Raw genomic sequence first — 57,671 nt, forward strand, 5'->3', positions numbered from 1 at the left:
TGGCACGCCTGAAAGAGACCGCCGAAAGCGTGATTTGTCTACAGTTCCTGGTGATGAACTTGGAGCATAGACTCCGTGTTCTTTTGTTCTATTTTCTGCGGCACCTATTTCGGTATAATCTAGCTTTAGTTCGACCGTCATTATAGTGTTTTAATTGAAATTAGGATTGGTTCAGCAAACCCTAAGTAATTTATCATATTATCGGCTCTCTGACGGAAGTTATTATGTCTTGCTTCCTGTTCGGCATATTGCGTTTTCTTCTTCTGGAGTTTTTTCAACTCGGAGGAGATTTTGACATAGTGCAGGAATTGCCCATGTCCAGCCTAACCGAACCGCTTCCGCTACTCGTCCTTGCTCACATAGGAGCTGAACCCTGCGCTGGGATATCCCCCATTTTTCTGCTGCTTCTATTGCCGTAATATAATCCATTCTTTATACCTCGCAGAAATATTTTCCAAATAATATTGTATACGAAGAAACAAATGAAAACAATGTATTTTGTGAACATATTTCTGTAAAAGTAACTATTCGAGCAAGTAATATGCATGAATAAAACAACCGCCATTCTGCTTTTCACAGTTTGGCGGTAGTCTCTTCTCGGCTATGTTATTTTGCAAGCCAGCTCCTGCTCCATCTCCAAACCTGACTTGAATCTTATGATAATCTTGTCCTTCGACATAACCTTGATACTTCATTTATTGGCTCAGATCTTTTGTTCTTCATATTCTATAAGTGCTTTCTTATATTCAGTTATATAGAACTTATTATCAATATAATGACCAAAGAATTTAGCAATAAAAAACACATATATAATGACAATTATGAATGATAAAAATAGCAGGCCTGTCGCAACATCAATACCTAAAATATTAGCATCAAGCAATTTATTAGGCTTGTCATCTTTGTTAATATAAATCCCGAGCCAATATGTAAAAAACGGAACAGGAAATAATATTTTACAGAAGTCTATTTTTTTCTGACTTATCTCTATTTGGTTTTCAGATGCAACAATGAACTTTTTCAGAGATACTCCTGGATTTATATCATTATTTTTTATATCTCGAATCACAGCCAAACAGTCAAGTCTTTTTTTATACCAATGATAAACTCTATAAAATTCAATTCCTGTTATTGCTGCTACTACTATATACAAATAACTTTTATATTTAGTGATAAACTCCATCTTAGGTAATATCATGCTACCCACAATTGCGAAAAATATTATTGTTACCGCCCGCATAGTTGCTCTTTTTAGTGATTGCATCTTATTTACTTTATCCCAAGTTTCTAAGTCCATGCTCAAAATACCCCTCCCTTTGCCAACGATCTTTAATCCTTTGCGACTTGCCAAATTTCATTAACCGCTACTATAACTTCATCCCAGCGAATATCTTCTGTATAGCTGTATTTCTTGCGATAATTCTCCCATAACTTTTGCATGAAAATATCTTTTGAAACTTCATTTATAATAGTTTGGCCCTCTGCCAGAACACCATATGTGCCACGGTTTATTGAGGTTGACACAAGAGCTTTCGCAAGCAGTTCTTTATCCAAGATTTCCGAATGCATTTTTTGCAATATGTATATATCGTAGAAATCCCTCATGCGAGTGTTGGTTGTGCCGCGGGAAATAATCGTTTCCAATTTTTCTGCAAGCACTGTTTCAAGGTTATAAGCAAAAATATCGATCTGGCGTTCTTCGAACATGAGGTTAAATCTATATAATGTTTCTCTGGGTGTTATTTTATCTCCTACAGTTATATCAATCTTTAAAGGGGTACGAATCCCGTCAAACAGGGCTTCTAAGGACACTCGCAAGCCATTGTAATCTGCTTCGTCACGAATTGACTCAATACCCTTAATCCTCATCTGTGTACCATCATCAATCGACACTGCCAGGATATTTTCAAAAACTTCTTTAATAGTTTCTTCTGAAAGAGGATAGCCTTTGATAGTTGCATCCATATCCATAGTTGAACGGGTATCAAGCCCCACCATGGCAGCAACAAGCATTCCCCCTTTTAACACAAAGTTGGAACGATATTTTGATAAGGAGATTCGTTCCAACAGTCTTTCAAACATATAGTTTCGCATCAAAATCTGAGCATTAATGTTCTTCTTTTTTGCCAAATTGCGAATCAATGCTTTTAGCTGCGTTGATGATTTCATAGCAGCACCTCTAGGTATTTTCGCAAAACATTAGTGATCCTGAATTTATCTGCATAACGCATAAGCTGTGGAAGGTTCTTATCTTTGCGTGTTGTATATCTTTTTAAAGCGTCAGTTAAAATTTCAATATCCATTTGACTCCGGCTTCTGATAATATCGCAAATTGTTCGCTCCATATCATAAGTTCTGACTACACGATTATAAGGTGTTGCTGCTCTTGTAGAACCCAGTTCATACAACTCCGGTTTTATAGAATATACTTTAGCTCCGCTATTTCGCAGACTCTTTGTATTCATTCCCGTCTTTACGGTTACTGAATATACAAGCGGATCTCTATCTGTAAGATTGTGAAAATACAGTGCTGTTTCATGAGAAAAAATTGCTTGCTTGAACCTCATCTGAAAACGGTACATTTCATCATCGTAGCAGTCGCGAGCAATATAAATTCCACGCTCTAAACGCTCTAATACTCCTTTCCTTACAAATTCAGAAAGATAGGTTCTTGGAATACCTGCCTCAGTTACAAACCTTGTAGAAATGACGCCATTATGCTTTTTAATTAAATTATGAAGTTTAGCAGAATAATCCATTTTATTTTCCTCTCTTTACGAAACTGCTAATATCAAACTTCGTTTTAGCATTTTTGCAAATCGCTTCTTTAACTTATATAAACAGTAATCAACTTTTATTATTGCATAAATGCCTATTTTAATAATCACTTAACTATCGCTTTTCCAATTTAAAACAAACAAGGTTTTGTCCTTCGATAAACTCAAAAACTTATTTTTTTCCAAAGTTTCAGCAGTTTCTTCATTATAAGTATGGATTTTATCTATAGCAATAAATATTTGCTTCTTATGAGCTACATATATTTTTATAATATTTTCTATTGCCTCATTTTGTATATTTTTTAGCAGAGGCAAGTCATGTATGACTATAGGTAAGCAGGTTAGATCTAATAATGCCAAGTCAAAAGTAATTAAATTGGCATAGGCCGTGCCTGTACCTGTATCGCCAAAAGTGGCAAAAATATAGTTCTCCCCATCAATACTCAGGGTAGGTGCTCTGCGGTTATCCGGATAAATAAGCTTATTTATTTCATTCATTCTGTTGTTAATCTGACTGCAGATATCAGCAACAATGCTGCTCCTTATTTCTGCCAAATCACTTTTAGCTGATGCTAGAGCATCTTCAAGTGATTTTCTTTTTGTATAAAAGCTGTTTTCATCGTTCAATTGCTTTATTTGCGCAGAAAGATCAATAACTTTCTCATAGGTATATTTTGGTGCATTTTTTATATTTAACTTTTCTTCAATTTTTCTGTCTACTTTTTCTATATCGCTTAAAATACATTTAATCTGTTTGGTCAGCTCCAATTCAGATTTTTTTAATTCTTCCTTTAAAATTCCTGTTAAAGAATTATGAAACCTATCGATTTCTTTGATCTTTTCCAAATTTATGCTTGGGAAAAATTCAGCTAACCTAGCAAGTTCCGGATCGATATTTAATTTTTCTTGATTTATATTATGTTTTGTCCTTTTCAATCTGTTTTCATATATATTATACTGCCTAACAAGCTGGCTTTTCTCAGATTTTAGCTCTAATATGTCCTTTGTCAGCAAAGCGTCAATATCGACTGATACACCGATGATATCCTTCTTCACCTTTTCCAATTGAGCAGTCAGCTCAGCAATTTTCTTTTCATTCTGATTAAAAATAGCCTTTGTTACCTTTGGAATAAATTCGTTTTTAATAGCTTTCATCAAAACATTCTTTTCTTCTGTTAATTTATCAATTTGCAGCTCATATTCCTTAATGCTCTGGTATTTGTCAAAAAGCTTTATTAATGCCAGTATAGATTCTTTTTTTGGTTCTTTATCAAAATATTGCAGCGGCTTTTTCTCATTTAAGTTTTCTTTTCCATATACTCTGGTATACCGGCCAACTATATTTCTAAAAGATATATCTTTTAGTGTAATCTGATATTTTTCCTTTAGCATGGCTGTATATTCATCAGTCTTTATAGTTTTAACAGGATTATAATTGCCATCGCAAATTGTTGTGTATTTATAATCTTTAGTACCTCTTGAAAAAAATAGCTCTTCTTCACCAAAAACAAATGAAAATTTAAACTCATGGTGTCCGAGATTTTCTACGGCATCTTTATTTGCTTTTGTATAGCTATCTCCGCCAAAGACAAAATCAATAATCATCAGTATCGAGGATTTACCAATGGAATTTGAGGCCACTTCATCACCAATTACTGCATTCAAGCCAGCCTTAAATGTAAGTATTGGTTCTCTAAACTTATCACATATTATCTGTCTTAACATATTTAATCACCCGATTACCTTTCAAATATTCTATAGCGCCAAGTACAAATGCGACATCAAGCGTTAATATAAATTCGTTTATATCTTCGAATTGATTTTGAGTATCCTCCCATAATTCCGTCGGACTTTTCGCACATTGCTTAAGCATCTCAAGTACAATAGGAATTTTGCCTATAATACTTTTTTTATAAGGTGTAATTTTGTTTGGAACAATCATGAGAACACCTCGCAGTCTTGAATAAAAAAAGATACAATGATTTCACATGCCCTTAAAGAGTATTTCCCCGTTTTATTATGTATCCAAGCAACAATGCTATGGTAAATATCTTCTTGGCTCTGTGTAGTCTGCCTGCACTTATAATAAAAGCCCTTTATCTGCATTGCCAAAGTATTGAATTTTTCTGGGCATTCTTTGTCAATTTCTACAAAAATGCTTTGAATAAACTTGAAGTATTCCGTAACATCATTAATAATTTGCTTTTTCAGCAGCAAAGGAAGAGTATTGTCTGATTTTTGCTCCACCTTTAAAGCGGTATACTCCAGCTTAGCCAGTTCACCGCTCTCCAAATTTAATTTTTGCAATACAACTCTTATTTCATCTTCAATATTAAAATAAGAATATGTATTCATAATCTTGCTTTTTTGTATGAGAGATTCCTTTATTTTATACAGCATGCGGTACTCTTCAATAGTGCGTGGCTTGTCAAATTTCTCATGGCAATCAGGACAAAGCGGTATAACATTATCCAAGCTGTTTACATCGATGCTAAGCCGCTTTTCATTTTTTAAAAGTTCAACTTCCTTTGGAGTAGGGTTTAGAGGGTATATATGAGCTATTTCATACTTTTTATGAATCTGGCCGTTTTTTTCATAGTACAAAGGCTTTGTGCAAATCGGACAAATTCCCTCGACTTGCGTGTACAATAACAGCTGTTCATTAGCTGAATAAGTTTTTCTAGAATTGCTCACAAAACTCACCCCTCTTTACGAACTTGCTAATATTATATATCATTTTAGCAAATTCGTAAAGAAACTGCTTTTATTTTTTACTCAGCTCCTGCTCCATCTCTAAACCTGACTTGTATTTTATGATAATCTTATCCTTTGAAATAACCTTGATACTATATACAAGCTGCCTGACAAGCTGGTTGTCAAATTCCGATAATTTGTCGTCTGCGGCGTTCAGAAACTTCTTCATATCCTCGATTCTTCTCTGGAAGCTGTCCTGCCTGGCTTCCTGTTCAGTATATTGCGTTTTCTTCTTCTGGAGTTCTTTCAACTCGGAGGAGATTTTAGCATAGTGCTCGTCAAAGTCCGTATTATCTGCTCCACATCTTGCATTTTCCTCTACGAAGCCTAACATCTCTTTTTTTAATTCCGCGATCCGTTCCTCTATTCTTGTTATGTCCATCCGTTTAGCCCGGTTGCTCATCACCAGCTGAATGTTGGACTGTAGAGTGTCCACAAAATCTCCCTTATCCTGTATGAGTGAATTGAAAGCATCCATAATGGCTCTATGTAAAACATCTTCATCAATTGTGGGAGATTTTTGGCAGTATTTTTTCCCATGCTCCAGCCTGTTAAAGCACCGCCAGACAATCCTTTTCTCACTATATGCTGTCCAGGATGCCCGTCTGTAGGGCTTGCCGCACTCCCCACATGTCATCAATTCAGTGAGAGCATATTTTGAGCTGTATTTTCCGCTGTCGGTTTTGACTCTTTTATCAGCAGACTTTCTGATGTTAGCCCGGCGTGCTTTTTCTTCTTGTATCCGATGAAACAAGTCTTTAGAAATGATGGCTTGATGGCTGTCCTCCACATAATACTGCGGAACAATTCCATTGTTTTTAACTCTTTTCTTAGTGAGATAATCCACAGTGTAGCTTTTTTGCAGCAGGGCATCTCCCATATACTTCTCATTGGAGAGCATCCTGTTGATGGTGGTAGTAGACCATTCGTTTTTTCCGGTAACCGTTTTTATGCCGTTTTCCTCTAAGTACTTTTTAATTTGGGTAATGCTTTGACCCTCTAAATACAGTCTGAAAATCAGCCTTACAATTTCTGCTTCTTCGGGTACAATCACCAGCTCTCCGGCCTCGTTCTTCGTGTAGCCCAAAAACCGGTTGTGATTGACCATAATTTGTCCTTTTTCAAACCGGCGGACCCCCCCCACCTTGTGTTGGTGCTTAAAGAGCGGCTTTCTTCCTGGGCAAGGCTTCCGAGGATAGTGATGAGAAATTCTCCGGTGCTGTCCAGGGTATTGACGTTTTCTTTCTCGAAGAACACGCCGATGTTTTTTTCTTTCAGTTTTCGTATGTATTGAATGCAGTCAAGGGTGTTTCTTGCAAAACGGCTGATGGATTTTGTCAGCACCAGGTCAATCTTGCCTGCCATGCAGTCCTCAATCAATTTATTGAACCCGTTCTGTTTTTTGTGCTGGTGCCGGATATGCCCTCATCGGCATAAATGCCTGCAAACTTCCAGCCTGGGTTTTTCATAATCTCCGCCGTGTAATAATCCACCTGTGCCTGGTAGCTGGACTGCTGCTCCTCCAGCTCCGTACTGACCCGGCAATAAGCAGCCACTCTCAGCTTTTTTATCTTTGCTTTTTCCTTAAAATCATAAATTGGATTTGCAGGAATTACCGATACTGTTCTTTGTCCCATCGCCATGGGCTTTTCCTCCTTTTCCCCGTAATGTACTCTCTCGGAAATTCGAGATTTCTTTATGTTCAAGGCTTTACGCCTTGGACTTTTTTGTTTTTTCCTCCACTTATTGCTTTGTCGAAAATCAGAACAATTGTTCTCTTGACAAATCGAAATCGGCCCCATAATCGCAATGGAGGCATTATTTTCCAGCCTACTAACGATTATGGCGGTGATTTTGTGTGCTAAGACCAGTGCGCTCTCATGAAGATTTTCAGAAATTCGTTAGGGAACAACTGCAAATCCATTATTTTGAAAAGAACCCTCCGATGACGGCGCGGAAAATCTGGAGCAATGCCTTACCAGATGCCCCAGCCCTCATTTCCGAGAGCGTACCCGTAATTTATATGATGTGCTCAGCGTCACTCCGTTGATCAGTTCAAACCGGAGCTGCCCGGTGATTTCCACCGTAATGCTTTTGATGGTTGCTTTGAATAAAGCCTCGTCAAATGCTTTAATGGGCTTGCGACTCTCAAGCACCGCTTTCAATTTCCTGGTTTTATAATCAAAATCATCCACCTGGGAGATTCGATATTGTTCTACAGCCCTTTTGAACAGCAGCTGTACTACATCTGACGGTTCTAGGCCGTTTTGTCCTAGTCCGCTGGATATTTGCAATTTTATCTTTCTTAATTCTGCACTTTCTGCCACTGCATTCACTGCCGGACGCTTTTCTATCATTTCAGGGTTCTCCATCACCCGGTTGATAATCTGTATAAAGCCTGCTTCAAGCTGCTTGTCATCAACCACGCCGCTTTTGCAGCAGACCCTGTTGTCAACGATATACCGTTTGCATTTCCAGTTGCATTTCTTGTTCTTGTTATGGTGTTCGGTGTACCTTTTGAAAACACTCCCGCATTCCCCGCATATCAACCTGCCGGTGAAGGGGTAAGTGCTGGCCACACCGTTGGCAAAGTAATTGACATTTCTGCCAAGCTGGGCGTTCTTTTCTTCCCTGAGCCTGTTGGCGGCATTGAACACTTCCTCCGGGATAATGGCAGGATAGAAGTCACTTCCGGTGTATTTGCAGTTGCTCAAAATTTTTCCGATGGAGCCGTGATTCCAGGAGGGCTTTCCATTGGCATTGGGAACCTTCATTTCCGTCAGATCCTTTGCGATCTGCTTCAAGGATATGCCCGATATAAAATTATTGAATATTTTTCTGACCAGGTCCGCCTTTTCCAGTTCGATGGTTACGGCTCCGTCTATGATTTTATAGCCGAAGGGCATATGTCTTTGAGCCATTTAGTCCACTTCCTCTCCGATAATTTCCGGAAGCTCCAGTCCGTTGATTAGGCGGAAGGCGATTTCAAGCTTGGATTTTACGATGATCTTTTCTACCATCAGCGAAAATATATTTTCATCAAAGCTCTCCATCAGGTCATCCTGCTTTTTAAGGAAAGCGATCAGTTCCTCCGTTCTGGCAGCCTCATCATTAAATCCGTTGTATTCAAACAGCTTGTTCCGCTGCTTTTTGGCTTCGTAGAGCTGCTTGGTGATCAGATTGCTTTGCTCTATAAAAAGAACAGAGTCAAGATATCCTTTCGACCTCAGTCTACTCAGTACATGACTCTGTTCGGTAAGTTCCGTTATTTTTTTGTTGATTTCCCTGACCTGGGATTCGTACTCCCTGCCACAGTAAAGCTTTTTCAAATCCTCGGCCAGGGGGGTTAATATTTTGTCATAATTGCTTTTCAGCTTGTTATATAGATTGATGAATGCAGCTTTGATGTGATTGTCCTTGATGGCCGTCATGCCGCATTCAGTCCGGTTCCTGATATGTCTGGTGCAACACCACTGCTCTGTTTCATAAGGTTTACCCTTGAATATAATTTGCCTTTTGAAATTACTCCCGCATTCACCGCATTGGATTTTGCTGCTGAACGGGTATCGTTGGTTATATTTTCGCGTGTCGGTATCCATCATGGCTTTTTCAGTTTTTCGCTGCTCCATGATCTCCCTGACCCGTTCGGCCTGCTCTTTTGGAATAATGGGTTCATGGTCGTTGGCGATGTAGTAGCACTGTTTCTGTCCCCGGTTCCGCTTCCGCTGGAAGGGCAATGTGTCGGTGGTAAAGGTCTTCTGAAGGAGCATGTCGCCATAGTATTTTTCATTGGTCAGGATTTCCTTCACCACATTTTCTCCCCAGGCTTCTGCCCCTTTTCTTGTTGGAACTCCTTCTTCCGTGAGCTCTTTTGCGATGACGTACGTTCCTTTCCCGTTCAGGTAGTCAGTATAAATCCTTTTTACAATAGCGGCTTCTTCTTCATTGATGATGATTCTTCCGTCCTTGTCTTTCTTATAGCCGTAGGGAAGGTAAGAAGGCTTCCATTCGCCTTTCATAAACCTTTTTTGTATCGCCCACCGGTTGTTCTTGGAGGTGGAAATGGATTCCTCCTGGGCAATGGAGCTTAAAACCGTCATCAGCAGCTCGCTTTCAGCGGACAGAGTGTTGATGTTCTCTTTTTCAAAATAAACGGCAATCCCGAGCGCTTTCAGCTTTCTCACCGTCTCAATGCAGTCTGCGGTGTTCCTCGCAAATCTGGATATGGACTTGGTAATGACCATGTCCACCTTTTGGGCTTCACAGTCGGCAATCAGCCTTAGAAACTCGTCCCGCTTGTCTTTGCCGGTGCCGCTGATGCCTTCGTCTGCATAAATTCCGGCAAAAGTCCAGGCATCGTTGCTTTCTATCAGCCGGGTGTAGTACTCCACCTGTGCTGAAAAGGATTGCAGCTGCCCGGTGTGATCCGAGCTGACCCGGCAGTATGCGCACACCCGCAGTTTTGGAGCTTCAACTTCTGCTTCCATGCGATGGATGGGCTTGATGACTTTTACTTTTGGCATACGCTTCCTCCTTTCACTTTTCAGTACATGATGCTTTATCAGCAACACACAGTACCACACAAATCCAGCGGTTTTTAACAACAAAAAACTACCGCAAAGAGCGGCAAATTTCTCACAAAGAATTGCCAGGAACATTTCCAGCGGATAAAATAAAAAAGTGCTCCCCATGATTCCTGCCAGAATCAAATAACCGGGGAACACTTTTCACAAAATAAGCAATTTGAGAGTATACAATTTTGGTTGTGATGTCAAGACCTACATAAAAATCATCTATACGGTGCAAATAGTAATCCACTGTAACACCTGTGGTTCACAGATGGTTTACCATGCCTGTTACACAGTTCAATATAAATCCAACACCCTACAAACCGAAATCGTCATACTCCGCTCTATTGCAGTGGACAAACATTTATACCCATGCCCTCGGTGCCTGGGTAAGCTACCCGGCCTCCGATGTTGCCACCTGGCCTTACCGCTACCTCAATCGAATTTTAGATCTTCTTAAATCCCAAACCTTTTTATAAATTCTCATTACCAAAGCCGCCGATATTTCCCATAGTTTTAAACCAAAGCCTCCTTATCACCGGAGTAGAATGTTTTTATTCCAAAACTAAAGGTGTCAAGGAGGAAAATAACATGAATGAAGACCAAAACCTGGAACGTGCCTTTTTCCGCTATGGGTTGATCCACCCTTTACTGGATGACAGCCTATCTTCCGGGGAAAAATCTGCCCTAAGGAAACAAATACTTTCCAAAACATACAATATCCCCATAGCAGCCGAGCCACCATAAGTGAAAGAACCCTGCGACAATATCTCAAGTGGTACCGGGAAGGCGGCTTCTCCGCATTAATAACCTGCAAACGGAAAGACCGGGGAGAAGTTCGGTCAATTTCAGAGGAAGTATTAAAAAAAGCCTTTTCCCTAAAAGAAGAACTACCTACGCGCAGTATCCGTGAAATAATTGCAATGCTCGAACTGTCGGGAGACGCACCTCCCGGTAGCGTAAAACACTCCACCCTGTCCAGATTAGTGGCTCAGCACACCGGTCAGTTGCGAACACTATCTCCGGGTAAAACCTTTCGCCGGTATCAGAAGGAAAACGTTAATGATACTTGGCAATCCGACGTGAAACACTGTATTTATCTGCCAAATCCCCACAATTCTAAAGAATATATAAAGACCTATCTAATTGCCTTTTTAGACGATAAAAGCAGAAAAGTTTGCGGCAAAATCTATTGGGCTGAAAACGGTGCCAATGTAGAGGATTGCTTCCGCAAAGCCCTGATCCAGATGGGTGTGCCCCGTACTCTCCCCAGAGCAAGGGCAAATTGGAAAAATTTAACGCTTATGTCGACCGGTCCTTTGAACCAGAAGCCCGGCGACTTGGGATTAAGACTTTAGAAGAATTAAATCAGTACTTTGAAGTTTGGCTTGCGGAAAATTATAACGATAAGGTACATGCCGAAATCAGGCGCACGCCACAAGAAGCACACCAAAGTGAACAAGCTCAACTGAGATATATAACCCCGGAAGAATTACGGAAAATCTTTATCCAGCGGCAGATCCGCAAAGCCGACAATGCAGCCACGGTATCCTTAGGCGGCAATCTTTACAAGGTTGAAGGTTTTCTAGCTCGTAAAAAAGTGGAATTGCGCTATGACGCCAAGGATCTATCCTGCGTTGAAGTCTACTACAACGGACAGCAATACAGCAATGCCGAACCCCTGATTATTCGGGCTAATGTATGGGACGGGGCAACAGAATCGGCCACAATGGTGCCTAAACAAGATGAAGTCACAGGTGAAAAGACAGTGCAGACCAGCTTTCTAAAACTATTACAGGAGAAACACGAGCAAAAACTTAAAGACAAAGCTCACCGTATCCACTATGCCAAACTCTACCAAAAGGAGGATGAACCCCATGTATGAAAATTACTTTGGATTTTCTAAAACTCCTTTCATTCGGGACATCGATGTAAAACAATTGTTTTTGCATGCAGATTTTCAGGAGCTAAAAGGACGTCTGCAGTATGCTATCGAAAACAGGCTCTTTGCAGCCGTAACCGGGGAGGTGGGCAGTGGCAAAACCACTGCTATTAGGGCTGTGGTAGAAGAAATTAACCCTGTCTCCCATAAAATTATTTATATTTCCCAGTCGGATATGTCACCTAAAGCTTTTTACAATGAAATTCTGGAGCAGATCGATATGACTCCCTCATATTTTAAACCTGACTCAAAGCGTAAGGTGAATAAGGCTATGTTGGAGTTGTACCAACATGGGAAAACCCCAATTGTTATCATCGATGAAGCTCACCTGCTTTCTGAAAAGATGCTGGAGGAAGTGAGATTTTTAGTCAACTTTAATATGGATTCGCTGTCGCCTTTAAGTCTTATCCTGGTAGGCCAGCCGGAACTTTCGGAAATGTTGACCAACCATAGTATGCGAGCAATCTCTCAGCGTATTACTATCCGGTATATGCTAAAGGAACTGGATTTACAGGGAGTGGAGGATTACATTAGAACTCACATTAAGGCAGCAGGAGGAAGTAGTGAACTTTTTACCGGTGAGGCTGTGCGTGAAATCCATACTTACAGCACCGGAATCCCCCGGAAGATTAACCTGCTCTGCGATAAATGCCTGCTGAATTGTTATTTGAATAAAACACGTATTGTGGACGATATTGTGGTAAAAAGGGTTATTAAAAATGAATTGGAACACTAAAAGGGGATTTAAATATGATGTTTTCCTGCGAGGCCAAGTTCGGCCGAAGAACAGAACGATGGCTTGGAACCATTGTAGGCTTTAATAAATATGGAAGTCATTACGAAATTAGAATTGATAGCCGTTCCAGTATTACTGTAGTCTTTGGCAAGACTGCCCTGGGCGGGTTTGCTTGTATGCCGGATTTTGGCGCAGGTTGCCATTTGGCAGATTTAAAAGATCACTTCTGGAATACTGAACAATTGACTAGAGTATTAGGCAAAGTGGATGGTATTACTGTAAGTTCTGCATTATGTGCTCTGGCTGATGAAATTAAATTTTAGTTTATTCTACGTTGGATTATTATTATGAAATTTTTATCTGTAGCCGTGGATGTGGGCAGTGTGGGCAACGCTTAGCGTTGTCCAAGCCCTGTGGTCAACCGTAAGGTTGTCCATAGGGCGGCACTGTCCACAGCCTGCTTTTTGTTTATCTTTATTGGATACGTGTAAAGGAGGTTTTATTTACCTTTCTGCTGCCATGAGTCTAGTTTGTACTGATCCATTAAAAGGTACATATGTAATTGGAAATTAGTCCGGCTGTTTATTTTGAGAAATTACCAGCAGTTTATCGTGAGAAACAACAAATGCCTGCCTGATTGCATCTTCACTGCCAGGATAAGCCCATGCAGTATCAAAATAAGTAAATCCCGCCTCAAGGAAACAATCTACCATATCTTTTACCTGTGTGATATCTATCTTGTCGCCATCCTTTGGCAAACGCATGAGCCCAAAGCCTAATTTTTTTATTTTATCTCCTAAATAAGCCATAAATAACCACCTATTACGTATTTGCTTTAGACATTTTTCTTTTCACATCTTGTAATCCAGTTCGGGGAATTTATAATGTGCCATTTGGTGGAGTAGTGATTTTTCCGCTCCACCAAATGGCTGTTTATTTTATAAATTCAATTTTGATAGTTTATTTATAAAGCCCATTTTTCTTAATCCACGCGGCAATTTCCTTTTCCGCGGAGCGTCTTCCGCCTTCGTAGGCGGTATACATATCCAGCACTTTTGCATTGGGACACATCTTCGCAATATCCCTGTCCGAGTGTCCTTTGCCACCACCATGAGTTGAAAATGGCATTACGGTCTTACCGCTGAGATCATTTTCGCTCAAAACGTGGCGATGGGAGGTGCCATGGTACCCCACCAGATGGGTGTACCGATGTACACCACATCGTACTTGCTTAGGTCTAAGTCCAGCTTTTTGATTGGCGGGCGGAACCCTGCGTTAATTTCTTTCTTGGCTTGTTCCACCACTGCGCTGTAATTCGTAGTATACGGCGTTTCCGGCAGGACCTCTCGAACATCCGCACCTATCTGCGCCGCAATAATTTTGGCCATCTCTCTTGTGTGGCCTGCCCAGGTGTAATATACAACTATACTATTGCTCATTTTTTTCTCCTCATTCGTTGCCCAGCGTCCTGCACCTTGCGATGGTTTCACCGGTTTTCAAATAGGTGTAGCCCGGCATTTCAAACAAAACGGGCTTAAATTTGCTGTAATCTATCTTGCCGGCATCATTCAGAATTTCTTCCTCCGCATAGGTATGCTTGATCTCCAGAATAAAGTTCTCGAATGTTTTGGTCTCATAAACATCCTCTACGACGCATTCCATGGTGAGCTTCGACTCGTTGATCATCGGCGCGCCGGTTTCACCGATGCTAAAATCAAACACTTTGGATTTATCCGTATTTGCACCGCTGACGCAGCCTACATAGTCCGCCTTTTTCAGCAATGCCTCGTCTATAATATTGACAGAAAGCACTTTTGTTTCTTTGACACCCTGATTGGTATAATGGGGCTTGGCCAGGCTTACCATGATGCGGTCATGTGCAGGAATGCCAATATGAGCAACCAGCACCCAGTTGGGCTTTCCATTTATCATCGTACCAACGACAGCCACTGGCGTAGGATATAACGCTGTTACAGAACCAATATTTTTTTTCATTAGAATTACCTCCCAAAAATCTGATTTTTCATAAGTTAGTTAACACTACCAAGGTTCACAAAACCATTTTTTAATCCCAAGTTTTCTATCCCTATCAATTTCTCTACCGTTTTAACTTGTTATATTCTTCATCTGTTACGGGTTCGCACCATTCAGTGTTTGAGCCTTCAGTTGAAACAGACAAAGATAGATGTGCAAATGCTTCATCCTGCACGGCTCCATGCCAATGTTTAATTTCCGGCGCTATATACACTACATCACCGCTTTTCAAAGACTGGGCTTCTTTCCCGGACTCTTGATACCAGCCGTGTCCTCCAACACAGATCAATATCTGCCCGCAGCCATGATGAATATGCCAATTGTTACGGCATCCCGGCTCAAATGTGATATTATAGATGGCCACTTCTTTATCATTCAAAAAACTTAAGTAGCTCTTCCCGATAAAATATGGAGCAAAGGCTATATTTTCTTCCCCCAACGGAAAATCAGATACATTTTCTAATTCCTTTCTTTCCATGATAATAACTACTCCTTCCGTTTTTCATCCCTTCGATTATTAAGCATATACTTCTTTGGCCAATGCAAATGCTGCCCACGCATTAGGCCACCCTACATAGAAGGCAAGATGAGTAATAATTTCTGCCATTTCCTCAGCGCTAACACCATTATTTTTTGCATTGGCGATATGATATTTCAGAGAATTATCAAAAATACCTTTTGCTATAAGAGCAGTTACCGTAATAATACTACGGTCCCTTAATGATAATTTATCTTCTCTTGACCACACCTCTCCAAAAAGAACATCATCATTTAATTCGGCAAATTTCGGTGCAAATGATCCAAGGGCATCTCTGCCCGCTGTCTGTTTTTTCATCATCTTACTATCTTACTCCTTTCATGGTGACATCCTCAAATCTCGGATATATTAAGGATGCTACCGAGCATTATTCGTGAATTTTCCATCCATTCAGCCACTTTGCCGTTTCAGGTGAAAAATGATCGATAATTTCGCTGTGACCAAGATCCAGCTTTGCAATATTAGTCATATCTTCATCACTGAGTGCAAAATCCCAGATGTTAAGATTTTCTTCAATACGTTCCTTCCGTTTTGACTTAGGAATAATAACTACTCCGCGCTGAACATTCCAACGAAGAACAACCTGGGCAACAGTTTTATCATATTTGCTTGCGATGCTGGTCAGTATTTCGTTTGTAAAAATACCATGCTTACCCTCAGCCAAAGGACCCCATGCCTGCGGCTGCACGCCAAATTCTTTCATGATTTTAAGCGCCTCATCCTGCTGGAAAAATGGGTGGATTTCCACTTGATTGACTGCAGGGATAATCCTTGCATTAACGCATAAATCAGCCAGACGATCAGGATAAAAGTTGCTCACACCAATCGCCCGAATTTTCCCCTCTTCATAAAGTTCTTCCATCGCTCTCCAAGAACCATAATAATCATTAAATGGCTGATGAATCAGATATAAATCCAGATATTCAAGCCCCAGCTTATCCAAAGAAGTCTGGAATGCTTTTTTTGCTTTTTCATAACCGGCGTCCTGAATCCACAATTTGGTAGTAATAAACAATTCTTCTCGTGGAATACCACTCTTTCTGATTGCTGCTCCAACGGCCTCCTCATTAAAGTAAGCAGATGCAGTATCAATCAAACGATAGCCCGCGTCCAATGCATCTGAAACAGCCTGTTCACAGACCTTGGCGTCTTCTATCTGAAACACGCCGAAACCTTCCATTGGTATTCTTATTCCATTATTTAAAGTCACATAATCCATGATAAAAATCCTCCTATCTATATGATCTCTTAAGCACCTCAACAACATCTTCATGCGTCATTTCACATGGATTGGCTGCGAACAATCCGCCCATGGTTTCACGGGCATTGGTCGCAATTTTATCAAATTCATCCGGTGTGATGCCATAGTCGCTCATTTTGAGATCCGCCACTCCGCACGCCTTTTGCAAATCCACCAGTGCGGTAATGAAATCTTCAGGCTTATCGGCATCTTTGATTCCCATTGCCTTTGCCATAGTAATAAATCTCTCATCGCATACGTGCTTTTCAATAAAGAATTCATAGAACGCCTTTGAAATCATGATAAGCCCTGCACCGTGAGGCAACTCCTGATGATATGCGCTCATAGCATGCTCAATTGAATGCTCTGCCGTAGTTACGCTTATGGTCATAACTATACCGGAAAGGGTATTGGCAAAAGCCATGCGCTCTCTTGCTTCCATGTCGCTGCCGTCTTTTACCGCACATGGGAGATATTTAGCTGTATTTTCAATTGCGGTTAAGGCATACATATCGCTCATCAGGCTTGCAAATTTTGAAATATAGCTTTCTGTAGCATGAAAAAGCGTGTCAAAACCCTGATAAGCGGTAAATTTAGGCGGAACAGTTTTCATCAGTTCAGGATCAATTATAGAAAGAACCGGGAACAAACGGTCATCACCGCCGAAACCGATTTTTTCATTGGTTTCGTCATTTGTGATAACACCCCATTGGTCCGCTTCCGAACCGGTTCCAGCGGTTGTAGTAATGCAAACTACCGGAAGCGGATCATTTACAATTGCTTTGCCTTTGCCGGTGCCGCCATTGATATAATCCCAAATGTCGCCGTCGTTTGTTGCCATTGCCGCCATTGCTTTGGAAGCGTCCATGACACTGCCGCCGCCGAGGGCAACTATAAAGTCACAGCCGTTATCCTTTGCTGTTTTTGCCCCTGCCATAACCGTAGACTTAATAGGATTTGCCTGCACTTTATCAAATACAACACTCTCTGCACCCGCTTTGGTAAGTTCCTTTAATGTGCGGTCAAGCGAACCGTTCTCTTTAACAGATTTTCCGTTTGAAATTACTACCATTGCCTTTTTGCCGGGAAGTTTCTGCTTATGAAGTTCGTTAAGTCTTCCGCAGCCGAAAATAAATCTTGTCGGTACATACATATTAAAGCTCATTTTTAATTCCTCCTATGGTTTATCATTTCATAAGTTGACACATACACCCGTATGTGATAATATAATAATAAACTTGAGAGTTAACTCTAAGTCAAGAGGTTTTTTAGAGTTATTTTGTCTTTTTAAGTGAATTTTTTCTTAATAATCATTTAACAAAGATTTTCACATTTTGGAGGTTGATTATGTATTACACCATCGGTGAGATTGCTAAAAAAGTTAATATTTCCCCGCATACCCTGCGTTTTTATGCAAAAGAAGGATTACTGCCCTTTGTTGAACGCAGCGAAAGCGGAATCCGAATGTTCAAAGATGAAGATTTTGAAGGCTTAATGATAATAGAATGTTTGAAAAAGACCGGCATGCCAATTAAAGATATTAAAACCTTTATCGATTGGGTTATGGAAGGAGATTCAACAATCGATAAAAGGCTTGAAATGTTTAAAAAGCAGAAAGCGGCTGTCGAAAAGCAAATTGCCCAGTTGCAAGAAACCCTTGAACTTTTGAAATATAAATGCTGGTATTATGAAACTGCAAAAAATGCCGGCACTTGCGAGGTACACAGCAAAATTAAAATGGAAGACATACCAGAAGATATACGGCCTGTAAAAGAAAATCTTAAAAAAATCCGCAAACTGTATTAAATTAAAATGCACACCTTCCTGTAAGCTGCAGAAAGGTGTGCATTTTTAGCTTTTAGAATAAATTTATGCAAGTAGATATGTTCCCACAAACACGTCAAAATATTTCAACCCCGTCTTTTCCGTCTACACAACCCTGCCTGCTGAAAGCCGCTCCGAGAGACTGTGGATGTGTTTCCACAAACAGTTGTGCAAACAAAAATACAAGGCTTTCCGGTATCTCCACCGTTAAAAAGCACATTCGGCAGATGGCAAAATACTGGAAAGCCCTGTATTCAAGCCGTTTTTCAACCTTTTATTTATTATTCACATTTGTCATCAATACCACGCACTCAACGTGCGCTGTATGTGGGAACATGTCCACCGGCTGGACTTCCAACGGCTCATAGCCAAGTTCGGATAGTCTCCTAACGTCCCTGGCCAGTGTGGCTGGATCGCAGGATATATATACAATCCGCCGCGCGCCGCTGTTGGCCGCCGCTTCCAGAACTTTCGGCCGGCAGCCGCTGCGTGGCGGGTCCAGCACGATCACACTTGGCTTAAAACCTTTTGCAATATGCTGCGGCAGCACCTTTTCCGCCGGACCTTCGTAAAAGCTGGCGTTTTTGATCCCATTTAATTCGGCATTAACCCTGGCATCCTGAACGGCCCCGGTTACTACCTCATACCCCCGCACCATGGCCGACTTACGCGCGGCATAAAGGGTTATGGTGCCTACCCCGCAATAGGCATCGGCCAGTTCTTCTTGTCCCTGTAAATTGCAATAGTCAAGTGCAATTTGATACAAAACGGCTGTCTGCACCGGGTTAACCTGATAAAAAGAGCCGGCGGAAATTTTAAATTTCAGACCGTTGATTTCGTCCACAATGAATTCTGTCCCGGCCAGGCGCTTATAACGTCCATAACCCTTTTTATCAGCAGGTCGCTTGTATTCGATCACTGAAATCACGCCCGGAATTGAAATCAGCCCTTCAGCCAGGCTTATTAAACTACTGTTTTTTCCGGGTTCCGCTATCAATATAACCATGATTTCTCCGGAGCTGCCCCGGCGCAACTGGATTTCCTCAGGTATGTCCTGATGCCTACCGCTGTTTTCTTCCATTAGCCTGCGGGCTGACATTGCCACCTCGTTTAGTTCCCTGTGGGCAAGCAGGCATGGCTCTTCTTCGTTGCCATCTATAATTGCCAGCCGGTGCGATTCCTGCTCGTAAAAACCAAGGAGCACCCTACCGTTGCGCCTCCGCACCTTAAAGCGAACATTATTCCGGTAATGCCACGGGTCTGCCATGCCGATTATTGGTTTGACTAAAGACCCGTCTGCGCCCCCGATACGGGTTATGTTTTGCCTTACCAGCCCGGTTTTTAATCGTAGCTGTTCTTCGTAGGTTATATGCTGCAGCCTGCACCCGCCACATTTGCTTGCAACTGAACATAATGGCGCTTGGCGGTTCCTGGAGGGACTAATTATCTCCAGCGGGATACCCCGGGCGTAGTTATTGCGAACTTCCGTCAAGCGTACCGAAACAAGTTCGCCCGGTACGGTGCCGGGCACGAATACAACTCTGCCATCATCCCGGCCCACTCCTTCCCCGTCATGATTGATATCATTTATCTCAACTTTGATCTCCCTGCCTTCCAGCAAGCGAAATCACCCCGGTTTCTTATTTATATTTATACACATTTTCTATTTTACCCCTGATAAATGAAAATCCTGCCCATGCAGGATAAAAAGAAACAGCACACCGCGTCGATAACAATAGTGAATGGTGTCCATAATATATAAATATACTTATTGGGAATTATATCAAGGTGAGCGTATGAAAACGATAGGACCTAATCCGGATGCAGTAGCAAAAAACCCTGCCAATTCAGGGCAGGGTACATAGTTTCATTTAGACTTACGCAGTAACTTTAACGGATTCTCGCATTTTAAAATCATGTTTACCCCAAGTGGTTAAATCCACCGCCTGCAGTATTATCCCCGTCGTCCGAAATAATTCATCCTCTGTCAGTTCTCCCAAGGATACAGATACCGGCAGTTGCATATCCCGCCCGTCACGCACGACCGTCACGGCTAATTGCACCCTACCCCTGTTTTCATCGGAGCATACAAAGTGAAGTCCCGAAATTCTGGGATCTCTGCTAACCAGCTCGGCCTCTATGCGATTTAACAGGCCCTCTAACATTACCAAACACTCCTTAATAGGTACTTTATATCAGTCTATAACAGATTGTTTCTTTTGTTTGATATTTTCCGTAAAAAGACAAATAAAGAATCCCAGCGGGGACAAAACGAAAGAAGTAACCATAAAAACCGCTTAACGTTATATTCGGGCAGTTTATTCGCAAATAATGAACATTAGAACAAAATATAGGAAAATAATAGCCCTCCTTCCCATCAGGTTAAGAAAGAGGGCTTCTTTTATTCTTTAAACCCGCGCCGCTTGGCGTCAAGCAAACGGGACGCGGTAGCTTCCTTTTTAGCTTCTTTATTTTTATCGCTTCGGGTTTCATCCTTCTTGGAACCAACAGCGCCTGTATTCTTCTCGCTGGTTTTGCTCGTTCCTTTTTCAACCGCCGGAGCATCGCCGGAACGGTTGAACGGTTTTTCCGGGCCGGCCGTTTCCCGTCTCTTGAGGCGCAAATTTTGAACCGCAGACAGGGTTTCACCGGCCCATGCCGGTTTATCCCCGTTGGCCGCGCGTCCGGGCAGCAGCTTTTGCACAATCAACTGCCGGTAGCGCCGCAGGGCGGCACGCTCTTCGGCACCGATGATCAGGCGTCGCCCTGTCACGTCACCCAGCCAGACAATGGCCGCCAGGGCCAGCAACAGCGGGGTCAGGTCGCGCCGGGCTTGCACCGGAGGCAAGTTTTTTAAAAATGCTTGCTCCGGTTTTTCCAAAACCGCACCACCGCCTGCCCGGGCAATGGCCTGCAGTGCATTGCTGTCAACACCGGTTTCCTGATATTCAGAGGAGTACGGCACCACAACCCCGCCGCGGGCCAGCAATTGACTTTGTTCCTTGCCGCCGCCGGCTATCGCCACCAGGTAGGCTCCCGGTTTTCCAGCCGGCTGCCGGGCCGAGTAGCGGCCGGGGCCATCGGGGTTTAGCGGAACAGTCACGGTATCCCCCCCGGGCCCGGTAACCAGCGCTTTAAGGTCCCGCACTTCCCGCCAACCGCCGGAATCCTCGACCTCAACCTGTAAATCACGTCCCGACAGGCCGGAACCCGGTATCACATCGGCCTGCACGCGCAGGGAATCTGTAGTGTCTGCCGGCAAAATCCAGGAAAGCACATTCCCCCACAGCCTGGGGAAAACCGCTCCCAGCCAATCGGTGCTCCAGCGCCCGCCCGCGTCCGGAGTCCAGGCCACACTCCGGCCCAAGCCGTACTGCCATGCCGCCAGCACCGGGTCGCCACGGGGCGATACCAGCAGCGTTTCCGCCAATTCCTTGGGCGACACTGTAATGTAACCATTTAGTGGCGGCACTTGCTCCAGGCCGCGCAATAGCGGGTTCCAATACGCAACCTGTGGGTAAAACTTTTCATTAACTGCAAAACTCCTCGTTGCCATTAAGGTTTCTTTAGTGAATATTGACGGGATGCTGTCCGCGTCAGCAGTGGCATAAAACCTACCCCGCCCCAGTTCGGATAGGGCTTTAAGCATACCGGCATCGGCTTCGGCACCCACCGCCACAGTACTTAAACTAATCCCATCGGACCGCATATCAGCCAGTAGAGATTGGTAATCTCCGCCGCTGGCTGAAATCCCGTCCGTCAGTAAAATAATGTGCTTAACCTGGGTCGGCAGATCACGCAGAGTCTGGTACGCCGCCAGCAAAGGCGGGTAAATCTCGGTCCCGCCACCTGCTTGAATGCTGCCAATTAACTGCTGCAATTTTTCTTTGTCTTCAACCGGCCCCGGCGGCGCCACCCACCAGGGCATGGTATCAAAAGCCACAACCCCAACCCGGTCTCGTTTGGTGAGCATAGAAACGCTGCGGGCGGCGGCATCCCTGGCCAGTGCTATTTTTTCTGCGCCACCCGCCATCCCGGCCATGCTGCCGGACTTATCAATTACCAGCATCAATCCCAGTGAGGGCATTTCGCCCCGCCCTTTAATATCCATACTAACGGGCAGAGCGCGTTCCAGCGCTGTTCCGGCATAGCCGCCGGGACCGAATGAGTCGGGCCCGCCCGTCATCACCAGCCCGCCGCCCACATCCCGGACGTACGTCTCCAGTTCGCTCATAACATGTTCGCCAAGGCTGTAAGCCGGCACATCCAGCAGAAATACCGCCTGGTACCGGGCCCAGCCGGCAATACCCCGGGGGGCGGCCGCAGGTTCCTTGATCTCCACATCCACCCGGCCCGATGCCCGCAGCGCGCCGGCCAGGTTTTGCGCCTGGGCGGCATCCTCCGCCAGTACCAGCACCCTGGGGGGACCGGATACTTCCTGGATCCCGCCGGCCTCGTTGTTGGCGGCAAAGGCGTCGGCAGACCGGTCCAGGGGTGATATTTTAACCCGGTAACGGTGGAGCCCTGCCTCTCCCGCCGGCACCGACAGGGTTAACCTGTTCTCGCCCGGTTGTAACTGCACCGGCCTGGCGGCCAGCAGTTGATCATCGCGTTCAAGGTACAGGTCGCCGTCTACAGCATTATCCGATGTTACTGCAATTTCAACCAAAGTATTTTCGCCCACCCGGGACCGGGGTGACAGGTGCAGCGAGTCCAGACGGATATCGGGGCCTGCCGGTGCTCCCGCGGGGACAACGTCCACCCGCACCCCCTCGGCGTGCAGGGACCGGGCCGCGGCCACGGCATCGCCGCCGGTGTCCCGGCCGTCCGTAACTAAAACAACTCTTCGCCTGGCATCCCGGGGTAATATTGAGCGCGAAAAACGAAGCGCCTCACCAATCACACTGGATTCCGGTCCCGGGTCGGTGGCGGCACGGTAGAAGGACGGCTGCTCGCCGGGCGGCTCTTCCACCAGCGCCTGCCGGCCAAAGGAGATTACACCGGCCACGGTGCCGGCAGGTTTTTTCCCCAGCGCCTCCCTGATCCACTGCTCGCCCTTGCCAACAGCGGAGCCCACGCTGTCTGAAACATCCAGGGCAAAGACCACCGCCTGCCGGTTGATGGTGCTGACAAAACCGGGACCGGTCAGGGCGGCAATTAGTAAAAACAGCAGCAACAGACGGGTGTATAACCTGCGCCGCTCCCTCTGCTTGTGGCTCTCCGGACCTGGCATCTGCAGCCAGGGCAGCCTGAGACGCCAGGCCAGCCAGCCCAGCAGCGGCAGGAGCAGCCACCACAAGGGATCACTAAAGCTAACGCCCACGACTGGCCACCCCCCATTCAACCATAATCAGCAAAAGGGCAGCCAGTGCAAGTAATTTCATCAAGGCTAAAGGCCGCCTCGCCTGTTCATTTTGTTTTTCGCCGGACCCAGTGCCTCCTGCCGCCTGTCGCGGGTCGCTCACCTTGAGGTCCGACTCCATGGAACTGTAGCCGTTCACTGCAATTTCATGTACCGAACTGCCGCCCTCCCGGTAGGCAATCACCCGGTACAGGCCCGGTTCGCCAGGCACCCAGGGTGAGGGCGGGAAAGGCGGGGCAATCTCTTCAGCAGCTCCGCCCTGTGCTTTAACCACTATACTTGTGGCCGGAAACGGGGAAACAATTCCAACCTCATCACCAGGACGGACCTGTCCGGGCGCACCAAGGGAAGGCGGCACCAGCCAGTCCACCGTATTTTGGAGCAAAACCGGAAAAGCAGGGCGCAGCGGCAGATCAGAACGATGCAGGTTGACTGACCAAAACGCCATCCTTTTTCCTTCCACCTCGCCGTGGACAAATAGATTATTATTGCCTGACTTTATATCCGGGTGCCAGTCCGATCCCGCTTGCAGGGTCCGGGCGTTTCCGGTATTTACCCCGGCCAGATCCACATATTTTACCAGCGGGCTGTCCTGCACCGCGGACAGTTCAACCTGGCCCGTAGACGCTCCCACTGTAAGACCCGGCACCGGTTTTCCCGCCGGCGGGTCCAACAGCAGCGCCGCGCCGGGCGGCAGCGGGCCGGATAGGCCGTCCAGCACCGTTAGATCATATGGATATTCTCCGTCCGTCAGCAGGCGGTATCGCGCCGCATCCGCCGTGTATACCTCCGAATTTGGCAGCAGTCCCAGAGCGCGCTCTAAAAATATGTTACCCCCGGTAACCAGCAAAATTTTGCGTTTGGCCTTTTGTTCCGGTACCGCCCAGGCCCTGTTATCCAATTCCAGCAAATCCATCTCCGGCAGGTCAGGTTTTAGCTCCGCCGACACGCTTACGCCTGCGGGCAGGTCAGGCCACAGCAGGTATTGCACCTGCCCGGGAGGCAGCTTAAACTTTTTGCTTCCCGCCGGGTAATTGCCCGTCATTAGCGAGACCACGCCTGATGCCTCTTGCGATCCAAGGTTGACCACAGTTACCTGGGCGGCTTGGCCGTTGCCGGCGGGGCGCAGATTGATTGAGCCAATCGCGATACTGGCGTCACCTTTCCCCACGTGAATGAACTCAAAAGTTGCAGCAGTACCTGCCGGCAGTCTGACCCCACCGTCGCTCACCAGCACCAGCCGTGGTTTGTCATGGTGCCTGGCCAGTGCCTGCGCCAGCGTTAAGGCTTGCCCCACGTTCCCTTCGGCCGCCGAAGGGGTAATGTTCTGTAACGCCAGGCGCACTTCCCGCTGATCAGATCCGTCCCGGACCAATACCCTGGGCTGCCGGTCAAAGGCAATTACGGTAATGGTGGAGCCGCCGCGCAGACCCGCCGCCAAATCTTCCACCTCCTGCCGGGCCTGGTCGAATCGAGTCCGGTCCCCTTCCCGTGCCTTCATGCTGGCCGAAGTATCCAGCAGCACAATGGTGTCGCGGGAGGAAGCCCGGGCCAGCCACACCGGTCCCATGGCGGCCAGCACCAGCAATACCGCAGCCAGCAGCTGCAGCCAGAGCAAAAGTCGTGATTGCAGCCGCTGCCAGGGCTTGCTGGCTTCCAGGTCGGCGGCAACCGCGCGCCACAGCAGTGTACTGGGCACCTGAACCTGTTTTCTCCTTGGTCGTAATATGTAAAGGGCCAGTATGGCCGGTACGGTCAGCGCCAGCCACCACCACCCCGCATTACTAAAAAACACCTCGACACCTCCCGGGGGTCAGGCTTAAACTATACCACTAGCTTGCTGTTCCTTTACTCAATACTCCGTTTAGCGGCAGATAGCGTAATAGGGTTTCCGCAAGCGGCCGGCCGCTGTTTATCATTACCCGCCGGGCACCCCACCGGCGACAGCTGTCGTCCAGTGTCTTATAAAATTCATCAAGCCGCTCTCTATAATCGCGCAATGCCGCAGGAGTCAGGGAAACTTCCACCCGCTCGCCGGTCTCCATGTCCTGCATGGCCCATTCCCCCTCACCCGGCGGTTCAAGCTCACCGGGGGCAAGGATGTGCAGCAGGGTGCCGACCATACCCCGGCTGGCGGCAAGACACAGCATTTCTTCCACACCCGGCGGGTCCAGCAAGTCTGAAAACACAAACAAAGATGTTGCGCCGGGAACGGCGGCAATGCCACACTGAAGACATTCTTTTAAAGCTGTGCCGCCGCCGAATTGGGTTTGTCCCAGCCAATTCCAAAAAACCGGTAAGGAATTTCTACCGCTGCAGGGATTAAAAACGTGCCTATTCTGACCATTTCTGCCACCGGCCAATTGAATTAAAGACCCGGCCACTGCAGACAACCGGTCGTTTCCGGACACAACACACCCGCCCAGTGCGGCTGCGAGCTGCAATGCATAGCTGCCCTTGTGGGTTTGTCCTTCTCCCCAATCCATGGAGGCGCTGGTGTCCACAACGAAAAGAACAGAGTCCTGGCGTTCATCCAGGAACTCTTTAACGTAAAGCCGCCCCAACCGGGCGTAAGCTTTCCAGTCAACCCGGCGGGGCTCATCGCCAAACGTATATTCACGATAATCGGCAAATTCAACCGCGCCGCCTTTAATTGGCGAACGCCTACCGCCGGCATACCCCCCGGCAACCGGGCGCTGCCGGATCAATCTGTAACCTTCCAGGCGGCTGATCAGAGCAGGGTTGGGTAAAAAATTTTTTGCCACTTAAATATCACCTAATTCATCCTCTGCTGTTGACGCGTTGCGACATGGTTGTTTATACCCCCATGGATTGGATGAGGGTGTCGGGGGTGATGCCGTCTGCGGCGGCCTCGAAGTTGAGCAGCAGCCGGTGGCGCAGTGAGGCCGCAGCTACTTTGCGTATGTCTTCGTAACCCACGCTGGCACGCCCGGCCCGGAAGGCTTCCGCCCTGGCCCCCAGCAGCAGCGCTTGCAGGCCCCGGGGGCCGGAGCCGTAGCGTACGTAGCGGCGCACCTGCTCAGAGGCGGTCGGGCTGTCCGGCCGGGTGGACAGCACCAGTTGCACGGCGTAATCCATAATATCTTTAACCACCACCACCTTGCGCACCAGCTGCTGCCACTGCAGCATTTCACCCGGCTCGAGCACTTTTTTGATCACGGGGCTATCCGCGCCGGTGGTAAGGTTTCCAATGGCCGCCAGTTCTTCCGCCGTGGGAAATGAAACGTTGATTTTAAAGATAAAACGGTCCAGCTGGGCTTCGGGCAATGGGTAGGTGCCTTCCATTTCCAGCGGGTTTTGGGTGGCCAGCACAAAAAAAGGTTCCGGCAGCGGGTGGCCGGCGCCGCCCACAGTGACGGTTTTTTCCTGCATCGCTTCCAGCAGGGCGCTTTGGGTTTTGGGTGTCGCCCGGTTGATTTCATCCGCCAGCAGGATATTTGAAAATACAGGCCCCGGTATGAATTTAAAGGGCTGTCCGGTTGACTTGGCGTCATAAATCTGGGTTCCTGTTATATCTGCCGGCATCAGGTCGGGGGTAAACTGGATGCGCCGGAAGCCCAGCCCCGTTACTCCGCCAATAGTACGGACCAGTGCCGTTTTGCCCAGGCCCGGTACCCCTTCCAGCAACACATGGCCTCCTGCCAGCATGGCTATGAGTACCTGGTGGACGACATCCTTTTGCCCTATGATAACAGCACCGATGGCGTCCTCCATTTCCTGCAGCCGCCTCCCGGCCTTTTCCAGCACTTCGCGCACCGCAGCGTCACCGCCGCCGGTTAATTTATCATGGGTTGTAGTTTCCTCGTGAGCCTTGTAATCCTCATTAAGCTCAATTAGCTCTTGAACCATTTTTCTTCCCCCGTTTTTATTCCCCATTTTCCTCGCCAAGGGAACTGAAATAGCTCCAGACCAGGTTCTCCATTTCCGGCGGCAGCGGCGCCCGGCTAAGGGATTCATGGGCTTCGGCCATGTACCGCCCGTAAACCTCTTGATAAGGGCGCAGCGCTCCCAAAGCGGTGGGCGAGCTTTCCAGGCTGACCTCATTACCGGCCTGACCTTGTCGAACCTGTCCGGCAACACGGCTCTTTTCGCCTTCGCCGGGCAAAAACGGAGTATAGACCATATTAAGCCCGCTGCCCGTCCTGCCCGCGCCGGACCCGCCGCTGCCCTGCCCGCCATTTCCCACGCCGCTGCCATTGCCGTTGGAATTGCCGGTCGCGCCGCCATTTTGGCTGCCCCGGCCGCTGCCGTCCCCATCCCCGCCGGAACCGTTGCCGGCGTCATTACCGCTGCCCGGTGGGCCAGGATCGGAACTGAAGCCGGAATCAGCCGCGGCGCCGCCGGACCCGCCCAATTCAGCACTGCCTGCGGAGGCCAAGCCCATATTGCCTGACTCTCCACCTCCGGCCAGGCCGCCGGCCAGGGCCGCCAATGACGCCGAGGCGCTTCCCAGTGCCGCCTCCGCGCCGGCCGTTTGGGCCGCATTGGCCAGGGCACCGGACAGCGCGCCGGCCGCCGCGGCCAGGCCGGCGTCTCCCTGCCCGGCAGTATTCGCGGACTTGCCTCCGGACCGCCGGCCTGCGTCGAGCGCTGCACCGGCCGCATCTTTAAGCGCTTGCCGCAAGGCCGGGTCGCTCACTGCTCCGGCCCCGCTATATAGGGCGGAGGCTATTTGTTTTCTTTTTTCATCATCCGCTTTTAGCATAGCTTTCTCCAGAACCTGCACCGCCCGGTCAATATCAGCGGAATCGCCTTTCCGCAGCGCTCCGGCCAGCCCCTGCCATTCTTTACCGTTCATCTTCCCCCAGCCGGCCGCCAGGCGTTCCAAATCCTTTTTAGCTGTCATGCCTAAAACAGCCCTGGCCTGGTCCAGCTGCCAGCGGGCTGTTTCCAGTTTATTTGCAGCCTCCTGCCTGTCGCCTGAGTTTTTGATGTCCCGGGGGAGGCTTGCCATCTGTTTTCTAACGTCATCAGGCAGAATGTTATTGCCTTTGATTTTAACGTCTTTGACCAGCTCCACCGCACTGCGGGCTTGCTCCGCCGCCAGTTTAAGGGCCTCCCGCTCCTGGCGCACAGACGTCCGGTATGCGGCCAGCGGGTTGGGCAAAAAAGTATAAGCCAGCAGCATGGCGGCCAGCAACCACACACCACCCCACGACTTTGGCCGGGGAATAACCGGATAGCCCTCCGCCAAGGCCGGGCTCTTGTCCCGGCAATCTGTCATGACTTCGTTTTTAGCTGCCCGGGCCCAGTCGTCACCGGACCGTTGTTCGAGCAATCTGTAAGCTGTAACGGCCGAGCCGTTTAACCCGGCCAGGTCCGCAACGCTCACCAGGGTAAGGGCATCAGGGCGCAGGTAAACCCGCAGCCCCCCAGCCAGCAGGGCCACGGCTGCACCAATACCCGCCGCAATAAAGGCGGAAAAAAGCCAGAGCCGGGATAAGGCCAGCAGTGCCACTGCCGCAGCAGAGCCCCATAACAGCGCCAGCCTGGCGCTTTCCAGCCAATAGCGCAGCATTACCTTTTTGCCCAGCGGGGCCAGCGCCCGGGCCAGTTCAGGGTCGGGCCAACCTCTCCGCCGGGGTTTTTTAAGATCGGGTTGGGGAAATTTGAATAACATGCACATCAACTCCCGCCGGCACGAGCCCCGGCCGTCCTTCTGCGGGCGCGCCATGCGTGCCAGGGCTTGCGCGGGGTTATGGCCGCAATGGCAATTACCAGTGACAACAGGGTCAATATCACCTGGTTCAAGGCAAACCGGGCCCAGTATGGCCAAGCCGCCAATCCTTTCGGTTTGTTTTTCTCCCCTCCGGCGGCACTTACCGGATACGCTGAACTATAGCTATAACCCATTTTCATAGCATATTCACGCATCAGCCGGGGCTGAAACTGCTGCATCAGCTCATTCATGACCGAACTGATCAGGGGGATGCCCCTGCCGGGGCTGATATCGCCCGCTCCCGGCATGGCGTCGGCCAGCGCGGATAGCGGGCTCATGAAAACATACCAGGGTATGCCCGGAAGCTCAAAATTCGGTTCCCCTGAATATTGGGGCTCGGCGTAATTACTTCCACCCGCCGTTATACCGGCCACCACCAGTGTTCCAAAAATAAGCAGAAATACCAGCACCAGAGAAACGATAGTGGCAGCCTGGCTTCGTTTGATCACCGCGGAAAGGCATAATCCCAGCGCACCATAGCCAAGGCCGGTGAGCATGCATACCAGGACACCCATGAACATGTCGGCCGGTGGAATTCCCCCGAACAGGAACACCACAGCCATCACGGGCAGGGCGGCCAGCACCAGAAACAGCAGATAAGCCACCGAGGCAAGCCACTTGCCCAGCACGATACCTGTAAGCGAAGCCCTGGTCACCAGCAATAAATCATAGGTCCGCCTTTCACGCTCGCCGCTGATGGCGCCGGCCGCCACTGCAGGAGCGATAAAGGATAATAACAGCACCAACCCGAAAATAAGGATGCCGTAAAAGGACAGTCCCACATTGGGATAAATATAATTGTTCTTATCAAGGTTGAGCCACAAGAAAGCAACAGTGCCGCCGCTCATTAAACCTAAATAAACGGTGAGCAGCACCGGCGAGCGCCATCCCCTGGTGCGGGAACGCATTTCCTTGCTTAACATGGGAACCAGGCCATTACGCGTACCGGCTCCCAAATTCTTTAATATACTCATGCTCCGTTCACCTCCCGGGCCAGTTGGATAAAGGTATCTTCAAGACTCTGCTCGGTCTGTGCAAAATGCACCACCTGAGCCTCCGAGCCCACGATTTCTCTCAATAAGGCGGCTATGTCGCCCGGATCGCCGGACAGCCGGAATTCAACCTGGTTTACCGCCTTACTGAGGATTCCCGCACCCGGCCATCCTTCGATGATGGCAACGGCAGCTTCCACCGGCCCGTTGCAGCGCAAGATAAATTTCCTCACCCGGTCCCCGGCCAGCATATCGCTTAGCGGCCCCTGCCGCAGCAACCGCCCTTCCCTGATCATCCCCACGTGGGTGCACAGGTCGGCCAGTTCGGAAAGAATATGGCTGCTGATAATTATGGTCTTACCCATACGGCATAATTCTCTCAGTATCTCCCGCATTTCAACCCGGGCCAGGGGGTCAAGCCCGCTGGCCGGCTCGTCCAGCAGCAGTACCTGCGGGTCATGGATCAGGGAGCGGGCCAGGCACAGGCGCTGCTGCATACCACGGGACAACGTGTCCACAAAGGCGTCCCGCTTGTGTCCAAGCTCAACCAGCTCCAGCAAGTCATCCCGCAGTTTCCGGGCCACCTCCCCCCTGATACCGTACGCGGCAGCGTAAAACAGCAGGTATTCACCCACCCTCAGGTCATCGTAAACACCAAAGAAGTCAGGCATGTAGCCCACCACTTCCCTGATCCCCCGGGGGTCGCGCAGCACATCCCTGCCCGCCACTTCGGCGCGGCCTTCCTCGGGTATCAATAATCCGGCCAGAATGCGCAAAGTGGTGGTCTTACCCGCCCCGTTCTGGCCGATAAAACCGTACACCGATCCTTCAGGGACTTCCAGATCCAAACCCTGCAGCGCCATGACCCGGCCGTACTTTTTGATCAAACCCCTGGTTATTATCATCCCTGATCACCCCCGTAAGCCACCGTAGGCGTCAGCATGTAAAAGCCCGTGCCCTTGTTGGGGTCGCCGCCGGTAACACGCAGCCTTACTTCACCGTCGGGTAAAGCGTAATCACCTGTTAAAGTAAACGTTCCCGGGCCGGAAAGAGTCTGCCAGGCGCCGTGCCCCGGGTGATAGATTTCCAGCACGCCGTCCGGAATCGCCGCCGGTTTCGGGGACGGCGGCCCCATTCCCTTTGCGTTACCCTGCACCGGGAAATAATCCATATGCACGGTAATTTTTTTGACACTGGTTTTAGGCCCGAACCGGGGACTGAACATAAAGCTGATTGAACCGCCATCCAGTCCCATTAAATTATTGTTGCCGAACATCCCCCGCACCTGGGAGTCAATAACCTCGGGCACCACCAGTCCCGCCGGAATATTAAAGATCCCGGCCGGCATTTTTATTTCCGGCTTAAGCACGAACATGGTCAGGTAAAATGGTGTGCCGGAGATCCCCTTCAGACCCGGGTTCCCGGCCGGGCTGTCGCTCCAGGCCAGCACGGTCAGGGGCCAGCCCGTTGCCATGGGGCCTTGCCGGATAATGCCGTTCATCCAGTTATCGATTAAATTGGCCCTGCGCTGCTCCTCGACGGTCAACTGTCTATTTTGGACGGGCGGTGGCATCCCCGGTTTTGGCGACGGCGGCGGCCCGCCCGGATACATGAAAACTTGCCAGGAAGAGGGATAACCCGGTCCCGGGTTTCCCTGGGGGTTATATTGCGGGGCTGAGACTTTCATTTCCACCGAGGCTTCGCCACCCGGTTGCAAATCACCAACCACCCGGTAATCAGAGCCATAGAAAAATGTAGCGTGATCCAGTTTCAGACCGGTATCATTTTTGATTTTGCCAACTAATTGATTGCCTTTGACCTCCACGGTGGCGCCAAGGCCCCTGGCTATACCGGCGGCATCATCGTCCCTAAAGGAAATTGCCCGCATATTCCACTGCGAAGCGTCGCTAAAACGCACTCTCAGGTCGGACCCCCTGATAACGCTGTAGGGCGGGTCGTCATCCTCGCTCATCATCTCCAATGGACGCCCGCCCATGGGCTGTACCATAACCGACCGGTCGGGGTCTTTCATCACTGATTCAAAAACCGGCACGGTGGGGGCAAAATAGCCAACCGCGGTATAGCCGGAAGGGCTTTTGCCGTCCCGGTTGTCCAGAACCTGCACCACGTTGACCAAAACTTTGCCGCCGGACTGCAGCATGTACCCGTATACCGCTCCGGCAAAGAGCACTGCCAGCACCGGCACCGCCACCCAGGTGTATTCCGGGCGGCGCATCCGCCTCAGCACCAAAAACACGCCGGGACCGGCCAACAGCAGAAAGGCTAATAAATACAGGCCCACGGGCCGCCAGCCGGGAAAGGCCTGCACGGGCATATTGGTGGTGTTGCCCACCAGGTTGCCCAGCTTAAAATCATTGCCATAAGGGTTGTAATATTTTTCCTGGTCGACTGGAGTTAAAAACTTTTGCCAAAACGCATTACCCATCGCCCCGGCCTGCCAGGGTGCTTGATTGGGATCAAAACATAGTACGGTGATTCCGCCGTCCCCCAGGATGTACTGCCTACCCAGCGGCTTTTCCTTGGGCCCCCAGGGTGTACCGTCACCGGATAGAACGGCCGCGGGGGCGGCAACAGCACCCGAACCGGCACTGTTCAGCCACTGCGCTGCGGCTTGCCAGCCGGACTGCGGCTCAATTTGTTGAACATTAATATTAATGGTCTGATCCGGCAGGGCTGACAGGGCCTCGTTGATCTCCAGCCCCCCGCTTAAAACCAGCTGGCCGCCGCTTTTCACCCATTCCGCCAGGGCGCTGCGCTGTTCATCACTCAGGGATAGAGCACCTTCGGCGGTGACCAGGATTTGAGTGAAAGCATTCAACTCACCACCCCGGCGGGGAAACAGTTCAGCAGTTAATTCCAATACCATGGGTGACCTGGGCACGCCGTCCGGCATAGTCAGCCGCACCCGTTCCATGGCGGCCGGAACCTGTCCCAGTACGCCCACCGCTCCGGGCATAGGGCCATTGATTACCGCCGCTTTACTTTTTTCACTAACCCTGGCCACTTCCTTGCTGCCGCTTTTAAAAACAAAATCAGTACGGCCGCCCGACCCGTCAGCCGGAAACCACAACGTTACTGTCTTTTCCGCCCCGGCCGGCAGCGATACCATTGCTCCATAAGCAGACGACGGGAAAAATTTTGAAAGCTGCTTGGTCCCTGGTGCTGCTCCGGGCTGCGGCGGAAGCATATACACCTGGTAATTGATTGCTTCGATCGTGCCGGCAAGATCTCTTTTTCCGGTATTCTTCATTTTAACCACGGCGGGCGCGTACCTGCCCGGCACCACCTTACCCTGCCAGCCAAGTTCCACCTTGATTTGAACCGGGCTGTCATCAGGTTTTGCCCAGGCCGAACCAGGCATAATAAAGAACATAAACAACAAAAGGATGGCCGTTACTACATGCGTCCACCCGCAAGTCATGGTTTTAAAACACGAATTCCTGCAACCGGTCTCATTCAAACACAAACACCCCCGCACTTATATTCTACAACAGGTGACGTTAATCACCACCTTTTAGTTCCAGTAATGATAAAATTTTTCCTAAAAAGTGAAAACAACTCTTAAAAATCCCCGGGCTTAACATTGGTTAGCCGCCAACAATATAATTTTCGATGCCAAATTACCATTTTTATGGGTAAGGCAGAATTAAAAAATGCAGCTCTTCCAGAGCTGCATTTTAGTGCTTCCACTTGCTCTTGCCATGATGGTCTTTGCAAACAAAAATGTTTATATTGCTCTTTTAACTACTTTTGTAAGTTGGCGGTATTATTAGGTATGACTTGAATTTTCCGTATTCGATAAATTTATCATATAATTCCAGTTCTTGAATCAAAAATGCTAAAAATAATTCCCGGATGTCAGGAGACGTGCTATGAATATATGCCATAATATGGGTTGGCAAAAAACTTTGAATTCCCCTTAAAACGCGCCGGTAAATATACCTGTCGGTAATAGCCCCTATATTATTTATTGCCCGGGTTTGTTTCGGGTGTCTGTACGGCAGCGGTATCCCATATGCCAGCATTTCTTTTTCCAATTTGGACACATGCTCGCCAAGGGTTTTTTTACCCAAAGCGAGAATCAGCTTTAAATCCGCGTCACTGGCAAAAGCCTCCAAAAAATTCGTTAAATGAAGTACATTATATCTCTGCACCAGATGGTTCCAAAGGTGAAAAACATCGCTGACACATATATCTTTTTGTCTGTCCCCGGTGGACAAGGTTCGTTCGGTTATTTTTTTCATATATTTTAACAGCTTCAACTTAACACCTCCCGGGCCGGTTTTTTTTACCCCAAAGCTAGGTATTATAATTGGGCGGCAGGTTGAGATAACCCTTAAATTTGCCATATTCAACCAGCAACTCGTGCAATTCCATTGTCAACAACATGTGATTCTTAATTGCCTTAATTATTTTTGGTGTGGTGCTTTGCATATAGCCGGCGGCAAGGATGGGAAAGAAGGATTGGATGCTTTCATATAAACTCTGGTAAATGTCCCTATCGTTGATGTACTCCATCTTGATTGGTGTATTGACACCGGCGGGCGGCCTGGCCGGGAATGGCACGCCATAATTGTCCATTATTTGCTCCATATGGTTGATACCAGTTTGAAGGGCGGCTACGATTTTACCTGAAATATACCTTAAATCAACATCATCAATGAAATTTTCAATGATTTGGATACTCTCCAACTGGTCTAATTTTGCCACCATGATATCCCAAATATTGAAAATTTCACTGACACTAATAAATTGTTGTTTTTCTCTGGTTGACTTGCCTATTTCTTTAATGTTTTGGATCTTATCCATTATATCTACCAAAATTATTACCTTCTTGCTTGCTTAGTTTTTATTATTGTGGGCGCATTTATAAAAAAATATGCCATGTAATATCAATCCAACTTAAATCTTGTTCAACTTTTACAAATTCAGGCTTTTTGACGGGTTGAAACCCCTCATCTTCTGCAGCGGATTCTGAAGCGCAAGGCCGGCTATTTGATGAGACCCATCAGCTGCCAGTAGGGGATACATAGCAAATGTCCTTTGTGACATTCAGACGAAACTGCCAAAAAAACAGCACTGCCTCTCATTTGTTGAGGAGCAGTGCTTCAATGCTATTGCCAGTTCTTATAGCGCTTCTACTACTGAAGCGCAGCGGGGGCATATTTCAGGATGCTGTTCATTCCGGCCTACTTCTTCATGGTACATCCAGCAGCGGGCGCACTTGGTCCCGGCAGCCCGGGATACTCCCACCGCCAGCCCCGGCACATCTTCCACAGCCAGGGTATCTACGGTTTTCTCCGCCAGCTGGTGCATCGTAACACCGGAAACAATGAAAAGCACAGAAAGTTCTTCACCAAACGTATTTAGAAATTCGGATAAATTCTCATCTACGTAAAGGTGAACCCGGGCCTCCAGTGAGTTGCCGATTACTTTTTCCTGGCGCGCTTTTTCCAAAGCCCGGTTAACCACGCCGCGGATTTTCATAAAGCGCCCCCATTTTTCTTCAAGGGCAGCATCAATGTACCGGTCGTCAGGTTCCGGCATATCATTAAGCTGAACACTTTCCGGAGCACCTTCTCCTTTGGGCAGGTAACGCCATATTTCTTCAGTGGTGAAGGTCAACACCGGCGCCAAAAGGCGTACCAGTGCTTGCAGGGATTCATACATAACCGTCTGGGCCGAACGCCTAACGGCAGAATCTGCCTTTTCACAATACAGCCGGTCCTTGATTATATCCAGGTACTGGGCGCTCATATCCACAGTGCAGAAATTGTGAATGGCATGATAGACCGTGTGAAACTCATAGTTTCGGTAAGCGGCCAGCACCTTTTCAATCAGCCGGTGCAGCCTCAGCATTGCCCACCGGTCGATTTCCGGCATTTTTTCACTGGGCACGGAATCTTTGGCGGGATCAAAGTCGTAGATATTACCCAGCATAAACCTGCAGGTGTTTCTGATTTTGCGGTACGATTCGGTCAGCTGTTTTAAAATGTTCTGGGAAACCGCCAGGTCTCCCCGGTAATCCGCTGAGGATACCCACAAACGCAGAATATCCGCACCCATTTGTTTAATTACTTTCAGCGGGTCGACTACGTTGCCCAGTGATTTACTCATTTTGCGGCCGTTTTCATCAACCACGAACCCGTGCGTGAGCACAGCCCGGTACGGGGCCCGGCCGGTTACAGCCACTGCCGTGTTTAATGAAGAGTTGAACCAGCCGCGGTGCTGGTCGCTGCCTTCTAGGTACAGGTCGGCAGGCCAGGTCAGGTCCGGCCAGATTTCCGGTTCGTCCAGAACAGCCAGGTGACTTGAACCGCTGTCGAACCAGACGTCCATGATATCGGTTTCCTTGGTAAATTCCCTGGCGCCGCATTCCGGACAGGCCAGGCCACCAGGCACCAGGTCGGCAGCCTCGCGGGCAAACCAGACATCCGAGCCATGCTCCCTGAACAGCTTTTGCAGGTGGCTGATGGTCAGGTCATTGATAATTTCCTTGCCGCAAGCCCGGCAGTAAAAAATAGGGATGGGAACGCCCCAGGTCCTCTGGCGCGACACACACCAGTCGCCCCGGTTGGCCACCATGTTATGAATTCTGTCTCTGCCCCAGGCGGGTATCCAGCGCACATCGTCAATGGCGCCCAGGGCCGCCTGGCGGAACCCCTCAATGGATGCAAACCACTGCTCGGTGGCCCGGAAAAAGACCGGCTGCTTACAGCGCCAGCAATGGGGATACTGGTGGCTGATTTTGTCCGACTTAATCAATGTTCCTGTTTCCCGCAGGGTTTCCAGAATGTTTCCATTGGCTTCGTGGTATAACTGACCGGCAAACCGGCCACCTTCAGAGGTAAACCGCCCCCTGCCGTCAACGGGAGACAGGATGGGCAGGTCGTATTTCAACCCCACCAGGTAGTCCTCGTGGCCGTGTCCGGGAGCGGTGTGCACACAACCGGTCCCGGCGTCCAGGGTGACATGGTCGCCCAGGATGACCAGTGAATCCCGGTCGATAAAGGGGTGGCCGCACACTATCCGCTCAAGGTCGACTCCCTTGAAACTTTGTAAAATACTGCCTTCCTCCAGGCCGGTTTCCCGCAGGAACGAATCTTTCAATTCCCGCGCAATAAGGTATTTTTCATTGCCGCACTGCATTAAAATATAATCAAAATCAGGGTGCAGGGTAACGGCCACGTTGGCCACCAGCGTCCAGGGCGTGGTGGTCCAGATGACTGCATAGGTGTTTTGTTCCGGTATCACACCCTTGCCGTCCCGCACGGGGAACTTAACAAAAATTGAGGGCGATTTCTTATCGGCATACTCAACTTCCGCTTCGGCCAGGGCGGTTTCACAGGTGGCACACCAGTAGACCGGTTTAAGGCCTTTATAGATATAGCCCCGCTTGGCCATCTCGCCGAAAACGCCGATCTGCCTGGCCTCAAAGTGCGGCATCAGGGTAAAGTAAGGGTGCCCCCAGTCACCGCGCACACCCAGGCGCTTAAATTCCTCCCGTTGAATATCAACGAACTGTAGCGCGTAATCTTTACATTTATTTCTAAACTCCACAATATCAATGGCATGGCGGTTGATACCCATGTTCTTGATAGCCTGCTGCTCAATCGGCAGCCCGTGCGTATCCCACCCTGGCACGTATGGAGCATCGTAGCCGGTCATGGAGTGAAATTTAACCACTATGTCTTTAAGCACCTTGTTTAAAGTGTGGCCCAGGTGGATATGCCCGTTGGCGTAAGGCGGGCCGTCGTGCAGGATAAACTTGGGCCTGCCGCTGTTCTTTTGCTGCACCTTGTGGTAAATATCAATTTCATCCCAGAATTGCATAATTTCCGGCTCACGCTGGGGTAGATTACCCCGCATGGGGAAGTCGGTTTTGGGTAGGTTTAGTGTTTTTCCATAATCCATTTTGTAAACGACACCTCTATCTTTGCTTTTCAAGAGAATGTTCGAAAAGTCCACGCCAGGTCCATTTCGAACTATAAAAAAACCGCCCCGTAAGGGACGGATCTTTCCGCGGTACCACCCTAATAGCAACCGGCATTCAAGCCGGTCCCCACTTGAAACCTTTAACGGCGGTTAACCGGGCAAACTTAATTTCCCGCAGGATTTCAGACGCCGCCTCCCGGGTGATTTTGGAGCGTTTTGCTGTACCCGGCTCACACCTTACCCGGGTTCTCTGGACAGCCTGCAACGCCTACTCTTCCCGTTCACTGGCTTTTCAATAAGATTATAAATTTTGAAACTACTCAGGAGTCAGGAGTCAGATTAAGAAAGCGGTTTACCATCTATAAGTATTTTGAATTCTGACTACTGAATTCTGAATACCTGAATAGCAGCTATAATATTATATATAATAATTGGATTTCAGTCAACTGCCGAGCTTTTTCAACACAGCATCCGCTGATATTCCTTCAATTCTGACTGTTTTGTTTCTGCCCGTCTGCCCATGGGTTATTTCCACCCTGTTTTTAGCAACTCCCAAAAGCCCCGCTAAAAACTCGCAGCAGGCTTTGTTGGCCGCCCCGTCAACCGGCGGGGCGGTCAGTCGCAGTTTAACCGCACCATCCAAAAAACCAGCCACCTGGTTTTTTGAAGCCCTGGGTTGTACCTTAACCCTGATACTCACTCCCTGGCCGTCGTCTTTAATATCCAACATGCGTTAACCAACCCAACCCTCTTGATCATGGCTATCCTCTGCAATTTCCTGATCACCAGAGTCAACACCGGTATCCCTTTTTTCCTCCCGGTCTTCGATTGACGCGGCTGCCTCGAACAATCCCAAACCTGCTTTTGCCAGAAGTTCCCCGGCCTCATCTTCCTGGCCCGCCAGCAGTTCCAACTGGGCTTCCAGAAAAGAGCGGAATTTTATTCTAAATACGCTGGCCTGCTTTTCCAAAAAACGGTATTCATCCATTAAAACCCTGACGCGTTCCTCCGCCTCCCTGATCCTGTAGCGTGCCCGTTCTCGCGCTTCCTGCAGGGTTTGTCCAGCCTTGGATTCAGCCTCGCCAATGATTTTCTCCGCGTTGAGGCGCGCGTCCTCCGTGATCATGTCCGCCTGCTGGCGGGCGTTGCGCATCAGGTCGTCTGCATTTTTCTGAGCCATAATCACAGCGTCCTTAATTATCTTTTCCATCTCCAGATACCGCGCTTTGGCCGCCTCGCTGGCTTCGAGTTTCTCCTTAAGTGACTGGTTTTCAACATACAATAACTCATAGTCACGTACCAACTGGTCCAGAAACTGATCCACTTCGTCTTCGCTGTAACCGCGAAAAGCTCGTTTAAATTCCTTCTTTTGAATATCCAGGGGAGTAAGCACCGGACCACACCTCCATAAAGATCTAATTAAATGTACCGTCTTAGCAGTAAGCCCAAACGACCTTTTTTAGTCTTGCCTCCGGTTTCAATCACTTCAACGCGGCCCCTTCCCCGAACGGAAATCATATCTCCGGCGTTAACCCCGGCGGAAGGGTCCAAACAGGGACGCCAATTTAAATAAACCTTTCCGGACGTTATTTCCCCCGCCATTTTACTCCTGGAAAGCCCGAAACCATGCGCTGCAACAGCGTCAATGCGCATGGATTGAACCGTGGTCTTAATCTCACGGCATTCCCTTGCGGGAAGAACCAAATCAGTCCGGCCGATTTCCCTGACACTAACCCCGGTACGTCCTACCGCTGTTAACCCGGACTTGATGTAGCCGGCAATTTCTTTGGCCACAATCAAGTGGGCGCCGTTTTCATCAACAAGTATATCCCCCAGCTTTTCCCGGCGGATGCCAAGTCCCATCAAAGCGCCCAGGTAATCCCGGTGGGTTACCGGCTTAAAACGGAAATTGCCCTTGATCTCCAAAAAAGCAAGTCCATCTTCCGTAACTTCAGGCAGGTAATCAGGAGAAATTAAAACCCGCGACCTTTCCGCCGCGGGGTAACCGCCGTCCACCCCGGCTGCCAGGCCGGGTATTGTTTCAACGGTTCTGGCTATAAGCCCGCAGCGATAGGGGTCGTAAAAATCAGTAAACTGAGTCCGGTGAGTTTTCAAGGCTATTTCTCCAAGGTCCAGAACCCGGGCCAGGATTTCCCTGTCTTCCGGGGTTACTGCCGCATCCAGCAGCTTATCGCGGCTCATGTTAGAAAATCCCCAGTGAAAGCAAAATATTGGTCAAAAGCCTGCGCACCAGTTCCAGGGCAAAAAAAGCAGCAATGGGGGAAATATCCACCACACCGATTGGAGGGATAATCCTCCTAAAAAGCCCGAGAAAAGGTTCTGTCGTTTCATAAATAAATTTTACCAGGGGCTGGTAAGGATTTAACCGAACCCAGGAAAGGATAATGCGAATAAAGATCAACCACGTGTAAACCTCAAAAGCCACATTAATAAACGTTATAATGCCAATATTCATAAGTCACCCCGTTATTTTTTATCTTGACCGGAAAGCTGGCGGGAACGCTGGCAGGCCCTTTCCACCGCCCGCCCCAACGCAATCCTGAGGCCCCCTTCCTCCAGGGCCAAAAGGCCCTCGATGGCCGTTCCGGCTGGAGTGGTTACCATATCCTTTAACATTCCGGGATGACGGTTTGTTTCCAGGATCATCTTGGCCGCACCCAGCATGGTCTGGGCCGCCAGAGTCTGTGCCTTGTCGCGGGGCAAACCCATCCGGACGCCGGCATCCGACAATGCCTCGGCTATAACATACATATATGCCGGGCCACTGCCGCTAAGACCTGTTACGGCATCCATCAAGTTTTCCGGAACCGGCACCGCCCGGCCCACAGCGCCGAACAATGCCAGAGCCAGTTCCCGGTGCTTTTCGCCGGCCCATTTACCGCAGCAAACCGCAGTGGCACCTTCGCCAACCAGTGCGGGGGTATTGGGCATAACCCTTACCACGGGTACCTTATCCAGCAGAAATTTTTCTATGTATAAGGTTGATATCCCTGCAGCTATGGATATTATTATTTGTTGCTGGCTTATTTTGCCTCCGATGGCCTTTAACACCTCGCCCAGCACAAAGGGCTTAACAGACAAAATAATAATGTCGGCACCCTCAACAACGGCAGCATTATCGGAGGTAACCTGAATTTCGAATTTTTCTTTAAGATGGTTGATACGGTGTTCGTTTACATCACTGGCTATTAGCTTTTCCGGCGTAACCAGCCCGGCTTTGATAAAACCAGCCATCAGTGCCTCGGCCATGGCGCCCCCGCCAATAAAGCCAATGGTGTAGTTTATTTGGGTCATTTCCATGCATCCTTCCATAACCTTATGTACATTATTTCATCCAGGCAAAAATTCCCTTTTCTTTAATATTTCCGTCAAAATCCCCTTCAATACCAACATTGCTGGGCACGGAGAGGAATATGCCCTTCCCAACCTTTTGCATGCTCCCATCAAGGGCATAGGTGGCACCGCTTACGAAATCCACCACCCGTTTGGCCAGTTCGGAATCCGCCTGTTCCAGGTTAATTATCACCGGCCTCCGGTTCTTCAGATTATCGGCTATTGCAGGCACATCATCAAAACTTGCGGGCTCAATAACCACAACCCGCACCTGGCGCTGTGTATGAAGGCTCACCACCTGGCCACGGTTCTTTTTCGGTTTTTGCAACAGAACCGGTTCCTCTTCAACGGCGCGGAGGTCTTGCTCCCTGTCATCCAGTTGTTCCTCTTCAAAGCCCATAAAATTCAGCATTTTGTCCATAAATCTTCTTGCCAAATTAGCCCACCCCTTTATTGATCTATGCGAGCACCGAAGATCGCCGTGCCCAGGCGCAACATATCAGAGCCTTCTTCCACAGCCACCTCATAATCATTGGTCATGCCCATGGACAGGTGTTTAAGCTCCACACCACTTATCTTCTCATTCAACTCCCGGGACAATAACCGCAATTCCCTAAAAAACGGCCTGGCTTCCTGCGGGTTATCCACAAACGGCGCAATGGTCATTAACCCCTCAACCTTTATGTGCCCCAGATTCTTTAACTCAGTAATAAAATCATAAGCCTCGCCGGGATTGATGCCATATTTGGTTTCCTCACCGGAAACATTCACCTGAACCAATACCCTGGGGATTATTTCCATTCGTGCCGCCTGGCGGTCCAATTCGACAGCCAGGTTCCAACTATCCAGCGAATGAATCAGTTCCACCTTCCCCAGAACATGTTTGACCTTATTGGTTTGCAAGTGGCCGATCAAGTGCCAGTGCAGGCTGGAAGGAATCTTATCAACCTTGGCCGACAGTTCCTGAACCCTGTTCTCACCCAGATCCGTTACACCTGCTGCTACGGCCTCCATGATTCTGGGCACATCAACCCGCTTGGTAACCGCTATGATTTTAATGGTTTGCGGGTCCCGGCCCGCCCGAAATGCGGCAAGCCGCACCCTCTCCCTGATATTGATAAGGTTTTCCCGCACACTCAAAAAACCATCCCCTAACTGCCCAGCCTGCTGCCTTCCGAGGCCCAGTCCGGGTTGACGACATATCGAACCGTATTACTGAGACGTTTACCCCTTACACTAACCAATCCGTTTAACCGCCCTTCAACGGTAACCGGGGCAAAGGTTACGGTTTGTTTTTCCACCAGGTAAAGGCCGGGATTCCCGTCCTTAAACACAATCGCGCCTTCAGGTACAAGCCAGCCTTCCAGCCTCTCCAGCGCCAGGTCCATCTTTTGGCGGCGCCCATGAACAAAACTTTCCGGGTAATTATCATCAACTTGAATGAACATGGTATAGCTGTTTTTTTCATTCCACAACCTGATTATATTACCCCGAATAACCTGCTTACCCTGGCTCAGTGTTACTTTCAATCCCTTTTTAAAAAGCTCACCTGAGGCATCACCCGCCAGGTCAACCCGAAGATAGATTACTATCGGGTTGAGGTTGTCCACAACCTTGCCAATTAATGTTCCTCCGGAAACTTCTTCGCTCCCGTCATCACCGGAACTGTTACTTATTTTCTCAACGGCTTCCATGTCCAATACGTCCGTCATGCCAGGGTCAAGTAAATTCTCCAGACCGTCTAAATGAGTGCAAAAAATCCCTGCCCCGGGGCTTATGATTGTTTCTTTAGACACTCCGTTAATCCGGGCAACAGGAGCGCCCACCCGCAACCGGTCGCCATCCCTGGCCAGCAACTGCAGTTTGCCTGACGAGGGAGCCTTGATAGTTTCCTCCCGCCTGATAATGGTACCTTCAACCGGCACCGACTTGATACTTTCTTGCCAGGTCAACTGCTGAACGTCCAGCATCCTGGCCACTATTGCGCCCTTGGCAAAACCCAGGGTACTGAAAACACCCCAAACCGCAACAGTTAATATGCCAACAAGCATTGCCAGCACCAAAATAAACCGGCCGGGATGAAGCTTGTACTTCCCCACAACTTCCCCCCTGTAAAAAATTGCATGATATAAAATAGTACCTCACAAAAAAAAAATTTCCTGCCGGTATCAAACAATTTATTTAATTTAATATTTGACGCCTGTTTTCCAAAGGCAAGTATACGGAAAAAACCGTGCCCTTGCCGGTATTGCTTTTTACTTCCACACTTCCGCCATGCCCGATGACAATGTGTTTAACAATGGCCAGGCCAAGTCCAATCCCGCCCAGTTCCCGGGACCTGGCCTTATCTACCCGGTAGAACCTTTCAAATATTCTGGGCAGGCTGTCAGCTGGAATCCCCACGCCGGTGTCCGCCACATCAACCCTGATTTCATCCCCGTGCAGGCAGGCACCAACCGTGACACTTCCTCCGGCAGGCGTATATTTGATCGCGTTGTCCATTAGATTAATCATCACCTGGGCCAGCATATCCGGGTCGCCGTAGAGGGGAGGCAAGCGGGAAGGCAGGTTGGCCCTGATTTCGATTTGCTTTTCCTCGGCCTGGGGACCGCAAATGGCCAGAACCCTGTCAAACAACTGCCCAATTTCAACCTGCAGCCACTTGTGCACCCCCCTGCGCTCCTCAATCTTGGAAAGGTACATTAATTCATCCACCAGTTTGGCCAGGCGCCTGGTCTCCGTATTAATAATATTTAAAAAATGTTTGGTCATTTCGGGATCTTCCGTACCGCTGTCCAGCAGTGTCTCAACAAATCCTCTGATCGATGTCAAAGGGGTTCTAAGCTCATGTGATACATTGGCCACAAACTCACTGCGCATCTGTTCCATGCGCTTGCGTTCGGTAATGTCCCGCAATAGTATCACCGCGCCACCCTGGTTGCTGACATTCAGGGGTGTAATACGAAGGTTGAAAGTACGCGGCTCGGGGGAAATAAACTCCACTTCGCTGGTATGCGGCTTACCGCAGAACTGAACCCTTTTCAGTGCAGTATCCAGGTCAAAGTTATTTATCGCCTCCATCAGATTTTTCCCGGTACACTCAGCCTGGTCCAGGCCAAACATCATTTCGGCAGCCGGATTAACCATAATTACCCGTTCTTCACGGTCCACCGCGATAACTCCGTCAGCCATACTGTTGAGTATAGCCTGAGCCCTGTTTTTTTCCTCCGTAATCTCTTCTATGGTTAGCCGCAGCCGGTCCGCCATGTCGTTGATGCTCCTGGCCAAATCCCCTATTTCATCGGGAGTGTTGATTTCCAGGTGGCGTTCTAAATTACCCCTGGCAATTTCTTTGGAAACACCGATGATTTCATTGAGCGGTCTGATTACCCGGCGGTAGAGAACCCAGGCCAGGCCGACCGCAAACGGAAACGCCAGCACAATGGCCTCGAAAATATCGAGCTTATCCACCGCGTAAAGCTTTAAAATAGTATAAAACAGCAGCAGCATAAAAAAATAACTGGCAACCGGACGCCAGCCAATACCGCGGAAAAACTGCAGGAAATTCAATCCGGCACCTCCCTGAATCTGTAGCCAACACCCCTGACTGTTTCAATATATTGCGCCACGCCCGGGTATTTTTCAAGCTTTTGTCTGAGATGCCTGATATGCACGTCAACCGTGCGCGAGTCACCGGGAAAGTCATAGCCCCAGATTTTTTCAAGCAAATGTTCCCGGGAAAAAACTTTACCCGGCTCACCGGCCATAAAACGCAAAAGCTCAAACTCCTTGGGGGTTAGGTCCTGCTTCTCGCCGTCCACCAGTACCTCAAATCTATCCTGGTCTATCACCAACCGGCCAAGAACCATTCTCCCGCCTACGTCTTCCGGTTCCCCATCTTCAGCGCACGGCTGAAGCCTGCGCAGTCTGGCTTTCACCCTGGCCACCAATTCCCTGGGGCTGAATGGTTTGGTCACATAATCGTCGGCGCCTATTTCCAGACCCAGGATTTTGTCCAACTCGTCACCCTTCGCGCTTAACATAATTACCGGGATGTTCCTGGTCTCCGGTTGCCGGTTCAACTGCCGGCATACTTCAAGCCCGTCTATCAATGGCAGCATGATATCCAGAATGATCAGGTCCGGCTTTCCATTGCGGGCTTGTTCTATCGCCTGCCGGCCGTCGTAAGCCGCAATAACCTCCAACCCTTCCCTTTCCAGGTTAAACCTGAGCAATTCCACAATATTCTTTTCATCATCCACCACCAGTATTCTGGGCAAATCCATCAACCCCCGGTTAACATTATTAAAGAAGCCATTCGCCCGGTCCGGCCGCTTTCCCCCCGGTGTGAAAAAAACAAGTCTTTTCGGCAGGCCGTGCAATAGCCGGCCACAGTTATATTGGCCGGGCGAATCCCCGCCTCCAGAAGCACCCGGCGGTTAATTTCCGGCAGGTTTAACCACCATTTTCCGGGCCCGCCCGGGCGGGCGAAACCGGCATATCCGGGCAAACACTGCTCAACTTTTTTCATCACCGGCGCATCCACTTCATAGCAGCACGGGCCAATTGACGGGCCTATGGCGGCAATAATATCCCCCGCCTCGCAGCCATGCTCCTTACGCATGTGCTGAACGGTCGCCGCGCCAATGCGCAATACGGTTCCCTTCCACCCTGCGTGGGCCAGGGCCACCACTTTGCGCACCGGGTCCGTAAAAAACAGCGGTACGCAATCGGCATAGTAGCTGGAAAGCAGGACACCGGGCTCCGCCGTCACCAGTGCGTCCACGCCTGGAATGGCATCATCCCGGAACAATGACCCTCTGCCGCAAAAGGAGGTCCCCACCGTAACCACCTTAGCACCATGCACCTGCTGCCCCGCAACCATTTGGGAAATATCGGCGCCAAGCAACCGGCAAACCCGTTTCCGGTTTGTGATTACTTGATCAGGTTCATCCCCAACATGCAGTCCCATATTCAGAGAACCATAAGGTGCCACGCTTACACCACCCCGGCGGGTGGTATAAGCGTGCACCACACCTCTGCAGGCAGACAAAGCAGGCACGGTTAAAAAAACCAAATTATCATGTTCATTGATAACAAAACCATGTTCCAATGAATTTGAGTCTCCTTTAATTCGGAACATTTTACCCGGCCTTGACTTCGGCCAAAAGAATCTCCAAATCTTTGAGCCGTTTCATAACCAGGTTAAAATCAGCCTGTTCGGGCGCTGATTTTAAAAATGCATCCATTTTTGCCGCCACTGCATGATAGGCCTGCTGTAGATCCTCAGCGCTGAATTCGGCTCCAGGGGTGAGTTGAATTGTCTCCTGCCAGGCCGGCGCGTATGCATCTACCCTTGTTTTTTCCGGAATTAATTTTTCCATAGCAGCAAGGGCTTCCGGATCCCCATGCACCAGGAAAACCCGCCCCGGCAGTTTATTGAAGGAACCCAGCCATTCCAGCAAGCCCTCCTGATCCGCATGCGATGAGTAGCCGTCAATTGACTTGATTCCGGCTTTAACCGCAATTTCCTCACCATGAATGCGAATGGAGCCAACCCCGCTCAACAGCCGCTGGCCCTTTGTCCCGGGAGCCTGGTAACCGACAAATAAAACAGTACATTCCGGGCGCCATAAATTATGCTTCAAATGGTGTTTAATCCGCCCGGCGTCACACATTCCACTGGCTGACAGGACAATGGCCCCGCTTTTAATTTCGTTGATTTGCCTGGACTCATCAGCAGTGCGTGAGAAATGCAGGTTGGGCATAGCCAGGGGATTAATGCCACTGGCAATCAGCTTGCCGGTATCCTGATCAAAATAATTGGGGTGCTTCATAAAAACTTCAGTGGCCGCCACCGCCATGGGGCTGTCGATAAAGACCTGCACCGGTGGAATTTCGTTTTTAATCACAAGCTGGCCGATATCATACAGCAAGTCCTGGGTACGTTCCACCGCAAAGGCGGGAATAATGACATTGCCACCCCTGTCATAGGTCTCCTTGATTACCTGCCGCAATTTTTCAAGCCTGTGTCCTTTATCTTGATGCAGCCTGTCACCATACGTACATTCCATTACCAGGTAATCGGCTTCATCAATAAGTGCGGGGTCATTAACAAACGGCTTGTCTTTAGCACCCAGATCGCCGCTAAAGACAAGTTTAGTCTGCTTGGTCCCCTCACGCACCCATATTTCCAAAATTGCAGAACCAAGGATATGGCCCGCATCATTAAAACGAATGGATATATTATTATCAAGACTGATGACCTGTTTATATTTTACCCGCTCAATTTCCCTGACACAACCAAAAGCGTCCTCAGCCGTATAGATGGGATCCAATAATTTCTTGCCGGCTCGCCTGGCCTTGCGGTTCAGACGTTCAATCTCCATTTCCTGAATGTGGCCGCTGTCCGGAAGCAGCACCTCCAGGAGATCCACTGTGGCATCCGTGGCTAACGCGCGCCCTTTAAAACCGTTTTTATAAAACTTCGGTACCAGGCCGCTGTGGTCAATATGAGCGTGCGTAAGCAATAAATAATCAACACTGGCCGGTATCACAGCAAATGGAAGATAATTTCGTTCACGTGACAGCCGGTGGCCCTGAAACATTCCGCAGTCAACCATAATTTTTTTATCCCCGGTTTCCAAAAGATAGCAGGAACCGGTTACTGTCTGAGCCGCCCCGTAGAATGTAATTTGCATGACCAACCTCCAATTTTTCTTTGTTATAAAGCAACATTTTTTACGGTAATAAGGAAAAGGGACACGCCTCCTCTTTAGGGTTGTAAATTTCGGGTCGGAGGTATGTCCCCGATTAATGTATTTAACTGTTCTCTGCCCACCCCGGCAATCCCTGCCCAATGGGCAAAAATAAACGACCCTTGACAGAATATGCGTAAGGGCATAAATTAGTTAATGGAAAGGAGTGTTTTAATATGCCTATATATGAATTTCGTTGCGATAAATGCGGGAACCGTTTTGAAAAGCTATGCTCCTTGGGAGAAAACGGCAAGGAACTTAAGTGCCCCAAATGCTCGGCAGTGGGAGCCCACAGGGTAATGTCGGGGTTCACCAAGAAAAGCTCCGGGGGCACGGAAGTAATCGGCAGCGGCGGAGGAAGCGGCTGTGGTTCCTGCAGTTCAACCAACTGCAGCAGCTGCGGGCATTAAACCGCACAAAATGCCCGGGCAGGTTTATATGCCTGGGTATTTTTATACTTTAAAAGTACACCTGGTTTAGCGGAAAGGGGACACATCCCTTCGGGGAATGTCCCCAACTTATAGCCGCTGGTGCTGTCGGCGCGAGAGTTCTAAACGCAGCGGGGACCACCTGTACTCAAACCACAATTTTTCAGGATAGGCCGGGATTAAGGAAAAAAGGAAAAAAGTATTGAAAAGCGCGCGCTTATGGAACTAATTTAGCGCGCTTTTCTTGTTGGCAAGAAGATTGCAACATAAATATTATATTGTAAGTATTATTTAAGCATTTAATTACTTTAATCATAATAAAATCTATTAATACTAGTACTTTGGATAGTCCAAGTTTTATGCAGTAATAGTTCAATTATAAAACTTTTATCTATTCAACAGGGGGTAAGCTTGATGTTATCACCAAGCATGGAAGATTACCTGGAAGAAATTTATCGTTTTTCACTATCCAACAATGTGGTACGGGTAAGTGACATAGCCACCCGCCTGGATGTAACCATGCCTTCGGTGAATAATGCAATACGCAATTTACATAATGAAAAATACTTAATCTATCAAAGATACAAAGAGTTAGTATTAACTGAAAAGGGGCGCCGGGTGGGTAAATTTCTTGTAGAAAGAAATAGCATATTGCAAAGATTCCTTTTGACCATTAAATCAGATTGCGATGTGGGAGCGGAAGCCGAGGCAATGGAACATTATTTATCATTACCCACCATACGGGCACTGGAAAGCCTGGTTGATTTTTTCGAGAACAACAACGGTTGCAAACAAAAATTCCTGCAGCACTGTGAATTTAGAAAACAAAAAGGATTGGGACTTACCGACGGCTATATGGAATAAAACGTCGTCCACTTGGTTCAGCTATCAATAAAACAGGTTAGTTTGTTGTGCTGCCAACGAGGAACTGAATAAACTTGCCGCTGCGGCCTGGCCTGGACCGCCGTGGTAAAATGCGGGGTGGGACCGGGCAAGACAATTACTTCGCCCAATCCCCGCAAATACCGGCCCACGGCTAATCAAAGCTCGCCGGCCTGGTCGCAATGGTGGAAGTGCGGGAATTGGCCGGGTTTATTTATGTGCCTTGGAAATTCTTATCATTTTATAGACCCAGGTCCAAAGCAACCGCGCGCACGGGTGCGCCATCAGCACCTGCGATTTTTAATGGAAATAGGCTAATTACCGGGTTGGGAAAATCAATACTTTCAAAATTGGCAAGATTTTCTGCTATTATCCCGCCCACTGCCGCTATTGCACTATGAGCCGGGAATTTCGTTCCTCCCGTAAAATCCAAATTAATTGTGTCAATACAAAAGGTCCTCACTCCCCGGTTGATCATCTCCTCAATTACCTCAACATGGACATACGGGTGGCGAAAATACTTTTCTTCCCCCGCAAACCGGGACCAGCCGGTGTGGAAAAGCACAATTGTCCCTTCAGCCAATAAATCGAGGTAATCCTCAACATCCTGAAGCCTTATCTCTTCCTGTTCATTTTTTCCATTAACCGGAATAACAACACCGGTCCCAAAAAACAGTCTCAAATTGCATTCGTCAATTTTCTGCCCGTAATCATCAAAATGATACGGAGCATCAACATGGGAACCGGTTTGAGAACCAATATGAACATAGTGAAGATTGTATCCCTCATTGGCAATAGTTGTGGCCACTCTGATACTGGGCTTGGGATCGCCCGGATATATCGGAGTATAATTTGTTAAAGGAATGGATAAGTCCACAATCTTTTTAACCTTCATAATTTTTATACCTCCATTTCAACTTTTAACGCATAAAGCTCCGTGCGTCTTTCCAACATCATACTAAAAAAAGATTTTTGCAAATCCAGGCGCCGCCCCGGGTCAATATTGGCTACAATAACATCTTCAATATCAGCGCCTGCAGAAGCCAGCATATCACCATCCGGACCGTATATTCCCGATAAACCGAAAAAATCCAGATTCCCTGCCACCCCGACTTGATTGCATGTTGCCAAGAACACTGTGTTGTCAATAGCCCTGGCCATACTAAAGCGGCGGTAAGGCAGGTCGTACGGCTTTTCCCAAGCACTGGGAGCCAGTAACAGCTCCGCTCCATTCACTGCCAGCACGCGCGCCATTTCTGGAAAAGCCAAGTCCCAACAAATCATTAGACCAATGCGGCCCAGTTTTGTGTCTACAGTAACAAAATCTCGTCCGGGGTCAAAAATTCCCTGTTCCCAAACAGTAAGGTGCATTTTTCGGTAATTGGCCAGTAATTGGCCGTCCGGGCCGATTAAAATAATCGAATTGAAAACCCGGCCCCCTTCCCCCAGCTCAACATAGCCATACCCAACATGAACATTATGCGAACGGGCCGACTCCGCCATAACTTGAAATATTGGACCGGTTTGCATCTCAGCCAATTGTCGAATTGCCAATGAAGGGTTATATCCTGTTGCGGACAGCTCGGGAAATAAAATTAGTTCCATATCGCGGTGCTGTTCTCTGCAAGAGTGGATTATTTTCTTCATCTTATCCAAGTTATGATCCGCTTCACCGCATGCAAAACCGGCTTGAACCACTGCTATTTGAAATGGGCCTTGCTCCAATTGGCCAACCTCCCAAACGGTATCCGGCATATGCAGCCAAATATTAATTCTCATAGAGATAATGTTATAAATGTTCTTACTTTATTTTGCTTTATTGTTCTTTATATTTCTTTAGTTGGCCCAACTTTGCTTATTGTCATGCTGCCCCAATAAACCAGGGCTGTTAAGATGAAAGTCCATATTGTTGCTCCGGTGGGCAAGGTATGAATATATGAAAAGTAATAAGCGAACACTGCACCAATGATATAAGCTATATAAGCCCAGATATTGGTTCCACCGCTATACCAATAGAGTTTCTTGTCTCCACTGACAATTTCCCCGGCATCATATGACTTTCTCTTGAGTATATAATAATCTACAATTAATATGGAGCAAACTGGAATAAACAGCGTTCCCACCATCAATAAAAAGTTTTGGAAATGTTCTAAAAGCCACTCCTGCAGCATTGCCCCCAGGGTGCAAATGATACCTAAAATAAGTGCCGGCTTCCAAAAGCTATGCTTGGGAAAGATGGCTAAATAAGACATTGTGGCGCTGTACAGGGCCATAACGTTTGTTGACAGTACAGAAAAGAAGATGACAATTGCCGCCACAAATCCCAATATGGGATTAGCTTGCCCAATCAACATTGTAGGATCATAAGTCTGTGTCATATGATTCATTATAGAAAACCCGGAAACTGTGGCTCCAAGACCCATTGCAATAAGGGTTGCCGTAATATAACCCAGATAAGTACCAATAATCGAAATTTTTTGTGATTGGCAATTACGGTTAAAATCCGCCACTGAGGACATCCACGAAAAAGCAGTCGCCACCACTATGTCAAATCCCACCATGACGGTAACACCAGGGTGCTCGCTGGCTTTCATGGTAATGAGATTGACGATATTGAAATTATAGAACATGTAACCGAAAACAATACCTGAGAGAACGAGCATGGATGAAGCAATTATTCTCTCAGTGGCTTCAATTCCTCTATGCCCGTAAATGGTTATTAAAACCACTGCGATTTCGGTCAATATTGTAAATAAGTTGATATTGCTATATCCGGTGAGAAAATTCACGGCATGATCCAAACTTAAACCAGCCATATAAGCTTGAATCCAGCTCCAGCCTATGAGCACTATCGTATTCACCGCTGAAGGCAATACCGCGCCCTTGGTGCCAAATGAACCCCTGGTAAGAATCATCGTGGGCAGCCCGGTCCTTGTGCCGATATTTCCTGTCAGAACCAAAGGAATTGTTCCGATAGCCGAGCCCAGCACAATTACGGCTATTGCAGTTAAATAGGTCATATCCGGTACCAGCAACATCCCTGTAAATACCGTGGTCACCACGACATTGGCGCCCAGCCACATGGAGAAGGTGGAAAACAGGTTCATAGTCCTGTTATCCAAAGAAAGCGGTCGAACATTGTCATTTCCAAATGTGGTCAAACTTGACACATACACCACCCCTTGCCAAATATTTACAAACCAATTTAGGCGTTGAAAATTAATTAATAATTTAGATATTTACTTTACTGGTATTTCGTTGTTAGCTTTTTTGTTAAGAGCCATAAGGGAGATAAATTCATAGATCATACCCGCGGCGGCAAAAGCCGTTATTTCGCTATGATCGTGGGCCGGAAGCACTTCGACCAAGTCGAACCCCGCGTAATTCAAACCAGTTAAGGCGTGATGCAGCAAGTACTGGGCTTCCCACGTGGTAAACCCTCCGATTTCCGGTGTCCCTGTGCCGGGGGCGTATGCCGGGTCTAAAAAATCTATATCAAATGAAATAAATACTTGCTGTGTCCCAACTCTTTCTTTAATCCTGCGCGCTGTTTCCGCCAAACCCAGTTCCCTCACCTGTCTCGCCGTAACAACTTCCAAACCCAGGTTCCGGGCCGTTTGCCAATCGTCGGGGTTGTATAAAGGCCCCCTTAAGCCCACCTGGATTGAGTGATCCGGGTCAAGCAAACCCTCCTCCAGGGCACGGCGGAATGGCGTGCCGTGATTATACGGCTTGCCGAAGTATGCATCCCACGTATCGCTGTGGGAGTCAAAGTGTACTAAAGCCACTTTCCCTTTAACTTTGGCAATGGCCCTCAATTCCGGCAAGGTAATTGAATGATCCCCTCCCATGAACACCGGCACCACTCCGGCAGCAATGACCGGTTCAATTGCCTTTTGGATCTTTTCATAGGAGTCTTCGATATAACCGGGTATAACTGCAATATCGCCGTAGTCCACACCTGAAAGATAATCAAAAATATTTACCTCCAAATTGGGATTATATGGCCGTAATAATATTGAGGTGTTCCGAATTGCCCCGGGGCCGAACCGCGTTCCAATACGAAAAGACCCGCCGGTATCAAATGGTATACCTGCCACGATAAAGTCAACATCCTGCAAGGTAGGTTTGTAAGGAAGGCGCATAAATGTTCTCGGGCCACAAAAACGTGGTGTTTCAAAGGAATTTGCCGGTTGATATTTCTGCACGGCTGTTTCCAACCTCCTTTTAGCTTTTTAAAAATACTTTCTATCATCAAGATATTTAAGCAAAAAAAATGCCCGTCCTCATCAGACCGGCATGGCACTTTTTTCGTGCATTTTCAACATGATTTTAAAACTATTCCGGGTTCTTCACAACAGGCCCCTATTCAAGGATGAATAGGGGGACAGCTTTATTCAAATATTGCGTCAATTCATTAATGAATAGTTTATTCATTGATGAATATTCAGTGCGATCAAAACCGGTCAAACGGTTTTTTATGGCAGTACTTTTTGATTTTTCTGGCTGCCGTGGGTTGACTTATCCCAAGCGCTTCGGCAACTTTAACGGAAGTACCGTATTTCTGGTACGCCTGTTCAACCAGCTGCCCCTCAAGTATTTCCAATGCCTGAACAAGAGAGACCGGTAAATCACCGGCTATCGGCATAAACTTCTTGGGCAGGTCCGAATTACCCAGGTGTTTTTTTTCAGCAGTCACCACCAAGTATTCGATAACATTTTCCAGTTCCCGCACATTTCCCGGCCATGAATACTGGAGCAGGGCATCTAAAACTTCACCCGATATTTCCTTGGTTTTACCGTATTTTTTATTGGACTTTTGCAAAAAATGACCAATCAATGCGAGCAGGTCCTCCCGCCTTTCTCTAAGCGGCGGGATATAAACAGGGAGCACATTCAACCTGTAAAATAAGTCCTGGCGAAAACGGCCGCTTTCAATCATCTCTTCCAAGTTCCTGTTGGTACTGGCTATAAGTCTAAAGTCCACTTTAATACTTTTCGAGCCGCCCAGTTTGGTAAGTGTTTTGGCCTGTATTACCTGCAACAACTTCACCTGGAGAGATAAAGGCATTTCACCGATTTCATCAAGGAACAAGGTGCCGTCCCGGGCCAGTTCAATAAGCCCCGGCTTGCCGGTTTTTTTAGCTCCGGTAAAAGCTCCGGCCTCGTAACCAAAGAGTTCGGATTCAAGCAAGTTTTCAGGAATGGCCGCGCAGTTTATTTCCAGGAACGGGCCCCGGGAACGGGCGCTTTTTTGATGGATCATTTTAGCAATCATGGTCTTGCCCACACCGGTTTCCCCGGTAATTAGGACATTGGCATCCACCGGAGCAATCTTTTGAACGGCCCGGAGCACTTTTTTCATCGCCTCGCTTTTGACCACCAACCCCTCGACATTTAAAATATCCTGGCGCAGATAATCCAGCTCGCAGCTATATCTATGCATCTGCTCCTCCAACTCCAGGTAGCGGGCTTTGAGGGTTTCCAGTTCGGTAATATCCCTTGAATAACTTATCACTTTTGTTATGTTTCCGTTTTTATCAAAGACGGGCGTTGCGGTAACAACTATCCGCCTGTTGTCCCGGGCCGATTGAATAATGGTTATTTTTTTTCGCCCTTCTAAAACCATGGCTGTGGCAGACGGGTAAAAAACACCTTTTTTGGCCATGTTAAAAACCGTGTCACCTATAACCTCCCCGGTCTTAACACCATAAGTTTGCTCAAAAGAAGGGCTCACGTGCAGAATTACCCCCCGGCTGTCCGCAATAAGCACATCATCAAGGATCTCCAGAAGGCCGTCCAATTCTTGCTGCAATTCAACAATCTCAGGTATTTTTTTTAGTGCACGCCTCCATTCATGTGCGTCCCGGACCTCGACCCAGCGGAACCCGTCATCCTGCGGCAAATAATTGCAAACCAACTCCCCATAAGGAGAGTAATTTAAAACTTGTATCTCAGGTTCGTCCCGGGAAGGGAGGTTGGCAACCAGAAAATCTTGGAAATCCATACTATCAAATGGCGGGTATAATTTACTGTTTGCTTCAATTTTATGGTCGGGATACAGTTTGAAAATTAAAGGATATGGTAGCGCCAATAGTTTCACCCACTTTAACCACGATGTGCGGTCCTGTCAGCAATACCAAAGCCGTTTCCGCCGGGCTTTTAAATCGAAGATATTATAACAAAGTATTTACCGGGTGTCGAGGAAAGGAAGCGCGGCAAAGCACGGTAGTTTACCGCCATTTTGGGGCGGCGGGCGGTACCGGGTAAATGGCAGCGGGCTAGGGGGCAACACTTGCGGCGCTGTTTGAACGGTCGACCTGGCCGCAATTTTATCTGGACTATATTTCAAATATTTGATATTATTTGAATGTAAACGCCGTTCAATTCTTTTACTTGTATTTTGTATTTTTCAGTTAAAAATTAAATAAGTTGAATCACAAACGGGTGCTTTTGTCCGGAGAGGCAAAAGTTAAAAGGGAAGCCGGTGCGATTCCGGCGCGGTCCCGCCACTGTAATGGTAAAGTATGCCGCAACATGTCACTGGGGTAAAAAATCCCCGGGAAGGCGCGGCATGCTGATGATCCTGAGCCAGGAAACCTGCCCGTTGAGCAACAGCCATAACCTACGCGGATAGGGAGGTGTAAATTATGATTGATTATCCCGGCAGCAGGGACAGGCCTCCAGTCTATGTAGACTGGATATTTTTATTTTATGAGAATTTTTGAGCAAGGCATATTGGGGGTATGATACTAATGCGTAATAAAATAGAAATAAAAATATTGTTAATTTTGTTTATCCTGTTTTCTTTTGCTGTTCCGGCTTTTGCAAGTACTTATTCGGTGCAGGATGCGGTTTATGATACGGTTAACTACTACAAAAACAACAAAACCGAATTAAGCAGCTGGGAAGAAGTCATTGGATTGAGGGGAGCCGGTGAAGACCTGTCTGCCGCTCCCTGGCAATTACCTGATTGGAAAGTTAATGAACTGGATGACACTTCTCCGGCATTGGATTATGCCAAAACCATTTTAGGTATGCTGGCGGCCGGACAAAACCCGGCTGATGCAGAGGGTAGAAATCTTGTTGAAGAACTGGCGGCCAAGCAGTCGGGTGATGGTGGATTTGGTGGTGCTATCAACCAGACTATCTGGTCAATAATTGCCCTTGACACGGCTAAAGCGGATTATGATGCCAACAAGGCCGTAGCGTACCTGCTGGCCGGGCAAAGAAGTGACGGCGGTTTTTCCCTGACCGGAGCAACAGGTGACCCTGATCCGGATATAACCGGATTTGCGTTAATCGCACTTGCCTCATACCAGGATATCAATGGTGTTGACGCCGCAATCAACGGAGCCAAGGATTGCCTGCTCAATATACAACTGGCAAGCGGTGGATTTAAAAGTGGCACTATAGAAAATACGGAGTCGATATCCGCTGTCATCAGAGGCCTGGTAGCCTGTGGTGAAGATATAACCGCCGACAAATGGAAAAAGAATGATCAAACCATGATTGACGCCTTATTAGCCTTTAAGCTGGAAGATGGTTCTTTTTCCCATATAATAGGAGGCAACAGTGACAGTATTGCCACCAGACAGGCACTAATAGCCCTTGCTGATTTAGTCAACGGAAACGTGTTTTACAATATCAGGGAAGGAACCACACCTATTCCCAAACCGGCAGAAAACGTAACGGCCAGAGTCAGGGTGGAAGGCGCGTCAGCCTGCCTGGCCGATAAAACGGTAACGCTAACCGGCACAGCTACGGCTATGGATGCCTTAAAGGC

General features: G+C 48.1%; 54 protein-coding genes, 2 pseudogenes, 1 riboswitch and 1 other annotated feature (1 of these 58 running past the window's edge). Of the genes and pseudogenes, 8 read left to right on the top strand and 48 right to left on the bottom strand.

What is annotated here, in order from left to right:
* Window positions 1-703: 703 nt before the first annotated feature.
* The 10 genes and pseudogenes from H569_RS0109395 to H569_RS0109435 form a co-directional block, all read right to left on the bottom strand.
* On the bottom strand, window positions 704-1,297 hold the full coding sequence (locus H569_RS0109395; RefSeq protein ID WP_157833501.1) for a hypothetical protein: 594 nt from the start codon (window positions 1,295-1,297) through the stop codon (window positions 704-706).
* 32 nt (window positions 1,298-1,329) lie between these two features.
* Complete coding sequence (locus H569_RS0109400) at window positions 1,330-2,169, bottom strand: nucleotidyl transferase AbiEii/AbiGii toxin family protein (RefSeq protein WP_034630140.1); 840 nt, start codon at window positions 2,167-2,169, stop codon at window positions 1,330-1,332.
* Window positions 2,166-2,759, bottom strand: a complete 594-nt coding sequence (locus H569_RS0109405) for a type IV toxin-antitoxin system AbiEi family antitoxin domain-containing protein (protein ID WP_027364799.1) — start codon at window positions 2,757-2,759, stop codon at window positions 2,166-2,168. Before H569_RS0109405 ends, H569_RS0109400 begins: the two co-directional genes overlap by 4 nt.
* A gap of 129 nt (window positions 2,760-2,888) precedes the next feature.
* Entirely contained in the window at window positions 2,889-4,502 is a 1,614-nt protein-coding gene (locus H569_RS0109410) for a DUF2326 domain-containing protein (protein WP_027364800.1), read from the bottom strand.
* Window positions 4,480-4,719: an ABC-three component system middle component 7 gene (locus H569_RS0109415; RefSeq protein WP_027364801.1), complete on the bottom strand. Its 240-nt coding sequence runs from the start codon at window positions 4,717-4,719 to the stop codon at window positions 4,480-4,482. The genes H569_RS0109410 and H569_RS0109415 overlap by 23 nt, the downstream gene beginning before the upstream one ends.
* Window positions 4,716-5,471, bottom strand: a complete 756-nt coding sequence (locus tag H569_RS0109420; protein ID WP_027364802.1) for an ABC-three component system protein — start codon at window positions 5,469-5,471, stop codon at window positions 4,716-4,718. Before H569_RS0109420 ends, H569_RS0109415 begins: the two co-directional genes overlap by 4 nt.
* Before the next feature lie 70 nt (window positions 5,472-5,541).
* On the bottom strand, window positions 5,542-6,585 hold the full coding sequence (locus tag H569_RS23610; RefSeq protein ID WP_407638063.1) for a recombinase family protein: 1,044 nt from the start codon (window positions 6,583-6,585) through the stop codon (window positions 5,542-5,544).
* Window positions 6,582-7,333 (bottom strand): annotated as a pseudogene (locus H569_RS23615) (recombinase family protein). The gene H569_RS23610 and the pseudogene H569_RS23615 overlap by 4 nt, the downstream one beginning before the upstream one ends.
* Before the next feature lie 192 nt (window positions 7,334-7,525).
* Window positions 7,526-8,452 (bottom strand): recombinase family protein, encoded by a 927-nt coding sequence (locus tag H569_RS0109430; protein WP_027364803.1) that lies wholly within the window; start codon window positions 8,450-8,452, stop codon window positions 7,526-7,528.
* Window positions 8,453-10,054, bottom strand: a complete 1,602-nt coding sequence (locus H569_RS0109435; protein WP_051273527.1) for a recombinase family protein — start codon at window positions 10,052-10,054, stop codon at window positions 8,453-8,455.
* A 636-nt stretch (window positions 10,055-10,690) separates the two neighbouring features.
* Here H569_RS0109435 and H569_RS22500 point away from each other — a divergent pair.
* The 4 genes from H569_RS22500 (at window position 10,691) to H569_RS0109460 (ending at window position 13,100) form a co-directional block, all read left to right on the top strand.
* Entirely contained in the window at window positions 10,691-10,846 is a 156-nt protein-coding gene (locus tag H569_RS22500) for a hypothetical protein (RefSeq protein ID WP_157833502.1), read from the top strand.
* A gap of 475 nt (window positions 10,847-11,321) precedes the next feature.
* Window positions 11,322-11,984, top strand: a complete 663-nt coding sequence (locus H569_RS0109450; protein ID WP_081410951.1) for a Mu transposase C-terminal domain-containing protein — start codon at window positions 11,322-11,324, stop codon at window positions 11,982-11,984.
* Window positions 11,977-12,777: an ExeA family protein gene (locus H569_RS0109455; RefSeq protein WP_027364807.1), complete on the top strand. Its 801-nt coding sequence runs from the start codon at window positions 11,977-11,979 to the stop codon at window positions 12,775-12,777. The genes H569_RS0109450 and H569_RS0109455 overlap by 8 nt, the downstream gene beginning before the upstream one ends.
* Before the next feature lie 14 nt (window positions 12,778-12,791).
* Entirely contained in the window at window positions 12,792-13,100 is a 309-nt protein-coding gene (locus H569_RS0109460; RefSeq protein WP_027364808.1) for a DUF6618 family protein, read from the top strand.
* Between the two features lie 297 nt (window positions 13,101-13,397).
* Here H569_RS0109460 and H569_RS0109465 read toward each other — a convergent pair.
* From H569_RS0109465 to H569_RS0109495, 8 genes and pseudogenes are all read right to left on the bottom strand, one after another.
* Window positions 13,398-13,586 (bottom strand): annotated as a pseudogene (locus tag H569_RS0109465) (aldo/keto reductase); the annotation flags it as partial.
* Between the two features lie 151 nt (window positions 13,587-13,737).
* Window positions 13,738-13,905 carry an NADPH-dependent FMN reductase family protein gene (locus tag H569_RS22750; protein WP_169726463.1) on the bottom strand — a complete coding sequence of 56 codons (168 nt, stop codon included), beginning with the start codon at window positions 13,903-13,905 and terminating at the stop codon, window positions 13,738-13,740.
* 29 nt (window positions 13,906-13,934) lie between these two features.
* Window positions 13,935-14,216 (bottom strand): flavodoxin, encoded by a 282-nt coding sequence (locus H569_RS22755; RefSeq protein ID WP_081410954.1) that lies wholly within the window; start codon window positions 14,214-14,216, stop codon window positions 13,935-13,937.
* 10 nt (window positions 14,217-14,226) lie between these two features.
* Window positions 14,227-14,772 (bottom strand): flavin reductase family protein, encoded by a 546-nt coding sequence (locus H569_RS0109475; RefSeq protein WP_027364810.1) that lies wholly within the window; start codon window positions 14,770-14,772, stop codon window positions 14,227-14,229.
* 103 nt (window positions 14,773-14,875) lie between these two features.
* On the bottom strand, window positions 14,876-15,289 hold the full coding sequence (locus tag H569_RS0109480; protein ID WP_027364811.1) for a cupin domain-containing protein: 414 nt from the start codon (window positions 15,287-15,289) through the stop codon (window positions 14,876-14,878).
* 39 nt (window positions 15,290-15,328) lie between these two features.
* On the bottom strand, window positions 15,329-15,646 hold the full coding sequence (locus H569_RS0109485; protein WP_027364812.1) for a carboxymuconolactone decarboxylase family protein: 318 nt from the start codon (window positions 15,644-15,646) through the stop codon (window positions 15,329-15,331).
* A gap of 70 nt (window positions 15,647-15,716) precedes the next feature.
* Complete coding sequence (locus tag H569_RS0109490; protein WP_027364813.1) at window positions 15,717-16,568, bottom strand: aldo/keto reductase; 852 nt, start codon at window positions 16,566-16,568, stop codon at window positions 15,717-15,719.
* A 13-nt stretch (window positions 16,569-16,581) separates the two neighbouring features.
* The gene (locus H569_RS0109495; RefSeq protein WP_027364814.1) at window positions 16,582-17,754 is read right to left on the bottom strand and encodes an iron-containing alcohol dehydrogenase; all 1,173 of its coding nucleotides are present in this window, start codon (window positions 17,752-17,754) and stop codon (window positions 16,582-16,584) included.
* Between the two features lie 182 nt (window positions 17,755-17,936).
* Between H569_RS0109495 and H569_RS0109500 the strand changes: the two genes are divergently transcribed.
* Entirely contained in the window at window positions 17,937-18,395 is a 459-nt protein-coding gene (locus H569_RS0109500) for a MerR family transcriptional regulator (RefSeq protein WP_027364815.1), read from the top strand.
* A 292-nt stretch (window positions 18,396-18,687) separates the two neighbouring features.
* Here the strand turns inward: H569_RS0109500 and rlmD are convergent, their stop codons facing one another.
* The 25 genes from rlmD to H569_RS0109640 all read right to left on the bottom strand — a co-directional run bounded on the left by rlmD (window position 18,688) and on the right by H569_RS0109640 (window position 48,518).
* On the bottom strand, window positions 18,688-20,034 hold the full coding sequence (rlmD, locus tag H569_RS0109505) for a 23S rRNA (uracil(1939)-C(5))-methyltransferase RlmD (RefSeq protein ID WP_051273529.1): 1,347 nt from the start codon (window positions 20,032-20,034) through the stop codon (window positions 18,688-18,690).
* A gap of 256 nt (window positions 20,035-20,290) precedes the next feature.
* Window positions 20,291-20,578, bottom strand: coding sequence for a hypothetical protein (locus H569_RS0109510; protein ID WP_027364817.1), 288 nt, complete (start codon window positions 20,576-20,578; stop codon window positions 20,291-20,293).
* A 236-nt stretch (window positions 20,579-20,814) separates the two neighbouring features.
* Window positions 20,815-23,736: a VWA domain-containing protein gene (locus H569_RS0109515; RefSeq protein WP_051273530.1), complete on the bottom strand. Its 2,922-nt coding sequence runs from the start codon at window positions 23,734-23,736 to the stop codon at window positions 20,815-20,817.
* Window positions 23,726-25,570, bottom strand: coding sequence for a vWA domain-containing protein (locus H569_RS0109530; RefSeq protein ID WP_027364820.1), 1,845 nt, complete (start codon window positions 25,568-25,570; stop codon window positions 23,726-23,728). The genes H569_RS0109515 and H569_RS0109530 overlap by 11 nt, the downstream gene beginning before the upstream one ends.
* A gap of 37 nt (window positions 25,571-25,607) precedes the next feature.
* Entirely contained in the window at window positions 25,608-26,540 is a 933-nt protein-coding gene (locus H569_RS0109535) for a DUF58 domain-containing protein (RefSeq protein ID WP_027364821.1), read from the bottom strand.
* Window positions 26,541-26,592: 52 nt separating this feature from the next.
* Window positions 26,593-27,645, bottom strand: a complete 1,053-nt coding sequence (locus H569_RS0109540) for an AAA family ATPase (RefSeq protein ID WP_081410955.1) — start codon at window positions 27,643-27,645, stop codon at window positions 26,593-26,595.
* Window positions 27,646-27,661: 16 nt separating this feature from the next.
* Complete coding sequence (locus tag H569_RS0109545) at window positions 27,662-29,416, bottom strand: hypothetical protein (RefSeq protein ID WP_027364823.1); 1,755 nt, start codon at window positions 29,414-29,416, stop codon at window positions 27,662-27,664.
* 5 nt (window positions 29,417-29,421) lie between these two features.
* Window positions 29,422-30,489 (bottom strand): ABC transporter permease, encoded by a 1,068-nt coding sequence (locus H569_RS0109550; RefSeq protein WP_027364824.1) that lies wholly within the window; start codon window positions 30,487-30,489, stop codon window positions 29,422-29,424.
* Window positions 30,486-31,412 (bottom strand): ABC transporter ATP-binding protein, encoded by a 927-nt coding sequence (locus tag H569_RS0109555; protein ID WP_027364825.1) that lies wholly within the window; start codon window positions 31,410-31,412, stop codon window positions 30,486-30,488. The genes H569_RS0109550 and H569_RS0109555 overlap by 4 nt, the downstream gene beginning before the upstream one ends.
* Window positions 31,409-33,988, bottom strand: a complete 2,580-nt coding sequence (locus tag H569_RS0109560) for a hypothetical protein (protein ID WP_027364826.1) — start codon at window positions 33,986-33,988, stop codon at window positions 31,409-31,411. The genes H569_RS0109555 and H569_RS0109560 overlap by 4 nt, the downstream gene beginning before the upstream one ends.
* Before the next feature lie 280 nt (window positions 33,989-34,268).
* Window positions 34,269-34,790, bottom strand: a complete 522-nt coding sequence (locus H569_RS0109565; RefSeq protein ID WP_027364827.1) for a DUF3231 family protein — start codon at window positions 34,788-34,790, stop codon at window positions 34,269-34,271.
* 37 nt (window positions 34,791-34,827) lie between these two features.
* A complete protein-coding gene (locus H569_RS0109570; RefSeq protein WP_027364828.1) occupies window positions 34,828-35,349 on the bottom strand; it encodes a hypothetical protein in 522 nt (173 codons plus the stop codon).
* 306 nt (window positions 35,350-35,655) lie between these two features.
* Window positions 35,656-38,442, bottom strand: coding sequence for an isoleucine--tRNA ligase (ileS, locus tag H569_RS0109575; protein WP_027364829.1), 2,787 nt, complete (start codon window positions 38,440-38,442; stop codon window positions 35,656-35,658).
* Window positions 38,443-38,531: 89 nt separating this feature from the next.
* Window positions 38,532-38,757 (bottom strand) — a binding site (T-box leader).
* Between the two features lie 148 nt (window positions 38,758-38,905).
* Window positions 38,906-39,193, bottom strand: coding sequence for a DUF167 domain-containing protein (locus H569_RS0109585; RefSeq protein WP_027364830.1), 288 nt, complete (start codon window positions 39,191-39,193; stop codon window positions 38,906-38,908).
* A 3-nt stretch (window positions 39,194-39,196) separates the two neighbouring features.
* The gene (locus tag H569_RS19890; protein ID WP_081410956.1) at window positions 39,197-39,856 is read right to left on the bottom strand and encodes a DivIVA domain-containing protein; all 660 of its coding nucleotides are present in this window, start codon (window positions 39,854-39,856) and stop codon (window positions 39,197-39,199) included.
* 26 nt (window positions 39,857-39,882) lie between these two features.
* Window positions 39,883-40,665, bottom strand: a complete 783-nt coding sequence (locus H569_RS0109595) for a YlmH family RNA-binding protein (RefSeq protein WP_051273532.1) — start codon at window positions 40,663-40,665, stop codon at window positions 39,883-39,885.
* 1 nt (window position 40,666) lies between these two features.
* Window positions 40,667-40,939, bottom strand: coding sequence for a YggT family protein (locus H569_RS0109600; protein ID WP_027364832.1), 273 nt, complete (start codon window positions 40,937-40,939; stop codon window positions 40,667-40,669).
* Between the two features lie 11 nt (window positions 40,940-40,950).
* Window positions 40,951-41,784, bottom strand: a complete 834-nt coding sequence (gene proC / locus H569_RS0109605) for a pyrroline-5-carboxylate reductase (RefSeq protein ID WP_309294781.1) — start codon at window positions 41,782-41,784, stop codon at window positions 40,951-40,953.
* Between the two features lie 25 nt (window positions 41,785-41,809).
* Window positions 41,810-42,238 (bottom strand): cell division protein SepF, encoded by a 429-nt coding sequence (locus H569_RS0109610; RefSeq protein ID WP_207637542.1) that lies wholly within the window; start codon window positions 42,236-42,238, stop codon window positions 41,810-41,812.
* 29 nt (window positions 42,239-42,267) lie between these two features.
* Window positions 42,268-42,951, bottom strand: a complete 684-nt coding sequence (locus H569_RS0109615; protein ID WP_309294782.1) for a YggS family pyridoxal phosphate-dependent enzyme — start codon at window positions 42,949-42,951, stop codon at window positions 42,268-42,270.
* A gap of 17 nt (window positions 42,952-42,968) precedes the next feature.
* Window positions 42,969-43,916, bottom strand: coding sequence for an HlyD family efflux transporter periplasmic adaptor subunit (locus H569_RS0109620; protein WP_027364836.1), 948 nt, complete (start codon window positions 43,914-43,916; stop codon window positions 42,969-42,971).
* 82 nt (window positions 43,917-43,998) lie between these two features.
* Window positions 43,999-45,387, bottom strand: a complete 1,389-nt coding sequence (gene pnpS / locus H569_RS0109625; protein ID WP_027364837.1) for a two-component system histidine kinase PnpS — start codon at window positions 45,385-45,387, stop codon at window positions 43,999-44,001.
* Window positions 45,384-46,097, bottom strand: a complete 714-nt coding sequence (locus H569_RS0109630) for a response regulator (protein ID WP_027364838.1) — start codon at window positions 46,095-46,097, stop codon at window positions 45,384-45,386. Before H569_RS0109630 ends, pnpS begins: the two co-directional genes overlap by 4 nt.
* Before the next feature lie 5 nt (window positions 46,098-46,102).
* A complete protein-coding gene (gene pgeF / locus H569_RS0109635; protein ID WP_081410957.1) occupies window positions 46,103-46,960 on the bottom strand; it encodes a peptidoglycan editing factor PgeF in 858 nt (285 codons plus the stop codon).
* Between the two features lies 1 nt (window position 46,961).
* Complete coding sequence (locus H569_RS0109640; RefSeq protein ID WP_027364840.1) at window positions 46,962-48,518, bottom strand: MBL fold metallo-hydrolase RNA specificity domain-containing protein; 1,557 nt, start codon at window positions 48,516-48,518, stop codon at window positions 46,962-46,964.
* A 233-nt stretch (window positions 48,519-48,751) separates the two neighbouring features.
* Between H569_RS0109640 and H569_RS0109645 the strand changes: the two genes are divergently transcribed.
* Entirely contained in the window at window positions 48,752-48,985 is a 234-nt protein-coding gene (locus H569_RS0109645; protein ID WP_027364841.1) for an FmdB family zinc ribbon protein, read from the top strand.
* A gap of 432 nt (window positions 48,986-49,417) precedes the next feature.
* Window positions 49,418-49,867 (top strand): metal-dependent transcriptional regulator, encoded by a 450-nt coding sequence (locus H569_RS0109650; RefSeq protein ID WP_027364842.1) that lies wholly within the window; start codon window positions 49,418-49,420, stop codon window positions 49,865-49,867.
* A 259-nt stretch (window positions 49,868-50,126) separates the two neighbouring features.
* Here the strand turns inward: H569_RS0109650 and H569_RS0109660 are convergent, their stop codons facing one another.
* The 5 genes from H569_RS0109660 to H569_RS0109680 form a co-directional block, all read right to left on the bottom strand.
* Window positions 50,127-50,780, bottom strand: a complete 654-nt coding sequence (locus tag H569_RS0109660; protein ID WP_027364843.1) for a cyclase family protein — start codon at window positions 50,778-50,780, stop codon at window positions 50,127-50,129.
* Between the two features lie 5 nt (window positions 50,781-50,785).
* The gene (locus tag H569_RS0109665) at window positions 50,786-51,610 is read right to left on the bottom strand and encodes a carbon-nitrogen hydrolase family protein (protein ID WP_027364844.1); all 825 of its coding nucleotides are present in this window, start codon (window positions 51,608-51,610) and stop codon (window positions 50,786-50,788) included.
* 101 nt (window positions 51,611-51,711) lie between these two features.
* Window positions 51,712-53,055: a purine-cytosine permease family protein gene (locus H569_RS0109670; RefSeq protein ID WP_027364845.1), complete on the bottom strand. Its 1,344-nt coding sequence runs from the start codon at window positions 53,053-53,055 to the stop codon at window positions 51,712-51,714.
* A 69-nt stretch (window positions 53,056-53,124) separates the two neighbouring features.
* Window positions 53,125-54,093 (bottom strand): agmatinase, encoded by a 969-nt coding sequence (gene speB / locus H569_RS0109675; protein WP_027364846.1) that lies wholly within the window; start codon window positions 54,091-54,093, stop codon window positions 53,125-53,127.
* A 248-nt stretch (window positions 54,094-54,341) separates the two neighbouring features.
* Window positions 54,342-55,979: a sigma-54 interaction domain-containing protein gene (locus tag H569_RS0109680; RefSeq protein WP_051273534.1), complete on the bottom strand. Its 1,638-nt coding sequence runs from the start codon at window positions 55,977-55,979 to the stop codon at window positions 54,342-54,344.
* Between the two features lie 334 nt (window positions 55,980-56,313).
* Window positions 56,314-56,507, top strand: a riboswitch (cobalamin riboswitch).
* Between the two features lie 133 nt (window positions 56,508-56,640).
* Between H569_RS0109680 and H569_RS21315 the strand changes: the two genes are divergently transcribed.
* On the top strand, window positions 56,641-57,671 hold the start of the coding sequence (locus H569_RS21315; protein ID WP_051273535.1) for a DUF4430 domain-containing protein. 1,135 nt of this gene lie beyond the right edge of the window; the window shows 1,031 of its 2,166 coding nt (coding positions 1-1,031); its start codon is at window positions 56,641-56,643; its stop codon lies off the right edge, out of view.

Source organism: Desulfotruncus alcoholivorax DSM 16058 (genome assembly GCF_000430885.1).
Lineage (GTDB): Bacteria > Bacillota > Desulfotomaculia > Desulfotomaculales > Desulfallaceae > Desulfotruncus > Desulfotruncus alcoholivorax.

What these genes read in the sequence shown, in the direction of transcription:
- H569_RS0109640 (WP_027364840.1), bottom strand. Translation starts at nt 48,518, where the DNA reads ATGCAAATTACATTCTACGGGGCGGCTCAGACAGTAACCGGTTCCTGC.
- H569_RS0109405 (WP_027364799.1), bottom strand. Translation starts at nt 2,759, where the DNA reads ATGGATTATTCTGCTAAACTTCATAATTTAATTAAAAAGCATAATGGC.
- H569_RS0109660 (WP_027364843.1), bottom strand. Translation starts at nt 50,780, where the DNA reads ATGAAGGTTAAAAAGATTGTGGACTTATCCATTCCTTTAACAAATTAT.
- H569_RS0109415 (WP_027364801.1), bottom strand. Translation starts at nt 4,719, where the DNA reads ATGATTGTTCCAAACAAAATTACACCTTATAAAAAAAGTATTATAGGC.
- H569_RS0109645 (WP_027364841.1), top strand. Translation starts at nt 48,752, where the DNA reads ATGCCTATATATGAATTTCGTTGCGATAAATGCGGGAACCGTTTTGAA.
- H569_RS0109410 (WP_027364800.1), bottom strand. Translation starts at nt 4,502, where the DNA reads ATGTTAAGACAGATAATATGTGATAAGTTTAGAGAACCAATACTTACA.
- H569_RS0109510 (WP_027364817.1), bottom strand. Translation starts at nt 20,578, where the DNA reads ATGTTAGAGGGCCTGTTAAATCGCATAGAGGCCGAGCTGGTTAGCAGA.
- H569_RS0109475 (WP_027364810.1), bottom strand. Translation starts at nt 14,772, where the DNA reads ATGAAAAAAAATATTGGTTCTGTAACAGCGTTATATCCTACGCCAGTG.
- H569_RS0109480 (WP_027364811.1), bottom strand. Translation starts at nt 15,289, where the DNA reads ATGGAAAGAAAGGAATTAGAAAATGTATCTGATTTTCCGTTGGGGGAA.
- H569_RS0109550 (WP_027364824.1), bottom strand. Translation starts at nt 30,489, where the DNA reads ATGAGTATATTAAAGAATTTGGGAGCCGGTACGCGTAATGGCCTGGTT.
- H569_RS0109555 (WP_027364825.1), bottom strand. Translation starts at nt 31,412, where the DNA reads ATGATAATAACCAGGGGTTTGATCAAAAAGTACGGCCGGGTCATGGCG.
- H569_RS22755 (WP_081410954.1), bottom strand. Translation starts at nt 14,216, where the DNA reads ATGAGCAATAGTATAGTTGTATATTACACCTGGGCAGGCCACACAAGA.
- H569_RS22500 (WP_157833502.1), top strand. Translation starts at nt 10,691, where the DNA reads ATGAATGAAGACCAAAACCTGGAACGTGCCTTTTTCCGCTATGGGTTG.
- H569_RS0109650 (WP_027364842.1), top strand. Translation starts at nt 49,418, where the DNA reads ATGTTATCACCAAGCATGGAAGATTACCTGGAAGAAATTTATCGTTTT.
- H569_RS0109455 (WP_027364807.1), top strand. Translation starts at nt 11,977, where the DNA reads ATGTATGAAAATTACTTTGGATTTTCTAAAACTCCTTTCATTCGGGAC.
- H569_RS0109585 (WP_027364830.1), bottom strand. Translation starts at nt 39,193, where the DNA reads ATGTTGGATATTAAAGACGACGGCCAGGGAGTGAGTATCAGGGTTAAG.
- H569_RS0109430 (WP_027364803.1), bottom strand. Translation starts at nt 8,452, where the DNA reads ATGGCTCAAAGACATATGCCCTTCGGCTATAAAATCATAGACGGAGCC.
- H569_RS0109495 (WP_027364814.1), bottom strand. Translation starts at nt 17,754, where the DNA reads ATGAGCTTTAATATGTATGTACCGACAAGATTTATTTTCGGCTGCGGA.
- H569_RS0109435 (WP_051273527.1), bottom strand. Translation starts at nt 10,054, where the DNA reads ATGCCAAAAGTAAAAGTCATCAAGCCCATCCATCGCATGGAAGCAGAA.
- H569_RS0109490 (WP_027364813.1), bottom strand. Translation starts at nt 16,568, where the DNA reads ATGGATTATGTGACTTTAAATAATGGAATAAGAATACCAATGGAAGGT.
- H569_RS0109610 (WP_207637542.1), bottom strand. Translation starts at nt 42,238, where the DNA reads ATGGACAAAATGCTGAATTTTATGGGCTTTGAAGAGGAACAACTGGAT.
- proC (WP_309294781.1), bottom strand. Translation starts at nt 41,784, where the DNA reads ATGGAAATGACCCAAATAAACTACACCATTGGCTTTATTGGCGGGGGC.
- H569_RS0109600 (WP_027364832.1), bottom strand. Translation starts at nt 40,939, where the DNA reads ATGAATATTGGCATTATAACGTTTATTAATGTGGCTTTTGAGGTTTAC.
- ileS (WP_027364829.1), bottom strand. Translation starts at nt 38,442, where the DNA reads ATGGATTATGGAAAAACACTAAACCTACCCAAAACCGACTTCCCCATG.
- H569_RS0109595 (WP_051273532.1), bottom strand. Translation starts at nt 40,665, where the DNA reads ATGAGCCGCGATAAGCTGCTGGATGCGGCAGTAACCCCGGAAGACAGG.
- H569_RS0109400 (WP_034630140.1), bottom strand. Translation starts at nt 2,169, where the DNA reads ATGAAATCATCAACGCAGCTAAAAGCATTGATTCGCAATTTGGCAAAA.
- H569_RS0109460 (WP_027364808.1), top strand. Translation starts at nt 12,792, where the DNA reads ATGATGTTTTCCTGCGAGGCCAAGTTCGGCCGAAGAACAGAACGATGG.
- H569_RS0109540 (WP_081410955.1), bottom strand. Translation starts at nt 27,645, where the DNA reads ATGGTTCAAGAGCTAATTGAGCTTAATGAGGATTACAAGGCTCACGAG.
- H569_RS22750 (WP_169726463.1), bottom strand. Translation starts at nt 13,905, where the DNA reads ATGCCATTTTCAACTCATGGTGGTGGCAAAGGACACTCGGACAGGGAT.
- pgeF (WP_081410957.1), bottom strand. Translation starts at nt 46,960, where the DNA reads ATGTTCCGAATTAAAGGAGACTCAAATTCATTGGAACATGGTTTTGTT.
- H569_RS0109395 (WP_157833501.1), bottom strand. Translation starts at nt 1,297, where the DNA reads ATGGACTTAGAAACTTGGGATAAAGTAAATAAGATGCAATCACTAAAA.
- H569_RS0109500 (WP_027364815.1), top strand. Translation starts at nt 17,937, where the DNA reads ATGTATTACACCATCGGTGAGATTGCTAAAAAAGTTAATATTTCCCCG.
- H569_RS0109485 (WP_027364812.1), bottom strand. Translation starts at nt 15,646, where the DNA reads ATGAAAAAACAGACAGCGGGCAGAGATGCCCTTGGATCATTTGCACCG.
- H569_RS0109545 (WP_027364823.1), bottom strand. Translation starts at nt 29,416, where the DNA reads ATGTTATTCAAATTTCCCCAACCCGATCTTAAAAAACCCCGGCGGAGA.